The sequence below is a fragment of the Paenibacillus sp. A3 genome (assembly GCF_001399685.1).
Taxonomy (GTDB): domain Bacteria; phylum Bacillota; class Bacilli; order Paenibacillales; family NBRC-103111; genus Paenibacillus_G.
In genome coordinates, this window is the sequence record NZ_JTHN01000105.1 from 1 (window position 1) to 57671 (window position 57671).

Annotated in this window: 55 protein-coding genes and 1 pseudogene (1 of these 56 running past the window's edge); 17 read left to right on the forward strand and 39 right to left on the reverse strand. The window is 52.4% G+C overall.

The genetic code is table 11. The features are described from left to right. The 3 genes and pseudogenes from QJ48_RS16540 to QJ48_RS16550 all read left to right on the forward strand — a co-directional run. Window positions 1–495, forward strand: a pseudogene (locus QJ48_RS16540) (alpha-glucosidase/alpha-galactosidase); the annotation flags it as partial. A 19-nt stretch (window positions 496–514) separates the two neighbouring features. Continuing rightward, entirely contained in the window at window positions 515–1450 is a 936-nt protein-coding gene (locus QJ48_RS16545; protein ID WP_054974659.1) for a carbohydrate kinase family protein, read from the forward strand. A 236-nt stretch (window positions 1451–1686) separates the two neighbouring features. Further along, complete coding sequence (locus QJ48_RS16550) at window positions 1687–3186, forward strand: choice-of-anchor Q domain-containing protein (protein WP_237762945.1); 1500 nt, start codon at window positions 1687–1689, stop codon at window positions 3184–3186. Window positions 3187–3269: 83 nt separating this feature from the next. Here the strand turns inward: QJ48_RS16550 and QJ48_RS16555 are convergent, their stop codons facing one another. Beyond that, a complete protein-coding gene (locus QJ48_RS16555) occupies window positions 3270–3668 on the reverse strand; it encodes a helix-turn-helix domain-containing protein (protein ID WP_054974660.1) in 399 nt (132 codons plus the stop codon). A 113-nt stretch (window positions 3669–3781) separates the two neighbouring features. Between QJ48_RS16555 and QJ48_RS16560 the strand changes: the two genes are divergently transcribed. After that, entirely contained in the window at window positions 3782–4573 is a 792-nt protein-coding gene (locus QJ48_RS16560; RefSeq protein WP_054974661.1) for an alpha/beta fold hydrolase, read from the forward strand. 156 nt (window positions 4574–4729) lie between these two features. Here the strand turns inward: QJ48_RS16560 and QJ48_RS16565 are convergent, their stop codons facing one another. Next, the gene (locus QJ48_RS16565) at window positions 4730–6493 is read right to left on the reverse strand and encodes a sigma-54-dependent Fis family transcriptional regulator (protein WP_237762938.1); all 1764 of its coding nucleotides are present in this window, start codon (window positions 6491–6493) and stop codon (window positions 4730–4732) included. A gap of 247 nt (window positions 6494–6740) precedes the next feature. On the opposite strand from QJ48_RS16565, the gene adhP reads away from it, so the two are divergent. The 6 genes from adhP to QJ48_RS16595 all read left to right on the forward strand — a co-directional run bounded on the left by adhP (window position 6741) and on the right by QJ48_RS16595 (window position 13329). Further along, entirely contained in the window at window positions 6741–7754 is a 1014-nt protein-coding gene (gene adhP / locus QJ48_RS16570; protein ID WP_054974718.1) for an alcohol dehydrogenase AdhP, read from the forward strand. Window positions 7755–7850: 96 nt separating this feature from the next. Then, window positions 7851–9371 carry an aldehyde dehydrogenase gene (gene adh / locus QJ48_RS16575; protein WP_054974663.1) on the forward strand — a complete coding sequence of 507 codons (1521 nt, stop codon included), beginning with the start codon at window positions 7851–7853 and terminating at the stop codon, window positions 9369–9371. A 12-nt stretch (window positions 9372–9383) separates the two neighbouring features. Beyond that, window positions 9384–9749, forward strand: coding sequence for a DUF779 domain-containing protein (locus tag QJ48_RS16580; protein WP_054974664.1), 366 nt, complete (start codon window positions 9384–9386; stop codon window positions 9747–9749). A gap of 85 nt (window positions 9750–9834) precedes the next feature. After that, window positions 9835–10185: a hypothetical protein gene (locus tag QJ48_RS16585; protein ID WP_054974665.1), complete on the forward strand. Its 351-nt coding sequence runs from the start codon at window positions 9835–9837 to the stop codon at window positions 10183–10185. A gap of 587 nt (window positions 10186–10772) precedes the next feature. Continuing rightward, window positions 10773–11492 carry a kasugamycin N-acetyltransferase AAC(2')-IIb gene (gene aac(2')-IIb / locus QJ48_RS16590; RefSeq protein WP_054974666.1) on the forward strand — a complete coding sequence of 240 codons (720 nt, stop codon included), beginning with the start codon at window positions 10773–10775 and terminating at the stop codon, window positions 11490–11492. A 358-nt stretch (window positions 11493–11850) separates the two neighbouring features. Beyond that, the gene (locus QJ48_RS16595) at window positions 11851–13329 is read left to right on the forward strand and encodes an S-layer homology domain-containing protein (protein ID WP_054974667.1); all 1479 of its coding nucleotides are present in this window, start codon (window positions 11851–11853) and stop codon (window positions 13327–13329) included. Window positions 13330–13411: 82 nt separating this feature from the next. On the opposite strand, the gene QJ48_RS16600 is transcribed toward QJ48_RS16595, so the two are convergent. The 5 genes from QJ48_RS16600 to QJ48_RS16620 all read right to left on the reverse strand — a co-directional run bounded on the left by QJ48_RS16600 (window position 13412) and on the right by QJ48_RS16620 (window position 18469). Further along, window positions 13412–14110, reverse strand: coding sequence for a response regulator transcription factor (locus tag QJ48_RS16600; protein WP_054974668.1), 699 nt, complete (start codon window positions 14108–14110; stop codon window positions 13412–13414). Beyond that, the gene (locus QJ48_RS16605; protein WP_162238506.1) at window positions 14097–16343 is read right to left on the reverse strand and encodes an ATP-binding protein; all 2247 of its coding nucleotides are present in this window, start codon (window positions 16341–16343) and stop codon (window positions 14097–14099) included. The genes QJ48_RS16600 and QJ48_RS16605 overlap by 14 nt, the downstream gene beginning before the upstream one ends. A 138-nt stretch (window positions 16344–16481) precedes the next feature. Beyond that, window positions 16482–16952, reverse strand: a complete 471-nt coding sequence (locus QJ48_RS16610; RefSeq protein ID WP_054974670.1) for a GNAT family N-acetyltransferase — start codon at window positions 16950–16952, stop codon at window positions 16482–16484. 41 nt (window positions 16953–16993) lie between these two features. After that, window positions 16994–17371, reverse strand: coding sequence for a glyoxalase superfamily protein (locus QJ48_RS16615; RefSeq protein ID WP_054974671.1), 378 nt, complete (start codon window positions 17369–17371; stop codon window positions 16994–16996). Window positions 17372–17428: 57 nt separating this feature from the next. Further along, window positions 17429–18469, reverse strand: coding sequence for an NAD(P)/FAD-dependent oxidoreductase (locus tag QJ48_RS16620; protein WP_054974672.1), 1041 nt, complete (start codon window positions 18467–18469; stop codon window positions 17429–17431). Window positions 18470–18887: 418 nt separating this feature from the next. On the opposite strand from QJ48_RS16620, the gene QJ48_RS16625 reads away from it, so the two are divergent. Continuing rightward, window positions 18888–20135, forward strand: coding sequence for an MFS transporter (locus QJ48_RS16625; RefSeq protein ID WP_054974673.1), 1248 nt, complete (start codon window positions 18888–18890; stop codon window positions 20133–20135). 60 nt (window positions 20136–20195) lie between these two features. On the opposite strand, the gene QJ48_RS16630 is transcribed toward QJ48_RS16625, so the two are convergent. The 3 genes from QJ48_RS16630 to QJ48_RS16640 are packed head-to-tail and all read right to left on the reverse strand — an operon-like array spanning window position 20196 to window position 22348. Then, window positions 20196–20729, reverse strand: coding sequence for a DedA family protein (locus QJ48_RS16630; RefSeq protein WP_054974674.1), 534 nt, complete (start codon window positions 20727–20729; stop codon window positions 20196–20198). A 30-nt stretch (window positions 20730–20759) separates the two neighbouring features. Continuing rightward, a complete protein-coding gene (gene pssA, locus QJ48_RS16635) occupies window positions 20760–21305 on the reverse strand; it encodes a CDP-diacylglycerol--serine O-phosphatidyltransferase (protein ID WP_054974675.1) in 546 nt (181 codons plus the stop codon). A 5-nt stretch (window positions 21306–21310) separates the two neighbouring features. Further along, window positions 21311–22348, reverse strand: coding sequence for an AI-2E family transporter (locus QJ48_RS16640; RefSeq protein ID WP_054974676.1), 1038 nt, complete (start codon window positions 22346–22348; stop codon window positions 21311–21313). Window positions 22349–22540: 192 nt separating this feature from the next. Here QJ48_RS16640 and QJ48_RS16645 point away from each other — a divergent pair, with 192 nt between their 5' ends. Further along, complete coding sequence (locus QJ48_RS16645; protein WP_054974677.1) at window positions 22541–23248, forward strand: response regulator transcription factor; 708 nt, start codon at window positions 22541–22543, stop codon at window positions 23246–23248. 118 nt (window positions 23249–23366) lie between these two features. Here the strand turns inward: QJ48_RS16645 and serC are convergent, their stop codons facing one another. Beyond that, the gene (serC, locus tag QJ48_RS16650) at window positions 23367–24455 is read right to left on the reverse strand and encodes a 3-phosphoserine/phosphohydroxythreonine transaminase (protein WP_054974678.1); all 1089 of its coding nucleotides are present in this window, start codon (window positions 24453–24455) and stop codon (window positions 23367–23369) included. Between the two features lie 105 nt (window positions 24456–24560). On the opposite strand from serC, the gene thpR reads away from it, so the two are divergent. After that, window positions 24561–25127: an RNA 2',3'-cyclic phosphodiesterase gene (thpR, locus tag QJ48_RS16655; protein ID WP_054974679.1), complete on the forward strand. Its 567-nt coding sequence runs from the start codon at window positions 24561–24563 to the stop codon at window positions 25125–25127. 66 nt (window positions 25128–25193) lie between these two features. Here the strand turns inward: thpR and QJ48_RS36925 are convergent, their stop codons facing one another. Next, the gene (locus tag QJ48_RS36925; RefSeq protein WP_157261653.1) at window positions 25194–25349 is read right to left on the reverse strand and encodes a hypothetical protein; all 156 of its coding nucleotides are present in this window, start codon (window positions 25347–25349) and stop codon (window positions 25194–25196) included. Between the two features lie 171 nt (window positions 25350–25520). Next, entirely contained in the window at window positions 25521–25862 is a 342-nt protein-coding gene (locus QJ48_RS16660; RefSeq protein ID WP_054974680.1) for an XRE family transcriptional regulator, read from the reverse strand. Window positions 25863–26130: 268 nt separating this feature from the next. Here QJ48_RS16660 and QJ48_RS16665 point away from each other — a divergent pair, with 268 nt between their 5' ends. After that, a complete protein-coding gene (locus QJ48_RS16665; RefSeq protein WP_054974681.1) occupies window positions 26131–26502 on the forward strand; it encodes a helix-turn-helix domain-containing protein in 372 nt (123 codons plus the stop codon). Between the two features lie 133 nt (window positions 26503–26635). Here QJ48_RS16665 and QJ48_RS36930 read toward each other — a convergent pair whose 3' ends face one another. Beyond that, complete coding sequence (locus QJ48_RS36930; protein ID WP_157261654.1) at window positions 26636–26809, reverse strand: hypothetical protein; 174 nt, start codon at window positions 26807–26809, stop codon at window positions 26636–26638. Between the two features lie 491 nt (window positions 26810–27300). On the opposite strand from QJ48_RS36930, the gene QJ48_RS16670 reads away from it, so the two are divergent. Beyond that, window positions 27301–27669, forward strand: coding sequence for a helix-turn-helix domain-containing protein (locus QJ48_RS16670; RefSeq protein ID WP_010496287.1), 369 nt, complete (start codon window positions 27301–27303; stop codon window positions 27667–27669). 58 nt (window positions 27670–27727) lie between these two features. On the opposite strand, the gene QJ48_RS16675 is transcribed toward QJ48_RS16670, so the two are convergent. Genes QJ48_RS16675 through galU form a run of 20 tightly spaced genes read right to left on the reverse strand, consistent with a single transcriptional unit; the run spans window position 27728 to window position 47675 of the window. Beyond that, on the reverse strand, window positions 27728–28522 hold the full coding sequence (locus QJ48_RS16675; protein WP_054974682.1) for an SGNH/GDSL hydrolase family protein: 795 nt from the start codon (window positions 28520–28522) through the stop codon (window positions 27728–27730). 34 nt (window positions 28523–28556) lie between these two features. After that, the gene (locus QJ48_RS16680; protein WP_054974683.1) at window positions 28557–29297 is read right to left on the reverse strand and encodes a lectin-like domain-containing protein; all 741 of its coding nucleotides are present in this window, start codon (window positions 29295–29297) and stop codon (window positions 28557–28559) included. A gap of 37 nt (window positions 29298–29334) precedes the next feature. Continuing rightward, entirely contained in the window at window positions 29335–29649 is a 315-nt protein-coding gene (locus QJ48_RS16685) for a hypothetical protein (RefSeq protein WP_054974684.1), read from the reverse strand. Window positions 29650–29691: 42 nt separating this feature from the next. After that, window positions 29692–31059 carry a sugar phosphate nucleotidyltransferase gene (locus QJ48_RS16690; RefSeq protein ID WP_054974685.1) on the reverse strand — a complete coding sequence of 456 codons (1368 nt, stop codon included), beginning with the start codon at window positions 31057–31059 and terminating at the stop codon, window positions 29692–29694. Further along, window positions 31056–32246: a glycosyltransferase family 4 protein gene (locus tag QJ48_RS16695; RefSeq protein ID WP_054974686.1), complete on the reverse strand. Its 1191-nt coding sequence runs from the start codon at window positions 32244–32246 to the stop codon at window positions 31056–31058. Before QJ48_RS16695 ends, QJ48_RS16690 begins: the two co-directional genes overlap by 4 nt. Before the next feature lie 16 nt (window positions 32247–32262). Next, complete coding sequence (locus QJ48_RS16700) at window positions 32263–33042, reverse strand: glycosyltransferase family 2 protein (protein WP_054974687.1); 780 nt, start codon at window positions 33040–33042, stop codon at window positions 32263–32265. A gap of 22 nt (window positions 33043–33064) precedes the next feature. Continuing rightward, window positions 33065–34441, reverse strand: a complete 1377-nt coding sequence (locus tag QJ48_RS16705) for a lipopolysaccharide biosynthesis protein (protein ID WP_063858105.1) — start codon at window positions 34439–34441, stop codon at window positions 33065–33067. Between the two features lie 15 nt (window positions 34442–34456). Continuing rightward, window positions 34457–35890: an O-antigen ligase family protein gene (locus tag QJ48_RS16710; RefSeq protein ID WP_054974689.1), complete on the reverse strand. Its 1434-nt coding sequence runs from the start codon at window positions 35888–35890 to the stop codon at window positions 34457–34459. A gap of 24 nt (window positions 35891–35914) precedes the next feature. After that, window positions 35915–36763: a glycosyltransferase gene (locus QJ48_RS16715; RefSeq protein ID WP_237762939.1), complete on the reverse strand. Its 849-nt coding sequence runs from the start codon at window positions 36761–36763 to the stop codon at window positions 35915–35917. Between the two features lie 33 nt (window positions 36764–36796). Further along, the gene (locus QJ48_RS38740) at window positions 36797–37048 is read right to left on the reverse strand and encodes a hypothetical protein (protein ID WP_237762940.1); all 252 of its coding nucleotides are present in this window, start codon (window positions 37046–37048) and stop codon (window positions 36797–36799) included. 15 nt (window positions 37049–37063) lie between these two features. Continuing rightward, a complete protein-coding gene (locus QJ48_RS16720) occupies window positions 37064–38227 on the reverse strand; it encodes a glycosyltransferase family 4 protein (protein WP_054974690.1) in 1164 nt (387 codons plus the stop codon). 56 nt (window positions 38228–38283) lie between these two features. Beyond that, window positions 38284–39441 (reverse strand): glycosyltransferase family 4 protein, encoded by a 1158-nt coding sequence (locus QJ48_RS16725; protein ID WP_054974691.1) that lies wholly within the window; start codon window positions 39439–39441, stop codon window positions 38284–38286. Window positions 39442–39489: 48 nt separating this feature from the next. Beyond that, a complete protein-coding gene (locus QJ48_RS16730) occupies window positions 39490–40884 on the reverse strand; it encodes an oligosaccharide flippase family protein (RefSeq protein ID WP_054974692.1) in 1395 nt (464 codons plus the stop codon). Beyond that, on the reverse strand, window positions 40881–42314 hold the full coding sequence (locus QJ48_RS16735; protein ID WP_054974693.1) for an O-antigen ligase: 1434 nt from the start codon (window positions 42312–42314) through the stop codon (window positions 40881–40883). The genes QJ48_RS16730 and QJ48_RS16735 overlap by 4 nt, the downstream gene beginning before the upstream one ends. 21 nt (window positions 42315–42335) lie before the next feature. Next, on the reverse strand, window positions 42336–42983 hold the full coding sequence (locus tag QJ48_RS16740) for a CpsD/CapB family tyrosine-protein kinase (protein WP_054974694.1): 648 nt from the start codon (window positions 42981–42983) through the stop codon (window positions 42336–42338). Next, complete coding sequence (locus QJ48_RS16745) at window positions 42967–43695, reverse strand: YveK family protein (RefSeq protein WP_054974695.1); 729 nt, start codon at window positions 43693–43695, stop codon at window positions 42967–42969. The genes QJ48_RS16740 and QJ48_RS16745 overlap by 17 nt, the downstream gene beginning before the upstream one ends. Window positions 43696–43718: 23 nt before the next feature. Continuing rightward, window positions 43719–45134, reverse strand: a complete 1416-nt coding sequence (locus QJ48_RS16750) for a UDP-glucose/GDP-mannose dehydrogenase family protein (protein ID WP_054974696.1) — start codon at window positions 45132–45134, stop codon at window positions 43719–43721. Window positions 45135–45145: 11 nt separating this feature from the next. Beyond that, a complete protein-coding gene (locus QJ48_RS16755; protein ID WP_054974697.1) occupies window positions 45146–46123 on the reverse strand; it encodes a UDP-glucuronic acid decarboxylase family protein in 978 nt (325 codons plus the stop codon). 16 nt (window positions 46124–46139) lie between these two features. Then, window positions 46140–46766 carry a sugar transferase gene (locus QJ48_RS16760; protein ID WP_054974698.1) on the reverse strand — a complete coding sequence of 209 codons (627 nt, stop codon included), beginning with the start codon at window positions 46764–46766 and terminating at the stop codon, window positions 46140–46142. Window positions 46767–46784: 18 nt separating this feature from the next. Then, a complete protein-coding gene (galU, locus tag QJ48_RS16765; protein ID WP_054974719.1) occupies window positions 46785–47675 on the reverse strand; it encodes a UTP--glucose-1-phosphate uridylyltransferase GalU in 891 nt (296 codons plus the stop codon). 283 nt (window positions 47676–47958) lie between these two features. Here galU and QJ48_RS16770 point away from each other — a divergent pair, with 283 nt between their 5' ends. Both QJ48_RS16770 and QJ48_RS16775 read left to right on the forward strand, forming a co-directional pair. After that, entirely contained in the window at window positions 47959–48324 is a 366-nt protein-coding gene (locus QJ48_RS16770; RefSeq protein ID WP_054974699.1) for a helix-turn-helix domain-containing protein, read from the forward strand. A 62-nt stretch (window positions 48325–48386) separates the two neighbouring features. Beyond that, entirely contained in the window at window positions 48387–49745 is a 1359-nt protein-coding gene (locus QJ48_RS16775; protein ID WP_157261655.1) for a hypothetical protein, read from the forward strand. 189 nt (window positions 49746–49934) lie between these two features. On the opposite strand, the gene QJ48_RS16780 is transcribed toward QJ48_RS16775, so the two are convergent. The 5 genes from QJ48_RS16780 to QJ48_RS16800 all read right to left on the reverse strand — a co-directional run. Beyond that, the gene (locus QJ48_RS16780; protein WP_054974701.1) at window positions 49935–51797 is read right to left on the reverse strand and encodes a polysaccharide lyase family protein; all 1863 of its coding nucleotides are present in this window, start codon (window positions 51795–51797) and stop codon (window positions 49935–49937) included. A 29-nt stretch (window positions 51798–51826) separates the two neighbouring features. Continuing rightward, window positions 51827–52261 (reverse strand): hypothetical protein, encoded by a 435-nt coding sequence (locus tag QJ48_RS16785; protein ID WP_054974702.1) that lies wholly within the window; start codon window positions 52259–52261, stop codon window positions 51827–51829. Window positions 52262–52413: 152 nt separating this feature from the next. Next, window positions 52414–53616 carry a glycosyl hydrolase family 28-related protein gene (locus QJ48_RS16790; RefSeq protein ID WP_237762941.1) on the reverse strand — a complete coding sequence of 401 codons (1203 nt, stop codon included), beginning with the start codon at window positions 53614–53616 and terminating at the stop codon, window positions 52414–52416. 164 nt (window positions 53617–53780) lie between these two features. After that, window positions 53781–57071, reverse strand: a complete 3291-nt coding sequence (locus QJ48_RS35345; RefSeq protein ID WP_063858104.1) for a discoidin domain-containing protein — start codon at window positions 57069–57071, stop codon at window positions 53781–53783. Window positions 57072–57297: 226 nt separating this feature from the next. Further along, a protein-coding gene (locus QJ48_RS16800; RefSeq protein WP_272948129.1) for a DapH/DapD/GlmU-related protein crosses the window boundary here: on the reverse strand, window positions 57298–57671 show its 3' portion. Its footprint extends 61 nt past the window's final position; 374 of the gene's 435 nt are visible here — the last part of the coding sequence; its start codon lies beyond the right edge, outside the window — the gene reads right to left on this strand; its stop codon occupies window positions 57298–57300.

A 57671-nucleotide genomic window follows, 5' to 3' on the forward strand; every position in this document is an offset into this window, starting at 1 on the left:
GGGTATAACGGAGCCACCGGCTTTTATGCGAACAACTGGCCGATCTGGCGGAAGACAAACGACGAGGAAATTTTGCAGCAGCGGTCGGACGAGCTTCCGCTCGAAATGAAATCGAGCCACGAATACGCCGCCGTCATCATCGAGGCGATGGTGAAGAACGAGCCGAAGGTCATTTACGGCAACGTCGTCAATCAAGGGCTGATCTCGAACCTGCCGCAGGACGGCGTCGTCGAAGTCGCCTGCATGGTGGACCGCAACGGCGTGAATCCGTGCCGCTTCGGCCGGCTGCCGGAGCATTTGGCCGCCTTGTGCCGCAGCAACATGGCGTTCTTCGAGCTGGCCGTATCGGCCGTGCTGGAGCGGGACAAGGACATGGCGCTGCACGCGCTGATGGTCGATCCGCTTACGTCCGCCGTCTGCTCGCTTGCCGAGATCAAGGCGATGTTCGAGGAGCTGTACGAGGCGGAGCGCGCATTTGTGCCGGAGCTGAAATAGAAAAAGGGAGGAAGAAACCATGTCTGTCGTCGTGCTTGGCGAATTGAACGTAGATATCATTATTTCGGGGAACGATCTGATGCCCGAGTGGAACCGGGAGAAGCTGATCGACTCGTTCGACATTGTGCTTGGCTCCTCCTCGGCCATTACGGCGTGCGCGCTGGCCGGACTTGGGCAGGACGTCCGGTTCGTCAGCGTCGTGGGCGATGACGATTTCGGCCGGTTCTGCATCCGCGAGCTGGAGCGAATGGGCGTCGATACGGCGCATGTGAAGCGTGATCCAGAGCTGAAAACCGGCGTGACCATGTCCTTCTCGACGCCAAGCGACCGAGGGCTGATGACGTATCCGGGCAGCATTCCGATGCTGCAGCCGCAGGATGTGCCGGACACGCTGCTGAAGCAGGCGGCCCACGTGCATTTCGGCTCTTATTTTCTGCAGGACGGCATGCGCGATCATTGGAAGCCGCTGTTCGAAACCGCGCGCAGACAGGGAAGCAGCACGTCGTTCGACACGGGATGGGATGTGCACCAGCAGTGGCACCGGACTTCGATTCACGCGCTGCTCGGCGCTACGGATCTGTTTATCCCGAGCGAAGAGGAGCTGCTGCACATTTATGGTGCTGCGACGCTCGAAGCGGTGTGGGAGCTTCTGCCCCCGGACGCAAGGCTGGTGGCGGTCAAGCGGGGCGCGGCAGGTGCATCGCTGTTTCAGCCGGGCTCGGCGGCGCTCGCCGTAAAAGCCTACGATATCGTCCCGGTCGATACGACGGGGGCGGGGGATGCTTTTAACGCCGGGCTGATCCACGCCTATCTGGGCGGTCTGCGGGGAGAAGCGCTTCTCCGCTACGCCTGCGCCTGCGGAGCGATCGCCACGCAGGGCGTCGGCGGGACGGGACGGCTGCCAACCGCGGAAGCGGTGGAGCGGTTGCAGGCTTCCGTGGCGATTCGAAGCTGAGGCGCAGTTCATGAGACGCGGGCGGCCTGCCTTCGAGGCATGTTTGGAGAGTCGGCCGCCTAACGTTCAGATTAAGGAGGTGGTGCGCGCCAGGCGACAGAAGTGGTTTTAGGGGAAGTCTGCATGCAGCAGGTAGTAACTATACCGATATCCGACCTTAAAGGAGATGAACGTTCGTGATCCGAATTCGAAACCAGGCGCCCCGCGTCATCGCAGCCGCGGCCATGCTTTTCGGCATGCTGGCCATCAGTATGGGAACGCCTCAAGCGCAAGCCAATCCCGTGACGTACTATGTATCGATGACCGGCAGCGACAGCAATCCCGGAACGAGCAGCAGCGCCGCGTGGAAAACGCTCCAATATGCCGCCGATCATGCAGCCCCGGGGAGCACCGTCTATGTGTTGGGCGGCGTGTACAACCAGAAGCTGAAGATTTCAAGATCCGGTTCGGCAGCCGCAGGCCCGATCACCTTCGAGAGCTCTCCGGCCCAAGCGGCGATTATCGACGGAACGGGGCTGTCCGTGTCGGGCAGCGAGGGACTCGTTGACATTGCCGATGCCAGCTACGTCACGCTGAAAGGCTTTGAAATTCGCAACTACGCGACATCGGCCAAAGGCAAAATGCCGGTCGGCATTTTCGTCCGCGGTGCGGGCAACCATATCGAGCTACGCAACAACAACGTTCACCACATTAAGAACACCGCGACGCTCGGTTCGGATTTGGCCGGACGGGATGCGCACGGTATCGCGGTGTACGGTACGAAAGCGCCAGCGGCACTGGAGCATATCGTCATCGACGGCAACACGCTGAGCGATCTGGTGCTCGGCTCCAGCGAATCGTTGGTGGTGAACGGGAATGTCAATTCATTCGAAATTACCAATAATCTCATTCACGACAACGACAATATCGGGATCGATGTCATCGGTTTCGAAGGCAAATCGCCCGATCCGGCCTACGACCAAGCCCGGAACGGCCTGATTCGCGGCAATACCGTCTACAACATCACTTCCAACAATAACCCTTCCTACGGCAAAACGCTTCCGAACGATTCGAATGCGGCGGGCGGTGTTTACGTAGACGGCGGAAAAGACACCGTGATCGAGCAAAACTACAGCTACAACAACGACATCGGGATTGAAATCGCCAGCGAGCATCAGGGAAAAGCGACCAGCGGCGTCACGATCCGCAACAACCTGGTGTACGGCAATCGGTACACAGGCATAGCCATGGGGGGATACGATACGAAGCGGGGATCGACGGTCAATTGCATCGTCGTCAACAATACGCTATATAAGAACGATACGAAAAATCTCGGTGGCGGCCAGCTGCTGCTCCAATATGACACGCGGAACAACATCGTCAAAAACAATATTATGGTGGCCAGCGCATCGAACATTTTGATTTATAACGAATATACGAAAAACAGCGGCAATGTTGTCGATTATAACTTGTACTATGCGTCCGGAGGCGCTTCGAATGCGACATGGACTTGGAAAAACAAGGAGTATACCGGCTTTACCGCCTATAAGTCGGGGACGGGGAACGATGCGCACTCCAAGTTTGCCGATCCCGGGTTCGTGAACGCATCGGCAAACAATTTTCATTTGAAAGCGACCTCTCCTGCGATGAACGCCGGGTCGACGGAGCCGGCCATCATCGGAGCCACCGATCTCGACGGGCAGCCAAGAGTGCAGGGGAGCGGCGTCGATATCGGCGCATACGAAGCCAAGCCTTGATTCATAAAGCTTCGACAAAAAACATCCTATTTCCGGCTGGGGACTTCACTGCCCCCTGTCCGTGATTGGGGTGTTTTTTCGTATTATGATGGCACCATTATTTCTTGATCCGGGCGCGAGGCGGGCTGAGACTTCTTCGGTGCGCCGGTTTGGAAGTTCATGCCCCATTGCTGCAAATAATCGACGACAGGTCTCAGCCCTTCGCCGAGCGGGGTTAGCTCGTATTCGACTTTGGGCGGAATGACGGGATACACCTGCCGGTGGACGATACCCGCTTCCTCCAGATCCCGCAATTGCTCGGCAAGCATTTTGTGGTTAATGCCTGCGATATTTTTTTTCAGTTCGCCGTATCTTTTTTTTCCTTCAAGGAGCTGGCAAATAATTGTCGTTTTCCACCTTCCCGAAAACAAAGACACCGAAAGCTCGATAGGACATGGATACTTTTTGCCGTTTAATTCGTACATCACGTCATGCGTTCTCATAGAAATACTTCCCTTCTGGTAAGTATTAACCGAAAAAGTGCGTACTTACTTTTCATTAGTTTATTATGTATGATCAGTTTTGTAAACCGACACCATTATACCAGGAGGGCCAAATGAATAAAATTGTAAAAGTGAATGACGTTGACGTAGCTTATGTCGTGGAAGGAAACGGACCTGGCTTGCTGCTTATCCATGGAACGGGCGGTACGAACGAGAACTGGGGAGATATGATTAAGGCGCTGTCCGGAGAGTTCACGATCGTTGCCCCTACGTACACCGCGACCGGCGAAATGATGGCGCGTGGAGAAGGGCTGCAATTGGACGATTTGGTCGAACAAACCGTACAAGCGGCACGTCAGGAAGGCATCGAATCGTTTCATGTGGTCGGCTACTCGCTGGGTGCCGAAATAGCGGCAGCGGTCGCAGCCAAGTATCCGGAGCGGGTAAAATCAGCGGCGATGGTTGCCGGTTGGGTCGAGAGCGATCTGGCAGCCGCCTTTCAATTCGATCTGTGGCATAAGCTTTACCGGCTGGACCGGGTTTTGTTTGCGCAATTTTTGATTCATACCGGCTTTGGCCCGGACTTCTACAACCATTTTACTCATAAAGACGAGCTGCTGCGGTTGGCCGGTCAGTTTAGCGAGATGCTGGCCCCGGCAACGGGCCTGCAGTCCGAGCTGGACGGGCGGGTCAATATTCGCCAGCTGCTTAGCGGCATCAAGGCCCCTTCCCTTGTCATCGGCTTGACGCATGATCGGATGGTCCCAGTCGAACACGCCAAAGAGCTGGCTTCGCTTATTCCGGGAGCCAAGTACCAGGAAATCACTTCCGGGCATTTGGTGCCTTGGGAAAAGGGCGATCAGCTGATTGGCGAGGTAGCCGGATTTTTACGCTCGATTTCGTAATGGAATGAAGGAAACACTCCTCAGACGTCTGAATTCGGGCGGGAGCTACACACATCGCAAGAGGCAATACATTGACCGTTTCGTTACGGAGTAAACGGATGGGAGAGCACCGCTTCAGACGCGGGGAGCTCTCCCGTTTTGACGTGTATCAGACTGTCACGGCTCGATGCCGTACTGCTCGATCTTCCGGTACAGCGTCGTCCGGCCGATGTCGAGGAGGGCGGCGGATTTGCTCAGGTTCCAGCCGGTCGACTGCAGCGCCCGCTGGATCGCTCCAATCTCCGCATCCTTTAATGTCGGCACGGTCGGGCCGTCATTCCGGCACTCGACGGCGTCCGTTTGCTCCAGCTCGTCGAAGTGCAGATGATCGGGACGAATCGGCCCTTCTCCTGCGAGGAACGAAGCTTGCATCAGCACGCCGTGCAGCTCGCGGATATTGCCGGGCCAGCCGTAGCGCAGCAGCTTGCGCTTCGTTTCTTCCGGCAGCTGGCGGTAGGGGCAGCCGTTCTTATGCAGCCAATGCTCGACGAGCGTCAGCAGATCGGATCGTTCCCGCAAGGAAGGCAGCGTGATCTGGATGCCCTTCAGCCGATAGTACAAGTCTGCACGGAAGCGCCCTTCCTTGATTTCCAGTGGCAAGTGCTTGTGCGTGGCCGCGACGATCCGCACATCGATGCGTCTCGATTTGGTGCTGCCGACAGGCGTGACGGTACGCTCCTGCAGCACGCGCAGCAGCGCCGCCTGTGCGCGCAGCGACATATCCCCGATCTCGTCCAAAAAAATCGTCCCCGTATGCGCCGCCTCGAATTTACCCGTACTGCCCTCCCGGTTCGCGCCCGTAAACGCTCCGCGCTCGTAGCCGAACCACTCGCTTTCCACCAGACTATCCGGAATCGCGCCGCAGTTGACGGCAATGAATGGTCGGTCCGCCCGCAGACTTGCCGAGTGGATCGATTGGGCGAACAGCTCTTTGCCTGTACCGCTTTCACCGAGCAGAAGGACGGGAATATCGGTGAGTGCCGCTTTGGAGGCAAGTTCCTTCTTTTCCACAAAATTGGGGCATGTCCCGGATATGTCGGAGAAGCTGTAGAGGCCGTGCCGGCCTTCTTGCGGCTTGCGGACAGCTACGGAGCGCCAGACAGTGCGGCTGCTGTCTTGAATGGTTTTGACGGAAAAGCCTTCGATGCCGTTGAACGGCTTGCCGATCGCATCTTTGCCTACGGCCCGCAGCGCCGCCTGGTTCGCCCGTATGATCCGGTTGTCCCTGTCGAGCGATAGCAGCGGGAGCGGGTTATGGTTTGCGGTGAATTCAAGCTCTTGAAGCGTCACGAGATGATCCTGCTTCGCCTCCTCCAGCAGCAGCCGGTTTTGCAGCGATTCCGCGACCATGACGGCAAGGGTCAGACTATAATGGTGGTAGCTCTCCCGCTTGCCGCTGAAATTGATGACGCCGATCAATTCGCCTGTCGGACCGAAGATGGGGGAAGAAGCGCAGGTAAGAAAAGCGTTGGCCTGGCAAAAATGCTCCGCCGCATGGACGCGGACGGGAATTTTTTCGGTGATGGCGACGCCAATCGCATTGGTGCCTTTGCGTTTCTCGTCCCATACGGCCCCGACTTGAAGCTGAACGGCTTCCGCCCGCTTCGAAAAGCCGGGGTCCCCTGCAGCGTACAGAATGCACCCTTGGGCATCGATGAGCAGGGCCGTTTGGCCGGACTGCTGAATAAAAGGTTTGATGGTGTCGAAAATTTGCGAGGCATGACGAACGAGTGTTGCGTTTTCTTTCAATCGCTCCTGAAAGAGCTTTCCGGTCAGCAGACGGTCATCAAACGGGTCGGTCGGCTTCAGTCCGTACCGCTGGCAGCGTTTCCATGAGCTGGTTACAACCTCCGAATAAGTCTGAATGTCCAAGGATGACAAGAAAGACACCTCCGGAAACATCAATATAGGTATAGAATATCACAACCTGCGAAGGTTCACCATTTGTTCACAGCAATTGTTCTATTTTGAACCAGAAAGAACGGAGGGAGTGTTCCGGAATGAAACAACTTTTAATAAAACGCTTACAAAATTTCCTTATGTGACGCAGCTCGCACGTATTGGCACGTTTTTTGCTTTATTTATAGCGAAGTCAAAAAACATATCTCAAGGGGAGGAATTCATCAAGATGAAAGCGGCCGTTGTGAATGAGTTTCACCAGCAATTGGAGATTAAAGACGTACCCGTGCCGGAGATCGGCCACGGCGAAGTGCTCGTCAAGATTAAAGCGTGCGGGGTTTGCCATACCGATCTGCATGCCGCACATGGAGATTGGCCAGTCAAACCGAAGCTGCCGCTTATTCCAGGGCATGAAGGCGTTGGCGAAATCGTGGCGCTGGGCGAAGGCGTGACCTCGCTTAAGATCGGGGACCGCGTCGGGATTCCATGGCTCTATTCCGCGTGCGGCGAATGCGATTATTGCCTGACGGGCTGGGAGACGCTCTGCAAAAACCAGCTCAACGCAGGCTATTCGGTGGACGGCGGGTATGCCGAGTACTGCAAAGCGCCGGCCGCTTATGTGGCGAAAATTCCGGATAGCTTAAGCTACGTGGACGCCGCACCGATCTTCTGCGCAGGTGTGACGACGTATAAGGCGCTTAAGGTGACGGGGGCGAAGCCCGGCGAGTGGGTTGCCATTTACGGCATCGGCGGACTCGGCCATGTTGCGCTCCAGTATGCCAAAGCGATGGGTTACCATGTCGTCGCCGTCGATATTCATGACGATAAGCTGGAGCTTGCCATGGCTCTAGGAGCGGACTTGGCCGTCAACGGGCAGAAAGAAGACCCTACCGAAGCGATAGAGCGGGAGATCGGAGGAGCGCATGCCGCGATCAGCGTCGCCGTGACGCCGAAAGCGTTCGAGCAGGCTTACCGTTCGGTTCGCCGGGGCGGCACGCTGGTCGTCGTCGGACTGCCGAATGCGGATTTGCCGATCCCGATTTTCGACACGGTGTTGAACGGCGTAACGGTCAAGGGCTCGATTGTCGGCTCGCGGAAAGATTTGCAGGAAGCGTTGGATTTTGCGGCGCGGGGCAAGGTGAAGACGAATATCGAGACGCAGTCACTGGACCGGATCAATGAAGTATTCGACCGGCTGCAAAAAGGTCAGGTCAACGGACGTGTCGTTCTGACGCTCGATTAACGGTACAAGGCATACATTCGAATCTGCCGCATACATCTGTATCAACACATATACCTATTCATAATCTATCCAATCCAACCGTGGGAGGACGAAACGATGATCTATGCACAACCAGGACAAACCGGAGCCAAGGTGACGTTCAAGAAGCGCTACGAAAACTTTATCGGCGGTCAATGGGTCGCGCCGGTGAAAGGGCAGTATTTTGACAATATTACGCCTGTGACGGGTCAAGCCTTCTGCGAGGTTCCCCGCTCTACGGCGGAAGATATCGAGCTGGCCCTGGACGCAGCCCATGCCGCCAAAGACGCTTGGGGCCGCACGTCGGTAGCTGCACGCGCGCAAATTTTGAACAAAATCGCGGACCGTATGGAAGCGAATTTGGAGCTGCTCGCCGTCGCGGAGACGTGGGACAACGGCAAGCCGATCCGGGAGGCGCTTGCCGCCGACCTGCCGCTGGCCATCGATCATTTCCGCTATTTCGCCGGTTGTATCCGTACAGAGGAGGGCACGCTAGGGGAAGTGGACAGCGATACGGTCGCCTATCATTTCCATGAACCGCTAGGCGTCGTCGGGCAGATCATTCCGTGGAACTTCCCGCTGCTGATGGCAACGTGGAAAATCGCGCCTGCGCTGGCGGCCGGCAACTGCGTCGTGCTCAAGCCTGCGGAGCAGACGCCGGCGTCGATTCTCGTGCTCGCGGAGCTGATCGCCGACCTGCTGCCGGCCGGCGTGTTGAACATCGTGAACGGCTTCGGCCTTGAAGCCGGCAAGCCGCTCGCTTCGAGCAGCCGCATCGCCAAGATCGCATTCACCGGCGAAACGACAACGGGACGCTTGATCATGCAATATGCTTCGCAGAACATCATCCCGGTCACATTGGAGCTCGGTGGGAAGTCGCCCAATCTGTTCTTCGAGGACGTATATGCCAAAGATGACGCTTTCCTGAACAAAGCGATTGAAGGCTTCGTGCTGTTCGCGCTGAACCAAGGCGAAGTGTGCACCTGCCCATCCCGCGCACTCATTCAGGAGTCGATCTACGACCAGTTCATGGAGCGGGCCTTGCAACGGGTAGCGGCGATCAAGCAGGGCAATCCGCTCGACACGGAAACGATGATCGGCGCGCAGGCGTCCTCCGAGCAGGTCGAGAAAATCATGTCGTACCTGAGCATCGGGAAGCAGGAAGGGGCCGAATGTCTGATCGGCGGAGACCGTGCGGTGCTCGAAGGAGACCTGAGCGGCGGTTATTACGTTCAGCCGACGGTGTTTAAAGGCCACAATAAAATGCGCATTTTCCAAGAGGAAATTTTCGGGCCGGTCGTTTCCGTCACGACCTTCAAGGATCAGGAGGAAGCGTTGGCCATCGCCAACGATACGCTGTACGGACTGGGCGCCGGACTGTGGACGCGGGATATCAACACGGCTTACCGGTTCGGAAGAAACATTCAGGCTGGCCGCGTCTGGACCAACTGCTATCATGCCTATCCGGCGCATGCGGCGTTCGGCGGGTACAAGGGCTCCGGGATTGGCCGCGAGACGCATAAGATGATGCTGTCGCATTACCAGCAAACGAAAAATCTGCTGGTCAGCTACAGCACGGACGCCTTGGGCTTCTTCTGATCCGGAGGCGCGATGGATACGGTCCCGAAGGTGCTCGCAACGGACGAAGCGTTGGCCTTGATCCGGCTGCTCCAGGACAAACACGGCCCCGTCATGTTCCATCAATCGGGAGGCTGCTGCGACGGCAGCTCTCCCATGTGCTATCCGGAGGGGGAATTCTTGATCGGGGAACAGGACGTCCGGCTCGGGGAGATCGGCGGCGCTCCGTTCTATATGAGTCAAGCGCAGTATGATTATTGGAAGTATACACAGCTAATCATTGACGTGGTGCCCGGGAGAGGAGGCATGTTTTCACTTGAAGGCCCGGAGGGCGTCCGGTTTTTGACCCGGTCGCGCGTGTTTACCGACGAGGAACGGAAAGTGCTCGGACTGCCGTAATCCCGTCGGAAGGTTGTCACGGAGAACGCTTTTGACAATGCTAGGGCTGTAAATCCGATGCTCCTTTGATTGCAGGGGGTAGACGATGACAGCCCTTCTTTTCATGCACCGGGATATGCTGCGACCGGAGTTTCATTGGTCAATTCGAGCACGCGGTGCGAATCGAACCACGAAAAAGGAATTCAAAGATGCGTTGTTAGATGCAAGGGATCGTTTCGGCAAGTTAATGGCAACTGCTTGGAGCAATACGTCCAAAGAAGATCTGCTTTATGGGAAGGTGCTGCAGGATATCTTGAACGCCGACCGGCAGTTATACAATGGAAAATACGAACGGACAATCCGCAGTTGCTTCGATTGGCGCGAAATCACGACGAACACAGCGATTGAGGCCCCGCGATTTGAAACCCATCTTGTGGACGAGCTTGTAATGGTATAAGCGGGGTACCGGGATCATTCGTGGGACCGGAGACATCTCGTTCGAAGACGTGACGTATGTTGGGGATGCACGAGGAAAGTAGATGCAACTGATGCGAGTTTGAATCGGGCACTTCAATGAGCAGTTAGGAAGGAAAGAGCAGGGGGTTACGCCTCTGCTTTTTTTATTTGTTGAGAATTATTAATTCTCGTAATGTGGCAAACGGTCGCATCTATTATAGAGGAACGGGGGATGCGCTAGATGACTTTGCGGTGACCGGCGCCAGTACTAGAGGAAGCGATTCGCTATCCGTGTCGAAAAATAGTAAAAAGCTTTCTAAGCAGCATAATAGGGCATCTGAGCTCCTTTAAGCTGTTAAATCGGCCGGAGGGAGGCAGGTTAGCGCATTTGTGGTTCCTCTATAGTTAGCTCATAGGGTGCAACTGTCTTGGGTAAGGGTTCCGATGTTTCGGAGCAGTGGGGTGGAGGAGGTTCAAACGATAGGATAATTCGATTATCATTATGTTTTCCCAGGTTATTTCGGATCATTTCTGATACTCTAAAAAAAAGAGGTACCTGGTCGTAGTAACGGATTGGAGAGTGGAAGCATGAATGATAGGGAAATAATCAAACCAACCGCCCATGAATTGATGGAAATGCATGTTGAAGCAATGTTTACGCATGATCGGAATATGCGGCTTCGCACGATAAACGAGCCATGGCCCGGAGAGCCTCCCGCCCCTCGATTTTTCTTAGGGCGAACGGTAGAAGGTTCGGCACTTTGCCGGTTTCGGTATGATGTCCCGGATACGCTTGCCCGGCAATTGGAGGAATTGTGCGCTGACGAACCGATCGTAAAAGACTTTCAAACAAAGCCGAAGCATTTCGAGGCCTATATGAACCTCCTTCAAAGCGAACGCTTCACGATGGGACCTTGCTATCTTATTCCTGACACCACTGTGCCGACAATGGAAGTAGTCATCGTCACTCGTGAAAATATGACCGAATTATTGCGCGGCGGCTTCGAATGGCTGATCTCGGAAATCGACTACGCCCAGCCCTGCATAGCGCTTGTACGCGAAGGCAGGGCCGTATCGGTCTGCTGCAGCGTTCGCATCACATCCCGGGCGCACGAAGCAGGACTTGAAACTTTGAACGAGTTTCGCGGAAGGGGATATGCCGCCTCTGTAGTAGCAGGATGGGCGATGGCGGTGCGGAACATGGAGTGCATCCCGTTATACAGCACTTTGTGCGATAATTTATCGTCTCAGAATGTGGCAAGAAAATCGGGCTTGTCCTTCTACGGAGTCAATTTCACCATCGCTTGACCTATGCCGTGTTACTGATATTTCGATAGCCCAGGGAGCAATGGGTCACATCTTGTACATAGCCCCGCTCTCGAAGCTCGCGTCCACTCGAAGAATCCCCGATCAATTCGGCTACTTTGCTTTTGGAATATTCGTAGGCTCCCGGTGACGGATACGTAATTTGCGGGGGCGCATTTGTTAAAACTTTAAGGGCAGGGACCTGGGCGAGACGATAAGCTCAGGTTTTTTTACGTTTTTGTAATGCGGCCGACGTTATTTTTATTCGATTGTAACGGCTTGAGCGGTAAGATAGGTCATGTACGAAACAACTTCATAAACCCCTGCTTGAAAATACGTTCCTGAAAGCGAGATGACTTTGATGAAAACGAAAAAGATGATCACGACTGTCGCGCTGACGACTGCCGTAGCGCTCGGTTCGCTTGCTCCGATTCATGTATTGAATGTGCTTGCAGCTGCCTCGTTCACCGATGTCGGCGCATCGGCGCCTTACCAGACTGCGCTTGAAGCGCTCGAAAAAAGCCAGGTTGTTCAAGGCTACGGACAGCATGACTTCCGTCCGAACCAAGCGATTACCAGAGCCGAGCTTGCGAAGATGGCGGTCAAAGCGTTCAAGCTTCAAGCTGCAGGCCAGGCTGCCGCATGGAGCGATGTTAAGAAATCCGACTGGTTCCACGAATACGTGAACGCGGTCGTTGGCCAAGGCGCCATGACCGGGGAGAACGGCAGCTTTAAGCCGAACGATTCGCTGTCGCAGGATCAATTGATCGCGATTGTTGCCAAGGCATCCAAAGCCGATGCGGCCACGCTGAAAAATGCGCTGGGTACGGCTTACTCGGGAAGCAGCCCCATTAACCGCGCCGAAGCCGCTATCGTAGTCCATGCCGCGCTGCAGGTCGCTTCCATTCAAGTGACGGAGTGGAAAGCCGTGAACCCGATCACGCTTCAAATTACGTTCTCCGCGCCGCTGCCGAAGGAAGAAATCGACGTGGAGAAGGCAAAAGCGAACTTCACGTTCGACAACGGCTTGACGCCGCTTAACATTCCGCAGCTGAAATCGGGTTCGAAATCGACCTATATTTTGCCGGTTTCCCCGCAAAAAGCAGGCACGACCTACACGTTCTCCTACAAAGGCAAAAAAATTGGCACTTTCGAAGCGATGACGAACAAAATTTCGATGAGCTCCACACAGCAAGTGGCTTTTGATACGTTCGAAATCGAATCGAAGCTGGAAGACGGCGTTACCGACTACGGCAACGTGGTCGCAGCGTACCAAGGAAAGCGCGGCGGTCTTGAGTTTGTTCTGGACGATAACAACATGTACAACGGCAAAACGTATCAGCTGATTTCGTCCATGAGAGGCAAGCAGGTCACGATCACACCGGAGAATGGAGAGTCCATTGTCGCTTCGTACGTGCCGTTCACGCAAGCAACGGACGGGCGCCAAGCTCCGAAATTCCGCCTGCCGGAAGGTCAGACGCTGAAGCCGGGCGTGAAGTATACGGTCACTTCCGATTGGTCGACCGTTGCCAATCCGACGTTTACGGCGAAAGAAATCGCGCCGCTTCAAATTCAATCCGTTGAACAAATCGATGCCGCTTCGCTGAACGTGACCTTGTCGGCCGACCCGAAAGACGAGCTGTTCGCTTTCCGCAGCGTTGTACTGACAACCGCCGACGGCACCAAGCTGAACGCGACTTACAAGCTGACCTCACGCAAAGGCGCTGTCGGGACGTTCGATCTGCAGAACGGCGGCAAGCTGACGCCGGGAACGACGTATACGGTTGCACCGGTCGGAAACTGGGCAACGGCAGCGAACGTCACGCTCACCGCGAAATAAGAGCGGCAGGAAACGTAGTAACATAATCAGTCCATATAAAAAATCCATCGGTCCTTGGAAAAGGCCGATGGATTTTTGACGTTTAACCGCCGTTTTGGATCATATAGCCTACGCCGGGGTAAGTTACGATCCATTGACCTTCCGGAAGGACGGCTTTCAGCTTCTGCCGGATACGCGCGATGGTGACGCGCAAATATTCGACATCGTCGCGGTATTCGCTGCCCCAAATTTCGGTCAGCAGCTGCTCGTGGGTCAGCACCTTGCCTTCGTGCTGAAGCAATTGGACAAGCAGCTTGTATTCCGTGTCCGTAAATTTGATCTCGCTGTCGCCGTGCCACGCCCGGCGCTGGGCCAGATTGACGACGACGGGGCCGAGGCGAAGCTCCTTGGCGGCAGGCATTTGTCCGCTGCCGCGGTCAAAGCGCCGCAGCACGGCGCTGACGCGGGCGAACAGCTCATCCAGCGAGAACGGCTTGGTCAAATAATCGTCGGCCCCCAGATTCAGTCCCTGCACCTTGTCGCTGGAGTTGCTCCGCGCCGTCAGGATGATGACCGCCACGTCCGTATAGGTCCGGAGTCGGGTCAATACCTCGAAGCCGTCCATTCCCGGCATCATGACGTCGAGTAGAATAAGATCGGGATCGAACAGATCAACCGCCTCCAGCGCTTCCGCACCGCTTGCGCACGTGGCGGTTTCATAACCGGCCGATTTCAAATTGGCGGCGATAAACCGTAAAATTTTCGGTTCGTCGTCTACGATCATAATTTTATGCTTCTTCATTGTCGTCCTCCGTTTGGCCGTAATAGATAGGTACCGAGACGATCATCGTCGTGCCTGCGCCTTCCGTGCTGTGCACTTCGATCGAGCCGCCGTGCGCGTCGATGATGCCTTTGCAGATCGCAAGCCCCAGTCCCGTTCCTCCGGTACGGCGGCTGGACGAAACATCGACCCGGTAGAACCGGTCGAAAATGTGGGGCAGATGCGCTTCGGGAATGCCAATGCCGTTGTCCTTGACGAAAATCCGCACGTTCAGCTCGTCCGGCTCCGCCGTGACCCGGATATGAGGCTTCGATTCGTTGTAACGGATGGAGTTGGTGAACAGATTGATAAAAATTTGCTCCATTCTTCGTTTGTCCGCATAGAGAAGCGGCAGTTCCTCGTCCAAGTCGATATGAAGCTGCGCATCGGCCGAGAGGGTGTTAGGCAGTCTCTGCCAAGCTCCTTCGACGACAGAGCGGACCCGGACGGGAGCGGGATGAATGCTCAGCGCTCCGGCTTCGATCTTGGAAATGTCGAGCCATTCGTCAATCAGCTCCTGAATCCGGCCGATATCCTCGTGAATGCCTTCCAACAGCTCCTGCTTGAACTCCTCGTCCCATCCGGCATGCTTACGCAGCAGCGTCTCGACACTTCCTTTGATACTCGTAATCGGGGTCTTGAACTCATGCGAGGCGAGCGAGATTAGGTCGTTTTTCAGCGAGTCGATCTCATGCTCCTTCGTCATGTCCCGGAAGACGTAGCCGCGTCCGAACTCCTTGCCGCCATCCGTCACTTGGAACGAGGCCAGCTGGACGACCCGTTCGTCGCCGGGGGAGCGGACCAGCGTAAATTTGCCGGTTGGATTCGGCTTGCGGCCGATTCGGGCGAAGTCCTCGTCCGGCTGCGGCATTTTGCGGGCGATCCGGCTCAGTAGTTCCTCCTCCGTCAAGCTTAGGAGCTCTTTGCCGTCAAACCCGAACAGCTCGGCCATCCGGCGGTTGGCAAGCACGACCTGCTGATTCACGTCGATAAGAACGATGCCGTCGGAGTAGCTCTCCAGGATGGCGGCGAGCGTCGCATGCTGCTGCTGCAAGCTGAGCGTCCGCTCCTCGACCCGCTGCTCCAGCTCACTGTTTAGCTCAAGCAAGGCCTGCCGGTTGTCATGAATCTGCTCGGCCATTTGCGCAAATTGGCTTGCCAAATAATGCATCTCGTACGGCGCGCCCGGCGAAGACAGCGGCTCGCTCGGCACGGTATAGCGGTCAGCCGCGAGCGACTGCGTGTAGCGCACCAGCGCATGGATCGTCCGGTTCAGCCGTTTGGCCAAGTAGGAGCCCAGAAGCACGGTCAAGCCGAGCGTAAGCAAGAGCAGCAGAAACGTCGATTTAAGCGAGGCGAAGAAAGCTTCCTGTACGGCGGCGTAAGAGCGGCCTACCCACACTGTCCAGCCAAGACTGTCGATCGTTTTGAAGGAAACGAGCTCTTTCTGTCCGTTGGCGCCGGAGACGAACTTGTCCATCCCTTCCTTGAGGGAGGCCGCCGCTTGGACCGCCGGTTCGCCGGACAAATCCGCGATGGATTGCACCAGCTCGCTCCGGGGGTGATAGATGACCTTGCCGGCCGGACCGAGCACGGCGGGATAAGCGCCCGGCCCGTAATCGTATTGGGTGACGAGCCTTGCGATTTGGCCCATGTCGAGTATTCCGATCACAACGCCTTCAAAAGCCCGGTTTTCGCTGTAAAGCGGAGCGGCGATGGCGACGAACGGCGCAGATCCGCCCTCGGCGCCATGCATCGGTAAGGAAATCGCGGGCTGCAGCGTCAGCTTCACTTTTTTCCAATACTCCCGCGAGCTTAGATCGGTGCCGACCGGCAGCGCATGCGCATTGCCGCTTTCCGCATCCGGCGAGAGAGCTTTGATCGCGCCGTTCTCATCCGTCACATAGAGCTGAGAGAAGCCGGGCAGGTTGTTTTTCACCGACTGGACTTTGCGCGTCAAGCCGGCCCGGTCGCGAAACCCGGGACCGGATGCGCTGATCGTTGTGGCGAGCGTATCTACGGCGTTGCGGTAATAATAAACGTACGTCTCGACGGCGTCGGCGAGACGTTTCGTCGCATGCTCCTGCGTTTTGTTATACTCTTGGGTCAGCTTGTTGATTTGCTGCACCTGAATGGTGCCCAGAATCAGCACCGGCACGATCGCCATAACCGCAAAGGCCAGTGTCAGATGAGTGCGTAACGAACGATGATTCACGGGTTCCTCCCGGTTTTTTAGAGTGGTGGGAAAATAGAAAAGCAGAAGCCTTTCCATGCGGCACCGCCGCTGGAAATTCCCCTGCTTGTACTTTCTAGTGTAGCTTGTATTCGGTCTCAGGTCAATAGAGGAAGCGCCTTACCGGAGCATTCCTTTGTAAATCCCCGGCTTGGAATCCGGAATTTCGATCGCGCCGACCGTCTTTTCGTAAAAAGCGACCGGACCCGCGCCGCCGATCACGGCATAGCCGTACCCTTGGGCTCGCATGTCGTGCAAGCAGGCCAGCAGCAGGCCGGTGCCGACCCCTTTGCCGCGGCATACGTCGTCTACGCCGGTCGGGCCGAAAAAGCCTTTGCAGGTCGCATCATAACACGCGAATCCGACCAGCTTGTCCTCCAAGGTAGCGATAAAGCAGGAGGTCGGGTGTCCGCTAATCGCGACGTCGCATTCGCTCTCCCAATGGGGATTGAATTTTTCCTTTACCCAGCTCCGGATCAGATGCTTCTCCGGCACGAGCGCCCTGCGGATCGTAAAGCCCGCGTCCTCCAGTTTGGCCCGGAGCGGGGCGTCATCCGGAAGCTCGTACAGCTTCACTAACATATCCGGCATCGTTCTGTTATTCCTCCTGATGTGATGTGCTTTGAGGTTCGTTATGCCTCTTCGAAAAAAACGAGGCGGTTCCCGAATGGGTCCTTTACGGTAAGCTCCCGGGTATCCCAAGGGGTGGTTTCAATGCCTGGCCGGGCGTACTTGTAGTCTTTAACTCCAAGCTCCGCATGGAACGCTTCGAGATTCTCGGCTTCGATGCGGACCGCAGCCCCCGGGCAGCAATCCCCATGATGCTCGCTTAAGTGGAGCGTACACGCTCCAAGCGAAATTTGCATGTATAAGGGCAAGTTTTCTTCGAAACGGTGCTCCCAATCGGTCTGGAAGCCGAGATAGTCCAGGTAAAACGCTCTTGCCTTGGTTTCGTCGAATATTCGAAGAATCGGGGTAACCGATTTCAAGGCGAATGACCTATCGCTCATAGACGCACCTCCGTCACATTTATTTACTTTATTGTATAACAAAACCGGACAGTAAATCTACGAAGTACGGATCTTTTCCGCCAATCTCGCCGCATCGCGGCCTACCCAGCCGAGCAGCGCCGAGCCCCGGGAAGACTGCCATGGCAGGCCGAGATAAAAAAGGCCGGATACCGGGCTGACTCCGCCTTGGTGGACAGGGCTCCCCTGTGAATCGATGGCTCCGTCGATCCGTATCCACCGGTAGTCGCTGCGGTAACCGGTCGCCCATACGATATTGCTGACTTCCGCGTCGGTTCCGTCTTCGAAAAGAATGCGGTTTTCCTTCGCCCCGACCGCTCTCGGTTTGAGCAGCACTTTTCGATCGGCCATAAGCGTTTTCAGTTCGAGCCCGTAAATTTGCTCGGGCTGCCTTTTCAGCCACGAACCGAGCAGGGAGCCTTTATCCGAACGGATAAATCCGAACAGGGCGAAGTACCAAAAAATGCTTTTGCCCAGCACATATAACGGTTTAAAATGCAGCTCGCTTCCCGCGGACAAATAGACTAGCCGCTCTCGGGACAGCTCTGCGGCGATCTGCGCGCCCGAATTGCCGGCGCCGACGACAAGCACAGGTCCGTCCCGCAGCTCGCCGGGATTCCGGTATGCGCTGCTGTGCGTTTGATAGAATTCGTCCGGAAGCCCGGAGGCAAAGCCGGGAACGAAAGGCGTGTGGAACGGACCGGTCGCCACGATGACTTTGCTTGCCCGATAGGTTCCCCGATTCGTTTCGACGAGGAAGCCTTGGTTCGTCTTGGTCATCGAAATGACCTGCGTTTGCAATTGTAATGGCAAGGAATAACGCTCTGCGTAAGCTTCGAGGTAGTCGGCTACTTCGTCCTTGGCCGGCAATCCGCTCGGATCGCCAGGCATGGGCATGCCTGGCAGAGCATATTTTCGAGGCGTGAACAACACCAAGGAATCATACCGGTTCCTCCAGCTGTTTCCGATGCGGTCGCTAGCATCCAGTAAGGCAAAAGTCACCGCTTGCTGTTTCAAATAATATCCCATTGCGAGTCCGGCTTGCCCGGCACCGATCACCAGTACGTCAACCTGCTTCATCCCCATCGAGCTCCTTAGACGACATTGTAGTTGAATGAAAACATAACATATGAGCATTTATTCATATATATTGTAAAATAGTTCATGCAACAGTTCAAGAGAAAAATGCAGATGGTCAGCGGCCGACGAAAAGGGCAGCCGAGGGAAATACGCGGATTGGGTGCAAACCTTTGGGAGAGTTTCGTTACTTTTAAATTTACCCTTTCTATATTATGTAAACTGTATATAATGGAAGGTATATCAATCGGAGGTGTTTCATTATGCAAAAAAGCTTGGCCTATTCACTCAACCTAAGGATTACAGGAACGATAAAACAACAAACGGCATGACCCGTCCATCGGTGTGCAAGAGACGGAAGCGCAAGAAACCGTACTGCCCTGTGTGACGTGCCGTCTGCCGGAAAGGCGGATCTGACTACATGAAATTTCGCGCGTCACAAGTATATAAGACTAAAGTCTTTATGACGTCGCTCGCCAATGCGACGGCTTTTACGACCTATGCGGTATATTACATAAGTCAACTCGGGTTAAATCCGTTCGAGCTGCTGCTCGTTGGTACGGTTTTGGAAGTGACGGTATTGATTTTCGAAGGAATTACGGGTGCGGTCGCCGATACGTATGGCCGGAGGCTGTCGGTGATTGCCGGGATGCTGGTGATCGGGGGCGCGCATGTGCTGGAAGGCAGCGCGCCGTGGGTTGGGGGCGTCAGCCCAATGCTTTCGCTGTTCGTGTGGATTCTGATTGCGGAATGTATTCGCGGCGTCGGCGAGACGCTGATCAGCGGAGCCGATACGGCTTGGATCGTTGATGAAGTCGGCGAGCAGCATGTGGGGCGCCTTTTCCTGGAAGGCAAGCGTTTGTCGCTTATCGCTACGCTGATCGGTATTGCACTAAGCGTCGGGTTGTCCACGCTTGCGCCCAATCTTCCGTTCGTCATTAGCGGTGTGATGTTTCTCGGCCTTGGGGTGTTTTTGTTCCTTTTCATGAAGGAAACCCAATTCGTCCGTCCGGAGCGGCTGGACAAGTTCTCCTATTGGCAGGAGATGAAGTCGACGTGGTTGTCCGGAGCACGGGTGGTGCGCCGCCAGCCGGTGCTGCTGATGATTCTCGTCGTCACGCTGTTCAGCGGCGCGGCGTCGGAAGGCTACGACCGGCTCTGGGAAGCGCATCTGATCAAGGAGATCGGCTTCCCGGCCGAGTTGCCGTTCTCGATGGCCATGTGGTTCGGCCTGATCTCCGTCCTCACGACATTCCTCAGTCTGATCGTCGTACGGCTGGCCGAGAAGCGGTTGGACATGGGCAGCGAACGGGTGGTCGTCGTGGCGATGTTCGTTCTGACCGGCTTGCGGGTCGCCGCCATCTTGTCGTTTGCCTTCGCTCCTGGCTTCGCTTGGGCGCTTGGCTCCGTACTTGCGCTTGGTATCATTGGAGCGCTCAGCGGGCCGATCTACGACACGTGGCTTAATCTGAACATCGAAGGCAAGGTCCGGGCGACCGTGCTTTCGATGATCAATCAATCGGACGCGCTAGGCCAGACGGGGGGCGGTCCGTTCGTCGGATGGATCGGCAGCCGTCTGTCGCTTCGGGCGTCCCTTGTGACCGCCGCGGTGCTGCTGCTACCGATTCTGGCCGTGTTCGGCCGGACGCTGCGCAAACGACAAGAATAGCAAAAAGGCACGCCTTCAAAAGCGTGCCTTTTTCGTTTCCGCTAAAGCTTGTCCGAGCTGTTATTTCGAGAAAAACCGGTGCATCAGCGACGCATGGAAATGCGAGAAATCGATCTGCGCTCCGATAAAATAGCCGATGGAGATAAAAAGTACGCACCAGCTGAACGCGCCGACAGCCGAGAACAGCAAATATTTGCGCTTGCCCATGCCGATGACGCCGGACAAGTAGCAGGTCAAGTGACGGATGCCGGGAATAAAATAGCCGAAGCTGACCGTCCAAGGCCCGTAACGCTGGAACCATGCTTCCACTTTTTCCAGCCGTTCCGGGGTCAGCTTGATCCATTTGCCGTGCTTCCACAGCAGCGGCTTGCCGAACTTGCGGCCAAGCGCGTAGCTGCAGAGCATACCGGTCATCGCTCCCGCGAGACTGACGGCGACCGAGAGCGAATAATTCAGCATACCGACCGACGCCAGATAACCGATAAAGGTCATTAGCAGCTCGTCGGGGATGGGCAAACCCACAATACCAAGCGCCAGGCTGAAGAATAAAGCGATATATCCGTACTGTAAGATCATCTCCTGTATAAATTGCATGCGGACACAGCTCCTCTCCAGCCGCAGATGCTAGACGTTCTCGGTATCGTATACGGCTTTGTTTGGACGAAATGCGGGAATCTTGATCGTGCTGATCATCAGGAAAGAAAGCCCGATAATGACCAGCACCGTCACTGGCAAAAGATGCGATGGCGGGTTCCATAAGGCAAATGCGGATAATAGACAGCCTGCTCCGGTAATTGGCAGACCGATATGACAGCGGTTTTGACAGGTTTTCACGTTGAAACGGGCCAGTCGCAGCGCCCCGCATACCATGAACAAGCCGGTCAGCAGCGTGCCGTATACCGGCAGCTCGCGCAGGGCGACGACATAAATAATGATGGCCGGCGCGGCGCCGAAGGAAATCAGCTCCGATAAGGAACGAAGCTCCCTGGCGAATTCGCCCGACAGCTCCAGCTTTTCCGCAATATAGCCGCCGAACAGGTCCAACAAGGCCGCAATTGCGACGAGCAGCACCGCGGAAAGCACCTTGCCGTGAAACGCCAGCAGGAGCGAAACCATGCCTATACCCAGCCCCGCTGCTACGAACACAAACGGGATCGATTTTCTTAACATTGTGATCATTCCTCCTTAGGAGATGGGGGAAGCGCAAGGCGAATCGGCTGTCCCACCGTTTGAACCTCTAACAAATCAAGGATAAATACGAATGTCGGAATTCCGACGATCAGGCCCCAGATTCCGAAGAAATGCTCGGAGAACAGGAGCACGATAAAGGTGTAAAAGATCGGCAGATGCGTCTTGGAAGCCATCAGCCGCGGATTGAGCACATAGGCTTCCAATGCGTGAATCAAGGTAATCGTCACGATCAAATAGATGACATAGACGAAGCCGCCAAGGCTGAACGCAATAGCGCACAGCGGAATCAGCGAGACGAATACGCCGGCGACAGGAATCAAGCCAAGAACGAAGACTAAGAGCGCTAGGCCGAACAGATTGGGAAAGCCCATCACCCATAAGGCGATTGTCGTCAGCACACAGTTGATCAGCGCAATCAGCAGCTGGGTTTCGATTACTTTGCCGAAGGTGAGGACGAATTTTTGGCCGAAGTATTCGATTTCTTCCACCAGCCATCCAATCTTGCTCGCGCGAAGCTTGTGCGTGAACCGGATGACGCTCGATTTGCTGAGCAGTAGAATCAAGCTCATAATGAAGGCCAGAAACCATTCGAAGCCCCAATGGCCGACCCTCTTGATCATATCCAATCCGGGCTTGATGATGCTGTGAAGGTCGAGCTGATGAACGACGGAGACGAGATAGCTCACAATTTCGTTCTGCGGATGCGCGTAGACCTCTTTTACCATCACGATCAATTGGCCTACTTCGTGAACCAGGGAGGGAAACACTTTGAAGCCCCCGGCCACCAGTACGGCGACAAACAAAACGTACAGAATGGAGAGCAGCAGCTTGGAATCGACAGGAATGATCGGTTTAATCCAGCGATGGACCAAGTGATGAAGACGATCCATGAGGAACGTCATCAAGAATGTCAACAAGATGAGGTTCAGCATGCCTCTCAGCCAGAACAACAGGAGGCAGAAGAGCGCGAGAATGCCGAAGCGCCGCACATCTTTTCTTTGAAGAAAGGCCATCATATTCATACGAACATCCTTTCGATGGGAACGCGCCAAGTTTGTCTGCCAACATTATAACGCGTCGTTGTGTACTTCATGTGTCCTATCGGCAAAGAAGGTTCATGTTTTAATTGCTTCCCGGGACACACGAAAAACACAAGACTCATGTATAATGGAACAGGTAATCACGTTACCGGATAAACAGGAGTTGTCATCGTTATGGAACGAAAAGTTCTTCTCATCGAAGATGAGAGCTTGATTCGCGAGATTGTGGCTGATTATTTCGAAAGGGAGCAGTGGACCGTCTACGAGGCGGAGAACGGCAAGCAAGCGCTGGACATGCTGGAAGGTCTGAATGCCGACCTCGTCATTCTGGATATTTTGATGCCGGAGCTGGACGGATGGACCGTATGCAAGCGGATTCGCGCCAAGTCGGCGATTCCGATCATCATCCTGACCGCGAAATCGGAGGAGGACGACAAAATGCTCGGCTTCGAGCTGGGGGCCGACGATTACGTCACCAAGCCGTTCAGCCCGAAGGTGCTCGTCGCCCGCGCCAAGACGCTGATGAAACGCGTCGAAGGGACGGTCGGTAAAGAGGATCATATGCTCAGCTTTGGAAGGGTCACCGTCAACAAACGATCGCACCGCGTCGAAATGGAAGGGCTGGAAGTCGAGCTGACGCCCAAAGAATTCGATCTGCTGCTCTTCCTGTGCAAGCACCGCGGCAAAGTGCTCAGCCGCCAGCAGCTGCTGCACGGCGTCTGGGATTATCATTTCCTTGGCGATACGCGGATCGTCGACGTGCATATCAGCCATTTGCGCGACAAGATCGAGACCAATGCCCGCAACCCTGAATATATCGTAACCATCCGCAACGTCGGTTACAAATTGGCCGAGCCCGCCATGAAAGAATCTTACGCCTAATATCCGATACAACGAGCGCCGCGCAAGCTTGCCACGGCGTTCTTGTTGTATTCGCGCCGTACAAAAAGCAGCCTTCGCTCGGCTTCATGCCGTGGCGAAAGCTGCCGGACGGGTCCGATTACCCGTTGCGTTTTTGGAAATCAACCATAAATTCGGCCAGCGCTGCACAAGCTTCGTAAGGAACCGCATTGTAAGCAGAAGCGCGAATGCCCCCTACGCTGCGGTGACCGGCCAGACCAATGAAGTTGTTCTTCTCCGATTCCTTGACGAAGGCTTTCTCCAGCTCTTCGCTCGGCAGGCGGAACGTAACGTTCATGATCGAACGGCTGTCCGGGGCAATGTTTCCGGTATAGAATCCACCCGATGCATCGATGACATCGTAGAGCAGCTTCGTCTTGGCGACGTTCTGCTTCTCCATCGCCTCTACCCCGCCGTTCTCCTTCACCCATTTCAGCATCAGGTTAACGACATAGATCGAATGTACGGGAGGCGTGTTATACAGCGACTGATTTTTGGCATGCGTCGTATAACGCAGCATGACAGGAACATGCTTCGGCTCTTCCTGGAGCAGATCGTCGCGGATAACCGCAACGGTTACGCCGGCAGGACCAAGGTTTTTTTGAGCCCCTGCATAGATCATCGCAAATTTATGGGCATCGATCGGACGGCTCAAAATGCCGCTGGTCATATCGCCGATCAGCGGAATGTCTCCGGTTTCCGGAATGTCGGACCATTGCGAGCCTTCGATCGTATTATTCGTTGTCATATGCACGTAAGCGGAGTTCGGATCGATCCGAATATCTCCTGCTTTCGGCAGGCTTCTCCAGTTCGTTTCTTTATTGGAGGCGGCGATGACCGCTTCCCCGACAATTTTGGCATCCTGATACGCCTTCTCGGAAAAGCTGCCCGTTACGAGGTAGCTCCCCACCTTGCCAGGCTTCAGGAAGTTGAGCGGAATCATTGAAAATTGCATGCTGGCGCCACCGCCCAGAAACAACACCTGATAGCCGGACGACAAACCGAGCAGTTCGAGCATCAGCTCTTGGGTTTCACGGTTCAGCGCTTCATATTCCTTGCTGCGGTGGGAGATCTCCGTCAGCGACATGCCGATGCCGTTGTAATCGACGAACGTTTCTTGGGCTTTCTGCAGCACTTCGAGCGGGAGCGCAGCCGGGCCGGGATTGAAGTTGTACGCGCGCTTGGACATGTTTAAAACCCCTTCGCTTTTCATATGATATGGCTATGATAGCAAAGGTTGCAGCGCCGCATCAAGTGTAAGTTTCATGAACATCCGAAAGGAGAGAAGATTCCAATGGAACTGTCCGACCGCCTGTTCGTCGCCGTCCCCGCTCCGCCGTCCGTGATCTCCACCGCCGAGTCTTGGGTCCTACGACTAAAGGACCAGCTTACCTTTGCCAAATGGGTCCATCCTCAGGATTTGCATCTTACTTTGCAGTTTTTAGGTGACGTTGAACGGGACCGAATCGAGCGAATTGCGCAAGCGATCGGACAAGCGGCTGCGGGCGCGGCCCCCTTCTCGCTTCATTTTCAAGGCTTGGGAGTGTTCGGCAAACCGAGTGCTCCATCGGTGCTGTGGGCCGGGGTGCAGGGAGAAGTGGAGAAATTAGGGCAGCTTCAAAGCCGGGTAGAGGACGCGATGAAAACGCTGGGGTTCGCTGCGGAAAACCGTCCGTATAAACCGCATTTGACACTGGCAAGAAAATTTACAGGTCCGGCCGGAAGTCATGCCGCAATGCTGGACGTTGCGCTGCCGGACGAATGGCATACGCCTTGGCGGGTCAAGGAAACCGTTCTCTATCGCAGCCGCTTGGGCAGCCGTCCGATGTACGAGCGTCTCGCCTCTTTTCCTCTCGGCTGAAAGAACGCGAACAATCGGTGAGCTTGGCAGAGGCAAGGCAGCAGGACATCGTACCCTGAGGCGGCGCTAGTCGCCAGTTAAGAGAGCGGCCTCGTCCGGCGGAGCCGTCCGTTCGGGCGGAAGGACGATCTCCTCAATGGTCAAAAACTCCATGGCTTTCATCGGATTCATGCCTAGCTGACGCAGCATATCTCGAATATCGAGCAATATGGTTTTGTCCATAGCTACCTCTCTCTCCAATGGTTATCCTCAGGGTCTCCCTTGTTCTATTTCTGTATTGTAACGGAATGGACCGCACTTTTGATAGTCTAAAATGGCTATTTTATCGACTCTAAAGAATTTTTTAGCGGGTCTGTCAAATCACGACAATAGACGCATATATGGAATATTTTGTCACTGTGCCTGGTCGTAAGTCACCGTTTGTCTCATCTTCAGCTGTACGACGATTTTGCGTAGCGATTCCTTGTTCAAGCCGAGCTCGTTCAGCTCCTGAATCAATTGAATCCATTCCTGGTCCAGCGTCTCGGGCTTGTCCCCCTGATCGTGCAAAATAAGTGTTTGTACGTTTACGCCGAGTACGGGCGCGAGCTTCCGAAGAAACTGGATGGACGGATTCGATTGCAAATCCCTTTCGATCGAACTCAAATAAGACTTGGCGACGCCGGCGCGGGCGGCAAGCTCCGTAAGCGACATGCGTTTTTGATGTCGAAGGGACTGAATTCGTGCCCCGATCATGATTAATTCCTCCTTAGTTTTCCCGAAGGCCGAGTTTTATAGTTCTAGTTCTATATTCATACTAATTGTATCATATTTTGATACATTTTGTATCTTTATTTAAAAAATTTTATTATTTTTTGCCTATTGACCGCAACTTTTTTTTGAAATATGGTTCTTCACAAACTTTGCTACGTAATGTATAATCTAGTCAAGCTTGAATTCAACAGATTTCGACAAAAGTGATACTGAGACTAGTACATCGGCAATGTTTTGGAGGGAAATGGAAATGGTCAGAATCGGGGATAAAATCGCTCTGCTCCGCGAAAAGAATGCGCTCACTCAGGAAGAGCTTTCCAGTAAAATCAACATTTCGCGCGCTTCGCTCTCTCATTACGAGAAAAACCGCAGGGAGCCGGACTACGAAACCGTGGTCAAAATTGCAGATTTTTTTAAAGTATCCATCGATTACTTATTGGGAAGAACCGAGGACCCCAGAGTCGTACTTGAGCCGGAAGTACGGGCTTTCGTAGATAGTCTGGAGCTGTCCGACGAAAAGATTATCGACCGATTCTCCTTAACCGTAGACGGCATGAAACTGACTTTTGACGAGGCGAAGCGGTTCATCGCCTTCGTAAGGGCCGAAAGATCGCTCAGATAACGCTGCAAGCCTCCCTCCTGTTAAGCAAGCAGCCTAGCTCGATCCTCATTTCCATACAATCAGGTATACATGCGCCCCGCAATGGCAATAATGGGCAATTGGGCGTCCTGCACGGTTCGCGGCGGATCCTTTATCATGGCTTCGTGCGGCCGGGCGGTACGGACGACTGGGCTGAGGGCAGCTCCCGGACCGGATGATTACGCTCCGGACAACCCTTAACCTCGTCCAAAAAACGGTTGATTTTATCAGGGTGAATCCCAAGCTGCTTCATGGTGATGCGAATATCAAGGGCAACGTTTCTGCTCATGACTCCAAATCTCTCCTGTATAAGGTTTGGGTATGGGAGGCACCCTGCTTCAAATAAGTGGATTTGAAAAATCAGGGATAAGTTGCAACGGCATCTTGTATACTTATTGTATCATAAAACGGATACGAATTGTAACCTCATTTTTCTCTTTTCCTTGTCATTTGGTAACAAAATTCACCCAAAACAAGGAAGAACCATCCTTCACAAATGTCGATACGTAATGTATAATTTAATTACTTCCTAACACAGTCTGGGAGCTTGGCCGATCGTTACGGCCGTTCTTTATAGAAAACAGGCCCCGCTGTGACAAAAGAAGCAAACGCATTCAATTTGTCTGGGAAGTTTGCTCCTGAAACGGTTTACTCCGGATTGTTTTTTCGTTATCGATTAGGCACAACGACTCATTCGCGACAAATGGAAAGACCTAGAACGAAACAATTCGTCCTAGCCGGAGGACTATCGTATACTTAAGATGATCGGGGTGAGAACAGTTGGGGCAAATTGGAAACCGCATCGCTGCATTAAGGGAAAAACAAGGATTGACTCAAGAAGAGCTTTCCTTGAAACTCGATATTTCCCGCGCCTCCCTCTCTCATTATGAGAAGAACCGCCGGGAACCCGACTACGATACCCTGGTGAAAATCGCCAATCATTTCAAAGTATCGATCGACTATTTGCTTGGTCGGACTCAGGACCCGGAGATGGTGCTGGATCAGCAGGTCAGACAATTCGTCGACAGCCTGGAGCTGTCGGACGAACGGATTTTGCAGCATTTTACGCTTACGATTGACGGAAAACAGCTCACGCCGGAGGAAGCCAAGCGGTTCATCGCCTTTGTCCGGGCAGAGCGGTCCTTTTAAGCATTTCGAATAAAGCCCCAGGCTCCTGCCTGGGGCTTCGCTATGTTCCACGCGCCGGCTATTCGTTATCCTGCTTCGGACCCTTTAAAAAATAGTCGGTCACAATCTTGGCCCATATTTCATAGCCCTTATCGTTGGGATGTGTGGCATCGCTCAACACTTGGTCCAGGTTCATTTTATTTTTAGCGAGCGTCTCGTTCATTTCCTTATAAATATCGATATATTCCCAGCCGTTTTTCTCGATAAACGCTTTCGTGCCCTGAATGTATTCCTCGTACGTAAGCCCCGCCTTATTCTTGACTTCCCCGTGTCTTCTGGGGTTAGGAGACAATAAAACAATTCTGCTTTCCGGCAAGCCCTGCTTTAGCCGGTTCACAATCGTTTCAATGTTTTTATTTGTCGTTTCGATCGTTATATTTTGCAGGTAATCGTTCAATAGGCTTGTCTCAAAAAGAACTACGGTCGGCTTTTGACGAATAATACGGTCGGGAATTTGATGATCGATCAAATTTTGGGTGGAAAAACCGTTAATTCCCCCGTTGTTAAATTGTAAGCCGCTTAGCCCCGGCTGCTTTTTCAAAGCCTGCACCAGCTGACTGACCCAATTCTTCTCTTTCTGCGAGGCCCCCATGCCCCCTGTGACGCTGCTCCCCATCGTTGATATAGACAAGGCTTTGTTATGCGCCGCTTCGTATTCCAACGTCTTGACCACGGGAGAAATTTGACGGCAGGCGGTTCGATGGGCCAAAAAATATTCAGGATTGGTGCAGCCCGAGGAGTTACTCAGATCTAACGAGGATATTCCGGCAAACAATAAGATGGTTATACTTTTAATGAAATCCAATAGATTCATTCTGCGACCTCCACTTCTCTTGTTGTCCCTTGGATCATGATGGTTCCAGCTCTATACTAAAGTTATCGATTATATGCGAATTCGTATATTCTCCCGTGCTTGCGCTGAAACCGATAGCCTGCAATGGATCCGCTCCATCGACAGCTTCGGAAAGCACCTTCACCCGGTCCAGCAGGACGACCAGCTTTTCTCCGGTAAATTCGATTTCGACGTCGTGCCAATTATAATCTTCCGTCTTCACCGTTTCAAACGAAGCCACTTTATTGGTAACGCTTCGTTTCACCAAGGCGATATAATTGCCTGCCTGATCATTTAATTCGGGATTGTAAAAATTATCGAAAATCACGGCGTAGCCTTCCGCCGGCTCAAAGCCCAAATATCCTCCGGAAGGCACCGCTTCCGACGGTCCCGCCACCCACAAAAAAGCAAGACCGTCCCCTCCCGTGCCTCCCCCGACCTTATAGCGGAAAGAGACCTTCCACCGGTCGGCCACATTCGTCTTGAGCCACGCGGCTCCCGCCGAATTCAGATTGGGGGTCGTTAAAACCAACGTCCCTTCTCCCCGGAAGGCCGTTCCCCAATAGCTCCATAACCCGCTATCTTGCTCAAACGTATCCGTAATCAACGGAATACGCGTACCCGTATTGCTTGCTCCGGGCGAAGCCGGCGAATCGTCGTATTTCAAGAGCGGCACATGGTGTCCGGACTCTTTCTGTGCAAATAATACCATCATTAAAATCGTAATCGGGAACAAAAGGATAAGCTTTCGTCTCAAGTGTGATTTGCTCCCTTCTGGTTGACGATGGCTCAGTTTATTTTTCAGTGGCCATATGCTTGCTCAAAATGTTCTCCCCAGCTTCCTCCGGAATATTTAACAGCTGCAGCAAGTGCTTGGACTCCAGATACAATTTATGCGTGTCCTTGGAAATTCGTAAGCAGGAGCAAACGAGCTCGTAATCGACATTCAAATATTCCGCAAGCCGCTTGTATATTTTCACATCGTAGGTTTTACTATCCTGGCACTCCGTGCAGACAAAGCTAACTGCGTAACTGGTCCCTTTCCCCGATTCCTCGTCCGTTTCAAAGAAAAACACTTTCTTGATCTGATTGCCGCAGGTACAAATCATGTTCCATATCTCCTATGCACAACAATATGCATTGATGTTTACTTAAATGCATAGCCGGACGATCTCCGTCCAGGTCGTGCACAGCTCGACTGTGTTCTCTTCAAAAGCTCCGGCGCCGTTCTGGATTTCGATCAACTCAAGATCGGTCAGCGCGCGAACGCTGTGTCTTGTTCCGGCCGGAATCCGAATGACGTCGCCTGCCTGAATCGGCTGAAGCCGCTCATCGAGGATCATTTCCCCTGTGCCGGAAAGCACGGTCAGCACTTCGTCATGCATGCGATGAACCTGATAACTGTGATGCTTACCGGCCAAGATGCACAGCCTTCGGGTTAACGCCTTGTGGTCGTTCTCGCCCAGAACGCAATCCAAGATTCGGTATTTTCCCCATACTCTTTCCTCATACATGGGGGGTTGCTCGATCGATTTGATGATATCTTTGATCTTCGGCGTCGATTCCTTGCTTGCCACAAGAATTCCGTCCGGACTTGCGGCAACGACTACATCCGGCACATCCAGCACGGTAACGGGAATGTTCAGCTCGTTGACCAAATGCGTATTGTGACTGGCGTCCGTCATGATTCCCGTGCCGATAATCGGCGTACTCATCTCTTCCGTCAGCGTATTCCAGGTGCCCAGATCTTTCCATACTCCATCGTACGACAGCATAGCGATATTTTTCGTTTTCTCGACAACTTCATAATCGAAGCTGATTTTATCCATTTTCCCGTACTGCCGAGCCAATTCTTCATACTGGATGGGCAGGCCTTTTTTAATCAACAGCGTGATGATGAAGTCGAGCTTAAACGCGAAGATCCCGCAATTCCAAAGCGCGGATTGGGCAATCAGCTCCGCCGCTTTGCTTTGTGTCGGCTTTTCTTGGAAGTTGGCCACTCGCATGAACGGTTCGCCGCTGTCCATACTCGGTTCCGGCACGATATAGCCGTATTTTTCGGACGGAAAAGTCGGCTTTACCCCCATGAGCGCCAAGTCCGCCTTCGATTGCCGCAGTACATCCTCCAGCTTTTTAATATGCTCGAAGAACGGATCTTCCACATAAGGATCGACGGGAAGAATCGCTACGCATTCCTCAAGGCTGACGCTTTCCACAGAATACAAATAGACGGCGGCCAGAGCAATCGCCGGAAACGTATCCCGTCTCTCCGGCTCGATGATCAGGGGAACCTGCTCGCCGATCTGGCTTTGCAAAATTTCCCGCTGCACTTTTCCCGTGGCCACGTAGGCGGACTGATCGATATCGGCGTGTTTCAACTGCCGCCATACCCGTTCAACCATCGATTCGAGCTGCCCTTCGTCGTTGCGCAGCACCTTCAAAAATTGCTTCGACCTCGTATCGTTCGATAACGGCCACAGACGCTTGCCCGAGCCGCCGGACAATAGAATGTATTTCATGATAAGCACATCCTTTTCATGGTATCGTTTTGCTCGCCCGCGGTTCGCAGCAGCACCTCGTTCACGTGGTTTGCCGCATGACTCCACGTATATTTGGACAGCACAAAGTTGCGGCAGACCTCTGAAGTAGGCCATGTCTCCCGCTCCCGGTACAGACGAACCAGCCCTTCGGCAATGGCGTCGGCGCTCGTATCCTTGAATAAAAACCGGGAGTCGAACGGCGTCAAAATTTCCTTGTTCCCCCCGATGGGAGTCGCTACCACCGGTACGCCGCTGGCGAGAGCCTCAATGGTAATCAAGCCGAAGCCTTCCAGCGCCTGGGTAGGAACAACGAACAAATCCGAGGATTGATAATACAAGGGGAGTTGCTCCTCCGGCACATATCCGAGCAGACGAACATGATGCTCAAGGCCGTATTCCCGAATTTTCTCCTTCAATTCGTCGGCCAGCGGCCCTCTTCCGCCGATGAGCAAGAGACTGTCCGGCATCTCGCGCACAAACGTCCTCCACGCTTCCAGCAAAGCGAGCAAGCCCATCCGCTTGACCAAGCGTCTCACGGTCAATACGACAAAGCGGTCGGAAGGAATGTTCAGCTCGGCTCTTGTCTTCTGCCGGTCGGAGGCCGGCTTGAAGTTATCGATATTGGTCGCTCCGGGTACAATTTCGATTTTGTCCAGCGGAATTCCATACGACTCGTGTAAAATGTCTTTAAAAAATTGGCTCAGTACAATGAAGCGGTCGCCGAGCTGATATGTGCTCATCTCGATCTTCCGGGCCACCGAGTTTCTCAGCCGGTTGACCAAATCAAGCTTTTCCACGCCCAATTCGTTCGCCCACGGGCCGTGAAAGCTCATCACCACGGGAATATTCCGTTTCTTCGCTTCCAGAGCCGGACCCAGGGCATACGGCGAGAAATGCGTGTAAAGCACATCGATCGGACGGCTGTTCATAATGGCCCCCGCTTTTTTTCGAAAGGCCCATTGCCGCATCAGCATCATCTTATGGGGCTGCGTGGCCTGGATGATTTTGATTCCCTGATGCACCGGCTGTTCCGGGCTGCTCACCATAGCTTCCAGATCATGGATTTCGGAAAGCTTCTCGCATATCGAACGAAAATAAGTATTTAATCCTCCTGGCTGATACACGGGCCATCCCATTCCCGTTGCCAATATTCGTAATATTGACATGCTGATCCCCCTACCTTTATTCGGCAACTCCGCTATTTTGAACCCTCTTTAATTCATACAGCTTGATTTGCGTCAAATATTCGTAATAAGCCCACAGGGTCGCAACCGTGAGACCGGCCAGCCCTTTCTTGAACAGCCCGTGAACAAAATATTTTTGCCCGAAGCGCAGAACCGGGCGGAACAGCAGCCGCATCAGACTGAAATTCTGGTTGGCGGATAGCGCTTTTTGCGCTTCCAAGGCGGTGTATTTATTAAACCGGATGACATGGTCATCGATGCTGCGGTAGCCGTCATGCCATAGAATTCCCGGCATAAATCCGATCTTGCGTCCTTCCGGTTCCGGTCCTTCGTGAACCTCCGTCTCTCGAATGGAGGTGACTTTCCGGTTATACATCCGCGGAAGACTCTCCCCTTTATCGAGCCATTTCCCCATAAAATTGCCGATCCGGTAGATGTTGTAAATATCCGCGTCGGCCGTTTTCCCGGCTTTCCACTGCTTGATGGAATGTTTCAGTTCCTCGTTCGCAAATTCATCCGTGTCGATGAAAAAGATCCAGTCGTGGGTCGCCTTCTCCGCGGCAAAATTGCGTTGTTTGGCAAAGCCGGGCCATGGATTGAAAAATACTTTGCAGCCTAAGCTTTCGGCGATTTCCACCGTCGCATCCTTGCTTCCCCCATCGACAACAACAATCTCATCCGCAAAATCCTGACATGAAACAACGGCTTTGGCGATTCGTTGCTCCTCGTTTTGAGCGATAATCGTAACCGATATGCGCTTGACCTCGGAGTGGTCCATCTCCTGATTGACTCCTTTCTATTTAGGTAGCATTTGATTTGAGCCGTTGCGTGATTTTCTGCTTAAACCATAATAAATCGCCCTGTGTCGGGACAGGACGCGGCATCGGCACCTTCAAGCTGAGCGGGAATTGAAACATAATGAAGCAGAATCGGACAAAGGTTGCCGCTAATAATGCACAAGCCGCTCCCGTCAAGCCGAAGCGCGGAACCAGGATGATAAGCAGCGGAATGCTGATGGAGAGACCTATAGCTTGGAGAAGGGATACTTTGCCGGGCTTTCCCAAAGCCATGAAGGTTTGCGCCAATACCCAGACCGCACCGCTTAATGCCGTCTCAAGAAGCAAGATCCATATAATACCCGTCGCTTCCCTATATTTCTCGCCATACAACAAGATGAGCGCCGTCGGCGAAATGACCATTAAAACCAAGGCAATGATGCAGGTGCCCGTCGAAGCGATCCGGAATACTTTCATCGTGAGTGAAATGGTCTCTTCCTTGCTCATGCCTGCGGCTTTGGGCAGCAGGACAATCGCAATGGCATTTTGAAAAATGCCGACCATCCGCGCAAGGCTTAAAGCGACCAAATAGAGCCCCAGGTCGGTCGGTGTCATTAGCCGCACCATCACCACCTGGTCCATGAACAAAGTTAACGTGGCCACGATATCGATCAAATAGGAAGAAAGGCCATACGTGATAAGCCTCTTGACCGACGAGACGATGCCTTTCAACGAAGTTTTGTACACGCGAAACAGCTGGTATACGGTATAAATCCCAATCGGTACATTGGGAAGAAAATACGATAAGGCTGAGGTGAACGGCGTTAAATGGCCCGTGAGCGCCAGCCCCAACAGCATGATCAGCGTCGCGACAACAGGCAAATATCGTCTTCGGTTAAACCCCTTGAAATCTTCGCGTCCCTGCATGACGGCGTTTAAATAGTTTGTAAAAAGTACGCTTGGCGCAAAAAACATCAAAATTTGTGCCAAAACCACCGTTTCATGCGAATAAGAGCTCAGCCAGACCGGAACAAACCAGATGCCTGCCGCCGTAATGAATACGCTGGTTCCCAGATGAATCAGGCAAGCGGTATAAATAAAGTTTCCGGATTCCTGCGGATTTTTCTTCATGTTGTAGATCACGGAGGTTTGCAGGCCGAGCGTAAACAATTGCCCGAGCAGCGACGGCCAGAGCATGATCGCCGATTGCTCCCCTCTCCCGACGGGGCCTAAGTAACGGGCGCAAATGATCCCCGTTCCGAGGTTCAGAAGAACGATAAACATGCTGGTCATGATGGTTCTTATCGTATTGGCCGCGCTTGATTTTTTACTCAACTTGTTCTGAAGACCGGTCCATAATGGGATGAACCTTTTCAATGCTTTTTCGGGTAGTATAGACATGAGCCGCGACATCCTTTAGTCTCCTTTAGTTGATGGTTCGGAGCCATTCCAGCCCATAGCAACGCAAAACCATATCAATACGCCTAGAATGGAATTGTAGCTGTTGGAGAAAAACAAATTGGTGAATGAAGCGGTCATGACGGCAATGCCGAATCGCGTGTAGCTTCTCTCCCTTAAGCTCATCCCATGTTGGCTGCACAAGCTTTTGAACAAGCTCCAGAGCCCATAGCAAAAAGCGGCAGTTCCAATCAGACCGTAGGTCATCATAATACTGCCTATCCCGCTATCGAATACGCCGGTTTCTTGGCTAAGCTCGCCGCCGTTCTGCAATCGCGTGGCCGTCCCCACGCCGCCCAGTCCCAAGCCCTGCGGATTGCTGAGCAGCATCGGCAGCAGCTGGTTTGTCAAATCCATCCTTTCGTTAAACGAATGATCGTTCTCCATATCCCCAAACGTAGCGAACCGGTTCAGCAGATCCTGTCCTTGCGGTACAACCAGCAAGCATGCGTAAATGAACAGGATAAAGCCGGCGAGAATGCTAAACGATTTCAAACGGTTCATTTCTTTCGAAATCGCGATAAAGACGATTAAGGCAACCGCCGCCAATACCCATCCCGAACGCACCAAGGTCACAATCGAGCCCATGGCTACCAACATGACGCCGGCCCATCCGAAGGCCCCCCGCCATTTTTTGACCAGCAGCATTGCGGCAAGCGCCAACGAAAGATAGCTGCCTGCGGGACCTGGAGAGTTGAGCGTCGAAAATACCCGGATTTCAAACGGGTTGGGCTTGCCGATCGACGTCATTCCCGAATAATCCATCCAAAACGCATCCCATGGCGGAACCACGACAAATTGGATCATTCCATAGAAGGCAATGAAGACGGCGAGATGGACGAAGCTTAGCATCCAGGTATCGCGCTCTTGAACCGTCGGACGGTAAGCTACGATATAAGGCAGCCACAGCAAAGGCACCAGCGTATTGGCCAGGTCAAACAAACTGGCCGATCCGTTACGCGCAAGCCCGATGAGCAGTGCATACCCCATCGCCCCAAGCAGCCACAGCAGACCCTTGCCCACTTGCCCGGGAAAATCGCCCAGCGCGCGGACGATCGGGATGACCATCAGCAGGCTGACGACGAGCGGAAGGACGCTGATCAACGACATCGAGTGGTAAGACTCCGTCAGCCAATCGTAGATTCTTCGCATTTCGGGAGCCGTAACCCAGACAAACAGATTGTAAGGAAGAAACCACAGCGAATTATGCCATGCCAGCAGCAAAGCCGGAAAGACGACAAGCATGACGACAACCAGTTGCATCATGGAATCGCCGCTTTTCAAGCCGATGGCATAGCCTAAATAACCTGCAAGCAACCAAGACAGAATGATTTTTCCTATCCAATGGCCGTATAATTTGCCGCTTATTTTTAAGTATCCTGTTTTATGCAATTGGCCGTTCCTCCTACAGTGTCTTTAAGACAGCGAAACGCCAACGGACTTTCTTTGCTTCGTGCTTTCCAGAAATGCGCGGTATTTCGTTTGCAAATGCTGGTCGAACTCGTTTTTAAACCGGTCGACGTTGAATTTCTCCGCGTGCGCCCGAATCAGCTCCGGGTTCCAGGTCACGCTCTCGCACTGCCTGACGGCATCGGCCAACGAAGCCGCATTCGGCTGGTCGAAATAGACGCCGTTGAGCGGCGGACGGATCGTATCGAGCGCTCCGCCTCCCTTGTAGGCGATAACCGGCCGGCCCGCGGCATTGACTTCAAGCGGCGTAATGCCGAAATCTTCTTCCCCGGGAAAAATAAACGCCCGGCACTGCGACATCAGCTTGGCGACTTCCTCGTCCTCCAACCGGCCCAAAAATTGCACGTTGCTTTTGGCCATGCCGCGAAGCCGCTCCAAATCGGGCCCGCCGCCGACCACGTACAGTTTGGCGCCGATTTGATTGAACGCCTCCACCGCCAGATCGATTCTTTTGTAAGGGATCAGACGCGAGACGATCAAATAAAAATCGTCCACCTGCTCCGAGATCCGGTAACGATCCGTTTCGACCGGGGGGAAGATGACGCTGGACTCCCTGCGGTAGCAATTGTGAATTCGTTCTTTCACGATCGTGGAATTCGCGATGTACTCACTCACCCGGCCAGCCGTTTTCCTGTCCCAGTATTTCAAATATTTCACATAAAACCGCAGCCCGTTTTTGATGAGAGGCGAATAGGATTCCCGCGAGATGTACGTTTCAAAATCCCACGCAAACCTCATCGGGGTATGGCAGTAGCATAGATGGAACGTTTCTTTCGGAACCTTGATTCCTTTCACAAAAGCGAAGCTGGACGAGATGACGACATCGTATTAGCGAAAATCCATCTGCTGAAGAGCAAAGGGATAAAGCGGCAGCAGCTTCTTGAAATTGGCTTCGATCCCGGGAATTTTCTGGGCCCATGTTGTCCGGATGTCGGCGCCCTTCAAGTCGTGCATCATTTTGTCAAAATTGGCGGCTAACGTGTAGATCGGAGCTTCGGGATACATCTGATGCAGAACGGCAAGAACCCGCTCGGCTCCGCCCATCTGCGTCAGCAGATCGTGAACAAGCGCTACTTTCAATTCCGAAGGCCTCCTTTATATTTTTATTCTTCCGCTGATGACTTGAGGATAGAACGACGTAATTTTCTGAACCGTATGTTCGATCAAGAACAGCTCCTTCACCCGGTTCATGGCCTTCTCGCCCATTTCCTTGCGCTCTTCCGGATGCTCGATCATCCATTGAATGGCTTCAATTAACCGCTCTGCTTTTCCCGGCGGAATGAGCAAGCCGGTTTCTTCGTTCAGCACGATCTCCCGGGGCCCTCCCGCATTGGAAGCGATGACCGGGAGCCCGACCGCCATGCCTTCGACGATCACCTGACCGAAAGGCTCCGGAATGACGGACGTGTGAACCAGCAAATCCGCTTGGCTCATCAATTGGGAAATATCGTTCACGTGTCCCAGCATCTTGACGTTAAACAAGCCGTTCTCACGGATGTATTGGATGAGCTGCTGCTTGTAGACCGCATCCGCTTCGAAAAGCGCGTCGCCCGCGATCCAAAACTCGACATTCCGCTTGGCAAAGGACTTCGCGGCTTCCAGCAAGATGTGCTGTCCTTTCCAATCGGCCAGCCTGCCGACCAACAGCACGATAAAGCGGTCGTCCTTATCCTCAAGCTCCGGTTCGTTCTTCCGTCCGATTTGCCCGAAGTAAGAAGGGTAGGCAATGGTTTTTTTCTTGGACGTCGCTTGCGACAAATTCAAAGTAGCCATCGTTGCATTGGAGTTGGCGATGACGCCGTCCGGCAAATATTTCACCAGCAGCTTCATAAAAAAAGCGACGATTTTTCGCAAATACGGCGCCTCGATGATGTCATGAATATGCCAAATGAGCGGTATGCCGGCCGACTTGGCGGCAACGGCACCGTAGATGGCGGATTTCAGAGAATTCGTATGAACGCAGACCACTTTTTCTTCCCTAAGCACTCTGCCGACGGCTTTTCCGTATAAATAAGTTTTAATCGCAGAGCTGAATACTTGGAAATTAATTGTATTGCGATTTCTGTTTCTAACCTTCTCGTCCAAATGGATAATTCGAACATCCATTCCTTTTTCTCTTAAACGTTCAGCGAGCGGTCCGTCCTCTGCCAACACGACTAACGGTTCTACGGTTTGATCAAGATTGGTCAGCAGATTAAACAGCGCCACTTCACCGCCGCTCCATCTGGCAGTATGATCCAAGTAAGCTACGCGGTACATGCGACACATTAACCTCCCTTCTTACCTATAAACTTATAATGAAAGACGACCCCACATCACTGAACCTTCTGCTCCCGGATGACCATCGGATAAAATTCGGTAATCCGTTTCACGGTCGATTCAATCAAAAAGTGTTCCCGCACACGCATCATGCCCATTTCTCCCATGTGTCTTCGTTCCTCGGGATGATCGATCATCCATTGAATGGCTTCGCTCAGCAGATCCGGCTGTCCCGGCTGAATGAGCAGTCCGGTGACGTGCGGCACGACGATCTCGCGCGGCCCCCCTAAATCCGAGGCGATGACTGGCAAGCCATTCGCCATTCCTTCCACAATGACCTGCCCGAACGGCTCCGGCATGATGGACGTATGGACCAACAGATCGGCTTGCTGCAGCAAAGACTGGATATGCTCGACGTGCCCAAGCATCATCACATTCGTTAACCCGTGGTCCTCAATAAACTGCTGCAGCCGCTTTTTGTATCCGTCGTTGCCGAACAAGGCGTCGCCGGCCAGCCAAAACTGGACCTCCGGCTGCTCCTTGAACCGCTTCGCGGCATCGAGCAGGACATGCTGTCCTTTCCATTCGTCCAGCCGGCCTACGAGCAAAATGACAAACTGCTTCCGGTTCGAGGATTGACCGAGCATCGATCCGATCGGGCCGTTGTACGACGAATAGGCAACCAGCGTTTTGACGCTCTGCGCTTCGGACAGATGCAGGGAAGACATGGTCGATTTGGAATTGGCAATAATGCCGTTCGGCAGCAGCTTTGCCATGATGCGGATAAATTTGGCGATGACAGGGCGCAGGTACGGCTCCGCAATGTTATCCCGAATGTGCCAGACGAGAGGAATCATGGCGCTTTTGGCCGCGATTGCCCCATAGATGGCCGATTTCAACGAGTTGGTGTGTACGCACGATACTTTTTCCTTTTTCAGCAATTTGCCGATTTTCAACCCGTACTGGAAAAACTCAAGAATGGAGACGAATAAATGCATGTCCAGCTTGTTCCGATTCCGGTTCCTCGTTTTGTCATTGAGCAGTATGACTCTAACGTCAATACCTTTTTCCCGCAGCTTTTCGGCTAGCGGTCCCTCCTCGGCAAGAATAACCAAAGGATGGACCGTTGAGTCCATATTCGTAAGAAGGTTGTACAGCGCGACTTCTCCTCCACTCCACCTGGCCGTATGATCCAAATAGGCAACCCGAAGCATGGCAATTTTTCCATCCTTTCTCCAGTAATACCACTCCTCTTGAGACCTTCACGCATCATTTGTTTGTTTCGTTACGTGGCTTCCCAGATTCACTTGGCGCAACAACCATCGGATATCGTCACGAGTGATGAGCAGGCGTGGAATTGTAGTTTTTAAAGTAAACTTGTATTGACTCAGTATGAATACAAAGCGAATGCAGGTTGCGGTGAGCAGCGATATTCCCGTAAATAGCAATCCATATCTTGGAACAAGCAGCACCATAAGCACAATACTCACGGAAAGACCGATCACTTGTTGAATCGAGCAAATGCCGGGTTTTCCGACAGACATAAACGCTTGCGACAAGATTAACGTGCCGCCGCCGATGACAACCTCCAGCAGCAGAATCCGAAAGATGCTGACCGCTTCGTGATACTGCGAGCCGTACAACAAATTTAATACCAGAGGTCCGATAAACATAAAAAATAGCGCTACGATCAGGGTGACAAATACGCTGATGCGGAACACTTTTTTGACGAGTTCAATCGCTTCCTCCTTTGGGAGGCCCGACGCTTTGGGAAAGACGACCAAAGCCAGCGAGGTTTGAATCACATTGACCACTTTGGCCAGACTGACCGCGACCAGATACAGCCCCAGATTGGAGGGGGACAGAAGCATGATGACGACGACCTGATCCATGTACATGATCAACGTGCCCATGACATCGACGCCGGAAGACCGGAGGCTGTAGGAAACAAGATGGCGGACGGACTGCTTCATCTGTTTCAAGCGAGGAAGATACCGCCATAGCAACCGCACCGTCAGCCCCAAGGTAACGGGAATGGTCGGCAGCGCATAAGCAACAGCTCCGCTAAAGGGCGTCAGCTTATTCGTGAAGATGAGTACGAGCAGGATCAGTACGGTCCCGATATGGGGTAAAATACGCAATTTATTAAAAAGTGTAAATTCCCCCCTTGCCTGCAAAACCGAGTTATTTATATATTCTAAAAGCAATACGGGCGAAGCTAACATAAACCATTGTGCGTATCGAACCACTTCCGGAGAGTAGCCGTGCAGCCAATAAGGGATACCGGTGAAGCCGATCAACAAAGCGGCGCAGCCGGTCGCCAGACATAACAGCACTCCCGCTACATACAGCCCGGGGGAATCCTCTTGGCGCTTCTTTAGATTAAACAACAGCGCGGAAGGAAGCCCCAGCATAAGCATACCGGCCAAAAAAATAAACCAGAGCGTCATCGCGGAAAGCTCGCCCTTGCCGACCGGGCCGAGATATCTGGCCGTCAGGATGCCGGTGATCAGATTCAACAGAAAGATCAGCATGGTCACAGTAACCGTGCTGATCGAGCTGGCCGTACTGTCTTTTCTGGTAAACAGGCTTTTGACTAAGCCATAGACGTTGGAAATATCCAATCCCTTGCGAAACAAGGACATGAAACTGTTCATTTTCTCTCCTCAATTCGTTCGATAGCCGGAAGAGGCTTGATCCCTAAAGCGGCGACAAACCATACAATGGCTGCTCCAATCCCTGACATTCTATTTTCGAATGTTAAGTAGCATACGGCGCTGACCAAGACGCAAAGCGCCAGACGAACGTATTTTTGATCGGCTGGCCCGGCTGTTTTGTGCAATCGGAACAACTGTTTCGCATACAGCCATATGGCTCTAAAAAACACAATGGCGCCAAAAATTCCGAAGGTTAAAAACAAAGCGAAAAAGCCGTTGTCAAAGTTCCCATACTGCCCCAATTGTCCGCCATTTTCCAATTTCGTCCCTGTTCCTACGCTGCCAAGCCCTTCGCCGAACGGATTCCCAAGCAGCTTGGGAATCATACTTGCCGTGAATTCCATCCGGTCGTTATACGAATAGTCATCGTTGATGTTGCCGAGCGATTGGAACCGCTCAACCAGTTTGTCCCCGCCTGGAACGACCGGGATAAGACCGACGCCCAATAGGGCAATCGCACAGATCAGCAATAAGCCTTGCGCGCGTCTTTTGGCATTGCTCAGTATCAGGTAGAGCAAGATCGCCACCACCATCGTCACCCAGGACGCTCTTACCAACGTAATGATTAATCCCAGAGCCATAACCGGCACACCAAGCCACCCCATGAAGCCCCGCCACTCTTTCTCGACCAGCATGGCCAGCAAGGCGACGGACATGAACATGCCCGCCGGACCGGGCGAGTTCAGGGAAGAAAAGACGCGGATTTCGTAAGGCACAGGCAGCCCGTTTGTCGACATCTCGACTTCGTTCATCCAAAAAGCATCCCAAGGCGGAACGACAAAAAATTGAATGATGCCGTAAACGGCCACAAGCAAAGCGATGTTCACATACGATTTCATCCACAAACGGCGCTCCGCATGTCCGTGAGAGCGGAGTTCGGCATACACTAAAAACAGCAGAGGGACTAAATAATTCGCAAAATCGAACAGGCTGGCAAACCCGTTCCGTATCAATCCGATCGCAAGCCCGTAAATCAAGGCGATTAAAAACAAGATCAGTACGTTTCGGATAACGGGCGTCATCTCCCAGCGTCTCCGCACAATCGGGATGATGACCGTCAAAGTGACCAGCAGCGGCAATACGCTAAACAAAGATACCGGATGATATTCGTTGTGGTACCATTCAAACAACCTGCGTATTTCCGGGTTAACCGCCCATACGAACAAGATATAAGGAATTAACCACTTCGAATCGGTCTCCGCCATAATCAGGGCCGGAAAAAACATGGATAGGATGATCGTTAATTGAACGGCCATCTGTTTCTCAAGGATCGAGCAAAAAAAGCCGACCCCTACCGAAACAACGAAGGCGAGCCACATCCACGCCGGAACTTGCAACCATCCTGCGGTCTTTTGCAAAGGTATCTTCATACTGCTCCTTTTAACACGTGTCTACGTTTCTGATTCCATAAACACAAATCCGATTAAACGAGCGTTCACTTGCTCGTGGTTTTTCTTCCATTTCCGCACTTCGTCCAATTTTACGGTTTTATGCTTGACGACGAGCACCACGCCGTCGCACTGGGCCGCCAGCATCAGGCTGTCCGTCGTCCACTCCGCAGCAGGCGAATCGATAAATACGAGATCGTATTCGCCGGCAAGCTGACGCAAGATCAGCCCAAGCGTTTCCGAGGCCAGCAGCTCCGTCGGATGCAATCCCGTAACTTCTCCCGCCGGAATGACGCTTAGCTCCTCGACATGGGTACGCACGACGGCATTTTTTAGCGGCAGTTGTCCCGTCAAAATGTTGGAAAGCCCTTCTTCGTTGGAGATGTGAAAATAGTTGTGCTGAACCGGTTCGCGAAGGTTGGCATCGATCAACAGGACCCGCTTGCCGGCTTGGGCGAAGGAGACGGCCAGGTTAGCCGTCAACTGCGATTTCCCTTCCTTGGGCTTGATCGAAGAAATCAAAATGATGTTCTTGGTTTCATTCATGCGAAACGAATATTCCAGCTTCGTACGAATGGACTTGTAATCTTCGGATGCTTGTGCCTTAGGATTCGTTAGCGTAATTAAAGCGGTATTAACTGAGCTTGGCATACGTCGGATCACCAACTTTTCGATTCATTGTTTTCGCTTCCCGCCGCTTCCAATCTTTCTTGGTCGTGACGGATACGTTGCCTAAGGGGATCAAGCCGAGCTCGGCTTCCAAGACAGCCGGGTTTTTGATCGTATCGTCAAGTGTTTCTCTTGCGATAATAAAACCTACCGACAGCAGCAGCGATACGACAAACGCCAACAAGACGTTAATCAACAGCTTCGAGGTCGCTTTCGGCGCTTCGCCGTCCGCCGGCCCGTCCGGGAGAATGTAAATGTTGTGCACCTGCATAATGTTCGCAACCTGCGATTGGAACACTTTGGCGACGGCATTTACAATCTGATTGCCGTACTCGTAAGAGCTTTTCGTAATGGAAATAGTCAGCAGCTGAGAGTCCTTGGACGAGCTGACCTTCAGCTTCTTGGACAAATCCTCGACGGACAGCTTCAGATCGGGGTATTCGGATACCGTTTTGTTAAGCACGGTCGGAGATTTAATCAATTCCTTGAACGTGTTAATTAACAAAATATTGGTATTGACCGCACCCAAGTCCAGCTTGTCTCCACTGTTTACGATAAGCCTGACGGACGACTCGTAAGAGGGGGGAAGCACTTTATACGTGACATAGAACGAAGTCAAGCAAGCAATAAGCACAAATGAGACGATCCATAGCAGTTTCCTTCTCACTACCCGGATATAATATACAAAATCCATACCCTACCTCCGAATGTTAGCTCTTATATGACCTCGGACAAGGCTCGGTACTGATGGTGCTCTTGGGAATTTCCGATACCGATGCCCTCGTAATGATAACCAAGCTGGGTCATCATTCCGGCCGACAGGAAGTTTCTGGTATCGAGTACATATTTATGATTCATCCGGCTGCCCATATCGCTCCAGTTCAGCAGGGCGTAATCTTCCCAATGCGTCAGCAGCACAATGGCATCCGATTGGTCCGCCACCTCTTCCGCCGCATGGCAATACGTTACCGCCAAGTTCGGGTTGAAGATATGGAACATCTCCATTCCTTGCGGATCATGCACCTTGACGCTCGCCCCTTGGTTGATCATGCCTCTGATGATGAAGCTAGCTTGCGTATGGCGCGTATCGTCCGTGTTGGGCTTGAACGTAAGACCCAGGACGCCGATCGTCTTGCCGTAGAGCGTTCCTAATTTTTTCTTCACTTTTTCCACAATATACGCGTGCATTTCCAAGTTCGATTCCATGGCGGCTTTCACGACATTAAGCTCGCGCCCGTGCTTCCGGCTCGCAGCCAAAAACTCCGCCGTATCTTTCGGGAAGCAGCTTCCGCTCCAACCGCTGGATACCTGCAAAAATTTGTTGCCGATCCGCGAATCCAAGCCCATGCCTTTGGATACCTCCAGCACGTTGGCTTGCATGGCCTCGCATAAACGGGCGACTTCGTTGATATAGCTGATTTTGACGGCCAAAAAGGCATTGGACGCGTATTTGATCATCTCGGCGCTGCGGGTATCCGTCTCAAAATAAACGGGCAGACCGCCCTCCCGCTGCGGGTTGAAGCCAAGCTGGTGAATAATTTCGTAAGGCTGCTCCATGTCGACAAGCTTGCTGTACAACTCTCTCATGATCGTTCTTGCCCGTTCGTTCAAGGTCCCGATCACGATCCGGTCCGGCAAAAATACGTCTTCTACCGCATAGCCTTCTCTTAAAAATTCAGGATTGCTGATGACGCTGAAGTGGACGTTGCTTTTCAGCCCCGAATGCTCTTCGACGATGGCGCTGACATGCTCGGCCGTTCCGACGGGAACAGTCGATTTATTGACAATGACCGTATAACCGTCAGGCTTTATGGTTTTGGCGATGTTGATAGCCGCTCCTTCGATATATTTCAGATCGGCGCTCCCGTCCGGTCTTGACGGCGTACCTACCCCAATAAACACGACATCCGCTTCCGCTACCGCATCGTACTCGACCGAAGCGTTCAGCGTCACCCCGGCATACGTTTTAATCAGGGTGTCCAAGCCGGGCTCGAAGATCGGGCTCTTGCCTTCGTTAATCGCCTGCACCTTGGATTGATCGATATCAATGACGGTTGTCTGATAACCGAGCGCAGCAAAAGCCGCTCCGGTAACGCTGCCGACATAACCTGCTCCTATGCAAACAACTCTCATGGTTTGCCTCCTTATACGACGTTTTGTTTCATGTCAGCTTCATGTTTCGCCCGATAAGCGTCAATCGTTCGTAATAACCCCTCTTCCAATTCAATGATCGGTTCCCAGTTCAGCAATCGCTTGGCTTTCTCGATATTGGGACGGCGAACTTTCGGATCGTCTACGGGTAGCTGGTGGAACGTAATGTTGCTGTCAGTATTGGCCAATTGCTTTACCAGTTGGGCAACTTCGATAATTTGATACTCTTTCGGATTGCCGATGTTAATAATTTCGCCTGTGGCCAGATCGCTCTCCATCATCATTTGCAGGCCGCGAATATTGTCGTCTACATAACAAAAAGACCGGGTCTGCGTTCCGTCGCCATATACGGTCAGGTCTTCCCCGCGAATGGCCTGGGATACGAAATTCGAAATAACTCTTCCGTCATCGTTCCGCAAACCGGCGGAATACGTATTGAAAATTCTCGCAACCTTCACTTCCACGCCATAGCGTTTATGGTATTCGTAGCAGTAAACCTCGCCGAGTCTCTTCGCCTCGTCGTAGCAAGCGCGGGGACCCCAAGTGTTCACATTGCCCCGGTATTCCTCAGGCTGAGGGTGCACCTCCGGATCGCCGTAGGCTTCGCTGGTGCTCGTGTACAGCATTTTCGCTTTCTTAGCCTTGGCCAGCTCCAGCATATTTTGCGTTCCCAGCGTATTCACTCGCATCGTGCCAATAGGATCGTTTTGGTAGAATTTAGGAGAAGCAGGAGAGGCTAAATGATAAATTTCGTCGACATGTCCGATTTTCTCAAGCTCTTCCGAGACGTCGTTCGAAATGTCCATTAACAAAAACTCGAAATTCGGATGAGTCAACTCCTGATGCAAATTCGAGATTAATCCGGTAGACAATACATCGATGCCGATGACGTGGTGGTTTTGCTCAAGCAAGCTCCGCGTAAGATGAGAGCCGAGAAAGCCGGCCGCCCCGGTGATGACAATTCTTTTCATGACAATTCTCCTATTCTTAATGAGTATTGCTCTTGATCATGACACGCAGCGTGCCGAAAATGATTTTGATATCCAACCAAAACGAAGCGCGTTTAATATAATACAGGTCATGGTGCAAATTTTCGTGAATCGGCTTTTTGCGATCCTCGCTAATTTGCCAGAGCCCCGTAATCCCCGGTTTGACGGAGAAACGCCCGTTTTCTGTGTCGGTATAGTATTGTTCGACGATAGACTTCTGCTCGGGACGCGGACCGATAAAGCTCATGTCCCCTTTTAAAATATTAAACAGCTGCGGCAGCTCGTCGAGACTGGTTTTGCGGATGAATCTTCCGACCTTGGTTATCCGGGGATCCTGATCGTTCTCAGGGGACCTTCCTTCGCGGGCAACATGCGTATACATGGAGCGAAACTTGTAAATGACAAACGGCTTGCCGCCTTTTCCGATGCGGTGCTGCTTGAAAACGACCGGGCCCTCCGACTCTAATTTGATGAGAATGGCAACCATGATCAAGACCGGGAGCAGGAATAGAATTAATGCAATGCTTAAAATCAGATCGATCGCTGTCTTTACATACTTCACATACACATCGGACGATTTGGTTATATCGTCTTCCATCGAGTCTTGATAGGTCGCGGAGTCCAAGTAAGATGCCCTCCTCACTTAAACGACAATCTTTTCAATTTTTAAATCTTTGGCGATGTCCTGCAAATACGTCCCGAACTCTTCCGCCAGCTCTCGGTTTCTTAGCGCGTATTCGACGGTGGCCTTCAAAAAACCAAGCTTGCTTCCCACGTCATAAAGCGTTCCTTCATATATATAGCTGTAAATGGATTCCCGCGCAGTCAACTCTTTTAAAGCGTCTGTCAGTTGGATTTCCCCGCCAACGCCAGGCGCTGTATGTTCCAAAATATCAAAAATGGTCGGACTCAAAATATATCTTCCCGAAATCGCCAGATTCGATGGCGGATCCTGCTTCGGCTTCTCTACGAGATTATGAACTAAATGTACGCGGTCCTCGATGCGTTCCGAGACGACGACCCCGTAATTTTGCACTTCGCTCCAAGGCACCGGTTCGACGGCAATGACCGAACCGCCCGTTTCATCATACACATCGATCATTTGTTTCAAGCAAGGCACCTTATGATCGATGATCATATCGCCGAGCAGCACCGCAAAAGGCTCATCCGCAATAAACTTTCTTGCGCTCCAGATCGCATGGCCAAGGCCTAAAGCTTCTTTTTGCCTTACATAGTGAATATCTACCATATTCGTGATTTCTTTCACGATATGAAGCAGATCGTTCTTTTGTTTGCCTTCGAGAGTGATTTCAAGTTCAAAGTTTTTGTCAAAATGATCCTCGATCGACTTTTTGCTGCGTCCGGTCACGATGATGATATCTTCAATTCCCGACTGGATCGCTTCTTCTACGATATATTGAATGGTAGGCTTGTCGACGATAGGCAGCATTTCCTTGGGCATGGCTTTCGTTGCCGGTAAAAAACGGGTACCCAGGCCGGCAGCCGGAATAACAGCCTTTCTAACTTTTTTCATGAAATCCACTCCATTATTTTTATATTGAAAAAATGTTGCCCGAGGCATCTAACCTCTCCTCACGTCACACTCTCGACGATACACGTCTAAGGTTTAGCCAACCCACAGCATGACCGAGTACCTCCGTTGATAACGGTAAGGAGATATCACCGAAAATGAAAGCGTTGAAAATATTGATACGTATTGTAACATTTATGGTTCTAATTTATAATACATTTTGTATCAAGTCAATTGTTATTTTTTCACCATTTTCATGTTTTTATTTTGTTGAGGAGTGATTTCGATGCAATACGACACCAGGATTGCGGCTTTGCGGGATAAGAGCGGGTTCACGCAAGAGGAGCTGGCGGACCTGCTTGGAATATCGCGGGCGTCCTTGTCACACTATGAAAAAAACCGCAGAAAACCGGACTTTCAAACCTTGACAAGACTAGCGGATTTTTTTAAAGTAACAATAGATTACTTAATTGGGCGACCTCCCCAGTGGTTTTTTCAAACTGAAATTCGGGAATTTGTCGATTTGGATCAGCTTGATAACGAAGAGATGTTTCGCTTGTTCGATCTGCGTTGGGATGGCCATCTTTTAACCGAAGCCGAGACCAAAAAAATGATAGACCTCGCGCTGCAACCGCGAGTCTTGAAGCAATGATACCGGCCATTCTGTTACACTTGTCGTCCATGTCCAACTCCATAAAAAAAAGGACGGGGAATATGTATCTACTAGCCGCTAAGACGATGATTCCGTTCTTGTTACTCACTGGTCTGGTTACGAATTCTGAATTAAACTCTCCTCCGATTATCGAAAAGCCCGCGCCGGAGCGAAAAGTCGCTTCCCTGTTGGGGGGCGGTAATTTCACCAACGAGGCGGCGCATTCGACGAACGACCTGACTTACATGCGCAAATTAAACATAAGCTGGGCACGGCTTAATCTATACCCTCAGTACTATTACAGCAAGCAGACCCCCAAGACCGACTCGATCGAGAAAGTCATGTCGGATATGTACAGCCATAAGATCACGCCCATGATTTTGTTCGAATATTACGGAAGCTATGAGAAAAAAGGCATTCCCATCGGGGATTATTCGAAATGGTATTCCATTGGACAAGCCTATGCGGAAACGTACCGGCCGGGAGGAACATGGGCTGCTGAGCGTGGCATCAAAGATTGGGGAGTTACGGTATTTTCTGCTTTTAACGAACCCGATGTCGAAAGAACCATTCCCTTTGAGAAATACTATCAGGCTTTAAAGGGATTAGCCGACGGCGTGCATTCCGTCGATCCCAAGCTCAAGGTCATTCCGGGCGGGTTCAGCTCTCAGAACGCCTTCTCCGACTGGTCCTTGAAAGGCTATGGTCCTGCCATCGCCGAGCTATTGAATAACGGGACCTTGGACGGACTCGACCTGCATACGTACTATGACGATAAATACGCTCCGATTCCGGGAACTTACAAGAACTCGGCGCAAAACAATTTTGACCAAATCAAAAAAAGGCTGGGCCTGACCCGGGATATTCACTTTTATTCGACGGAGTTCAATGTCAAGCAAAGCAAGCCGCCGCACACCGCGCAAACGGAAGAATATTTGGCCAAGCAGTTTTTAACCGCCATTTGGGACAACCTTGGGGTTGTGAAGAACGACGGTCATACGCCCGCCACTCAATTCGCCATGCCGTGGAGTCTGCTGCAGACCGGCAAAGAAGACAAGCTCTACGGGATGCGGACGGAGCACGAAGGGAGCGCTTCTCAGACCGTTTCCCGGACGAAGGTGCTGCAGTTGGTGACGGAAGTGACGGCAGATGCCTCGTTTGAATATCTCGATCCGAAGAAAAAGGGAGAATATATTCTCACGAGCCCCGGCAAAAAAATATGGGTCTGGCAAAACGTGAAAGGCTGGAGCAACCGTACGGGACATACATATCAAATCGATAATATCCCCAGCGGAGCCAAAGAACTGGCCGTCTACCGGTGGAACGGGTTGAACGAAGTCATCCCTCTTGATGCAAGCAAGCGCACGGTCACGTTGAACAATTTGAACCAAGACGAAACGTATATGTTTGTTGCGCGATAACCGCTTCATGAATAAGAAAAGCTTCTTATCGAAGCCTATTCGAGGAAGATAAATTCGTGTTTTAGAGGAAGCTTTTCTTGCGATATAGAATTCAATCAGCTCCGCTGATAACTTATCAATTCTATATCTAAAAAACAGACGTCCTGAAAATCGCTATCCTCATTTCAGAACGTCTGTTTTTACTTTTCCTCAATCGACCGGCTTCCGGCTCAAAATATATTGCACCGAGTCTCCGGCGGGCAAATTCACCTGAAATTCGGCCCAAGGCGAAGCTTTAAGCTTCACCTGCTGAACGGCGTCGCGGTACGTCTCTCCCGGACCGATCCGTTCCCCGTGATAGTCGCCTTTCAAGGGCATCTTCACCCGGACGCGCACCGTTTGCGGCGAATCCTCAAAGTTGACGAAATTGACAAGAAGCTTGTCGGAGGTTGCTCCCGAACCGGGAAGCGGCGCCAAATAGCTGGTATCTACCGCACGGACATACACTTTTTTATCATTGGTTTCGGAACGGTTCATGATTTCAAAGCTGAGCGGTTTACCGTGCGTCGCATAAGCCAAAGCCAACCGTCTGAAAATCTTGACCCTGCTGTCCTGATTGCCGGGAAACGAATAGCTGCGCGTAGTTGCCGGGTCGTGTGACTTGAAGTCAAAATCATGGCGGAACAGTTCATAGTTCTTATAGAATGCGGCGTGCTGGATAAAAATATCGCTGAAGCCGATATGGGCTCTTAAAATGCGGTCGAAGACAGCCGATTGCTTCTGGCTGGCGCCGTAGGCGGGAGGGTCCAAATGGGTGTTGGTCGTTCCGACTTCCGTATTTAGCATTTTTTTCGGAAGGCCGTCCTCATCCGATCCTAGCGTCCGCAGGTTTTCAACAAAGCTTCCTCCTTCGTTATCGGCATAAGACGTTCCGTAAGCATGACCGTTTGTAAGATCGGTAAGGTCTTCCAACTCTTTTCTTTGCAGCGAGTCCCGCTCCCAGCCGTACGGTTCGCCTCCCGTAGATTTATAAGACCATCCCGGGGAAACAATCTGCAGATGCGGGCTATAGATCGGCCGGTGTTCGGACAGCCATTGGGCCACGGCGACATTGACTGCTTTGGAACGCTCAAACAGACCGGGCTCATTATCTACTTCATAATATTGGATGTACCGGCCATATTGCTTGAGAAAGTCCGTCAGCTTCGCTCTGGCGTCAGCAGGTAAACCTCCATCCGGATCGAGCGTTATATTTTTGGTATAGAGATACAACGCAACGGCACCTGTGTTGTACTCCTTTAACGCAGCATAGTAATTTTTCATGTCCGAACAAGAATTTCCGACATTCGAAAAACATCCTGCGCGAACGATGTTTCCACTATATGCAATACCCAACCATTTCAGAACATATGGCAAATGCCGCGTGGCCGCCGTATCGAAGTAATAATCGTTCGAAGCGCCCCCGGTCCCCATTTGGATATAGCGGCCGTGCACTGGTTCCTCGGAAGGGTATGGCAGCGCTTCCAGTTCCAAATAGTCCCACGACCACGATAAATGAGGATCTTCTTTATCGGAGCAATAGAGACAACGCTCGGCCCCCAGCTTGAGCTCATTGTGCCCCTGCTTCAGCTGTTCCTTGGGAATATACAGCACATAGAGCTTTTTATACTTATAGGGACTATTCTCGCCGATTCCGGCAATCTGAATCATACCGGACAACGTCCCGTTCGAGAAAACCGACATTTGAGGGACGGCTTTGGAGGCGGACAGAACCCGGACTTTGAAATTTACGCCATGCTCAGGAACTTTGTTTAACGAATAACGAATGGATAAATTGCGTGTGATCGAGGCGTCCAACCCTGCAGGGAAATCGCCCCATACCGCTTGAGACGTTCCTTGTTTCACTTGGTACTGGAGCTTATCTGCGGTTAGATTGACCGCGAACTCCTGCTTCGAGTCGTCTTCCACCCCGATTCTCCAAATGCGGGGGTCTTGCTCGGGCAATTGCAGCGTAAATCCGGACAGTAGCAGCAATCCTGCAAGGATAAACATGATGCCTGCTTTTTTTAACATGTATCCCTCCGTACCGGTCCAAATTCGGTTTATAACTGAATATCAATATGCGCCGAGCCCATCGGGGCTTCGAAGAGATGATAGCTCTCGCGAACCTTCCGGCAGTCTGCCACATGCTTGATCAGCCATTTCCATGCGGATTCGGTCTCGGGCTCCAGATGAAGCTCCACATTATAGACAAGCTCCGAATCGTTCAACCGGTTCACGCCATACACGCGGCCTTCCAAAGCAATCACGTGATCCGATGTCGAAAGCTCTATTCCGATCACCAGCTCCGTTTGCAGAGGCAGCAGCAAGGTCGAAGCGAACGAAATTCGGTATTCCTCCATAACAATAATACGAATAGGAGCAAACTTTGTGATAACCGGCGTGCGGTTCAATTGTTTAATGGTCATTAAAGCGTGGCCTGCAAATGACAGATCCATTTCACTAGCCGGATCGGCAAGTTCATAAGTGGTGATCAATTCGGGCCCTCCTTTGCTTCTTGTGTTGAGTGATACAATTCGGACGAAATTTCAAGGTAATGTTTATATAATTAAATTTATGTTACAATATGTATCGTTGTCAAGTTGATATTAAAAAAACTGCCGAAGATTTTTCCCGGCAGCTCATCACCTCACAACGTTTGCACAACTTTCCATGTTTTTCCCCAATCCGTTGAAATTTGCAGTTGATTGTTCTGCGAACGAAGCAATACATTTCCCAGTACAATTTTAGAGGAGTAATTGGATCGGCCGATTGCCGTCCCCAGTCGTAATTGCGATATCTCCAGCATAGTCAAGCCGGTGTCGATAGACGGATAATTTAAGAACGAAGCACGGTTCATTTCGGTACCCAGTTCATAGATGGAAAATGCGCTGTACTCTCCTTCAATAACAATCGGCGGCCCGGAATGCTTCCCGCGGATCGTGTTATTTTCGAATGTAAATTGACTGGATTGCGCTCTTTGCTGCTTCAAAATCCCAAGCGCATCCGTGCCTGAGTTGGCCAGAAAAGAACTGCCTCTGACTGCCATGTTCGTTTTATCGAAAGCACGGAGTGCCCACACATGTTTATAGCCCTCAAAATCGATTCCATCGAAGATGATGTTCGCCGTCCCGCCGATGGCGCCGGTTACCAGATCTTTACCTATAACCACGATTCCCAAGTTGTCGTCGGGTGCGCTCAACCCGAAGCCGGCCGATAATTGTCCGCCCCAAAAGTGGAACCCGCCCGAAGCCGGAGAAATATGGACAGCCGCTTTCGTTCCGCCTAACCAGCAGTTATAGAATTGAAGATCGTTGCCGCTTTGAAAACCCGATCTCAAATTCAAAGCAACGGTGTTCCAGTTATACTGTGCCCGCAGATTGAAAAAGACCGAGCCAAAGCAGTTGTTGATCAAATCAAAGGCAATGGGAAATCCGTCTGATTGCACGTTGCGCACCTCAAATTGACGGATCCCGTTTAATTTCACGCCGGCGGTTATCCCTTGCGGCTGTTTCACAGGCCCCAGAAAATAGATGTCCCGGAGAAAGCCCCCCAAACTTTGGTTATTCGTATTGGCTCCGGGTCCTATTAAAATGCAGTCATAATCCGTACTTAACGTTTTAATGACGGTATTGGTCCCTCCGGCTCCGTAGATCATGACGTTGCTTCCCTTTGCGATCAGCGGCCCCGAGGTCTGATAAGTTCCCGGAGGAACATAGCAGGGAAGCTTTTTCTGGATGGCTGCCGCAAACGCCGCATTGAGCGCGTTGGTCGAATCGTAGTTCGCACTTTCTTCTATCGGAATTGCACAATAATCTCTCGCATTCACGATCATTGTCGTTAGATCACCCACAGTCTGCTCCGCTCCTTGTTTTTTTATTTTCATTCCCGTCTATAGTATTCTTCCCGCGGTCTTTTGGCTTGGACGATGCACTAGACCAGGCCGTCAAATCCGATGACAAAAAGGAGCTGATCCCAAGTCATTGCAGACCTTGAGGAACAGCCCCTGAAGGGTGGTTACTTATAAACATTGAACTCATGGATCGACCAGAAAACGCCGGCTTGCCCGGTTTGAACGATTCTCACATATCTCGCGGTTTGCGGCGGGAAGCGAACGGTCGTTACGATGCTGCCTGCACCGGAGGCTATAGGCGCCCCCCACCGTTCTCCGTCATTGGAAACGTACACCTCGTAGCCTCTGGGGAAGTCGAGCGCGGAGTTTCCGGCATCCAACACGATTCTGGAAAATGTTTTCCGGGCTCCCATATCCACTTGAAAACTTTCGCCGCCCGCCTGACGCGTTCCCGTATCCCAACGGGTGAACATCTTATTGTCAATAGCAAAAGGGTGATTCGCGCCGGTTCCCGAGCTCTTCCAGCCTTCCTTATCCAGCGAATCGCAAAATACGTAAAGATCGTCGACGCTCCACGGACTTCCGCCCGTATTGACGATTTTGATGTACCTCGCCTTTTGTTGAGGCATCGTTATGGTCGTGATTGGGCCGCCTGTGCCCGATTGAACAGGATTCCCCCAAGCCGCGCCATCCGTTGAGACGTACAAGCTGTAATGTTGCGGGTAAGCATTCGGCCCGCGGGAAGCGTCCAGCACGATTCGGTCAAACTTTTGCAGTTCCCCCATGTCTGCCACAATCGTTTGGGTTCCGGCGAATTCCAGGCTGTCGCTTTGCTCATGCAAGCCGGTCAACGCTTTTCGTCCGGCATTGACCCCCGAGATGGTCCAGCCCGTTCGGTCCAGCGAACTGCTGTACACATTCAACTCGTGCACGGACCAGAACGTGGGACCTCTGCCGGTTTGGACGACTTTTAGGTACCTGGCCGTCTGCGGATAAGCAAGCTCCATCGTTGTCGTAACGCTTCCCGCCCCTTGGGATACGGGTTCCGCCCAATTCCTTCCATCGCTCGAAACATACATTTCGTATTGGCGCGGATAGTCATGAGGGGAGGCTTCGGTGTCCAGCACCACTTTATCGAACGTCCGATTCGACTGCATATCGATAATGAAGTATTGTCCCTCTTCCTGAGGCGCTCCCGTATCAAACCGCGTCGCGGGCGAGCCGTCCAGCATCTCCTGTCCGCCTGGCTTCCCTGTCGAAGCCGTAACCGTCCAACCGCTTCGGTCCAAAAGCACCGAAGACGAAGGAATGATTTCCATAGGTCCGGAGCGTCCGCCGGCGCCATTCGTTCCGACAGCTTGAACGGCGTAATAATACACGGTATCGTTTTTCACCGTGATATCCTCGAAGGAATTGGCAGTCAGCCGGGCTGCGACAGCTTCGTAAGGTCCCTCCGGGGTTGTCGAACGAAGCACGTTGTAAGAAACGGCCCCTTCCGATTCCAGCCAAGTCAGCTCAACGCTTTTGTAGCCGACCGCTTGGTTTAACATGACGGGAGCTTCAGGAAGCGAGCTTCCTTTTTCCTCCAAAATATACTGCACCGATTCGCCGGGACCCAAATGGATCGACAAGCTTAAGGCGGGGTTCGCAGCTAGGCCGGTAACATAAGTTCTGGCGGCTTCGTATGTATCTCCGGCGCCGATGCGATCGCCTTCGTATACGGCTTGCTTGGGCATCACAATTCGCGCGCTGACGGTCTGCGGCGACGATTCGAAGTTGACGAAATTCAATAATATTTTGTTTGAGGTTGCGCCGCTTCCGGGGAGCGGCTTTAACGTCGACGTATCCACTGCCCTGACATACACTTTTTTTCCTTTGAGCGACTCGCGGTTGTTGAGCGTATAGGACAGCGGCTTTCCGTGCGTAGCGTAGGCGAGCGCGATTCTCCGCATCGTTTTCACACGGGAATCCTGCCCCTCGTCAACATAAAAAATTCCCGTCTTCGCGGGGTTATGCATCTTCATGCTGGAAAAGTCCGCCTTAAACAAGGAGTAATCCTGGAAAAACGCCGCATGCTGCGTGAAATAGTCGGCGAATCCGACGTGGGCTCTGGCATTGCGGTCAAACACGGCCGCTTTGCTGGCCGCTCCTTCTCCGACCACGGGGTCGGTCAAATCGTCCTTCGTGCCAAATTCGGTAGCGAACATCGGCTTCGCAAGGCCGCTGGCCCCGACGCCGACCGATTTGATATTTTCCACGAGACTGCCGCCCATGTTATTGGCATAAGAGGTCCCATAGGCATGGCCGTTCGTGAAGTCAGTCAAGTCTTCGACGGCTTTTCTTTGCTTCGGGTCCCGCTCCCATCCGGCGGGAATGCCGCGCTTATCATCGTAGGCCCATCCGGGAGACACGATTTTCAGATGCGGGGCGAGCGCAGCGCGATGATCCTTTAACCACCGGGCAACCGCGATATCGACATCTCGGGAACGGTTAAATAATCCCGGTTCGTTGTCGACCTCGTAGAACTGGATTTTCGAGCCGTAGCTTTTGAGATAGTCGGACAGGATGTTTTGCGCCTCCAATGGAAGACTTCCGTCCGGATTGAGCGTAATATTGCCGGTATAGAGATGAAGCGCAATCGCCCCGGTATTCAACTGGCGGAGCTTGTCCAAGTAGTCGGACATCGCCGAACAGGAATTGCCGACGTTCGAGGCGCAAACCGTTCGAACGTAGTTGCCGCTATAAGCGATTCCCAGCCATTTGAGAATATAAGGCAGGTGATTGACCGCACCTTGGTCGTAATAAGCCTGATTATTTTTCACATTCGTGCCGAGGTGAACGTACGAGCCGTGAATCGGCTCTGCAGCCGGCGCTTCCAGCGCTTCCAGCTTCATGTAATCCCATACCCACCACAAATAAGGATCTTCGTTGGCCGAACAGTACAGACACCGGCTGGCCTCCAGGGTAATCGTATTGTTCCCGGGCTGAAGCATCTCCTTCGGGATATACAATTCATAGACTTTACTGTAGGAGACGGCGCTCGTCGTCCCTCCTACCCCTGCAATTTGAATCATTCCGGCAAACATTTGATTGGAGTAAACAGCCAACTGCGGAACATATTTATGGGCATCCAAAATTTTAACGGAAAATTTAACACCGTTGGGAGGAATTTGGGCCAGTGGATAGGCCAGCGTCATGACGGGGTTTTGGCTGCGGTTCAAGCCTTTCGGTACGGCGCTCCAATCCGTTCTGCTCCGCCAGTCTTCCGGAACCGGAACTTCCTTGGCGCTGCCCGCTTGATAGCCGGCAAATTCGGCGCTGGATTGATCCGCCTTTCCTATCATCCATAAGACCGAGTCAGCCGCACGGGCGACACCGCTTTCATGGGGCCCGAGGTACCACAAAAACAGTGCAAAAAACAACAGGATCGGGAGTTTAATACGGTAAAAGTCCACCCCAAATTACCTCATTCCGATGTCATATTTTGTCGGTTTTCGCCTCCAATGGTTTCCATTTTACCATGTGGCTGGCAGCTGACAACATCCGACAATATGCATAGGAACAAGCTGTAAATGCATGACTTTACTCCTATCCGATCGTTTACAAACTGCGGCTTACAGCATAGAAACGTCGATAAAAAAATCCTCGGATTCTCCAAGTCCGGAAAATCCGAGGAAGGGATTACAAATGCCAATCGACATCGGTTTTAATGACTTTCGCCGGTACGCCGGCTACAAGTGAGCGCGGAGGCACATCGTGAGCGACAACGGAACCGGCGGCTACAATCGCGCCGTCGCCAATCGTAACGCCCTTCAAGATCGTGGCTTTGCAGCCGATCCAGACATGATCGCCGATGATGACCGGCTTCGTATTCGGTCGCCCGTCCATTATCGTATGGTAATCCGTGTCCATGATCGACACGTCCCAGGAGATGGCGCAATGACTGCCGACACGGATATGTTGCTTGCACATGAATTCGGTTCTCCGGTTGACAAACGTTTTGTCGCCAATTTCAACCGTCGCTCCGGCAGCATCCAGGTAAAAGCCGACCCCCG

Excerpts from the sequence above, each read along its gene's own strand:
- QJ48_RS16630 (WP_054974674.1), bottom strand. The coding sequence starts at position 20,729 with ATGCAATTTATACAGGAGATGATCTTACAGTACGGATATATCGCTTTA.
- QJ48_RS16755 (WP_054974697.1), bottom strand. The coding sequence starts at position 46,123 with ATGAAAAGAATTGTCATCACCGGGGCGGCCGGCTTTCTCGGCTCTCAT.
- QJ48_RS16690 (WP_054974685.1), bottom strand. The coding sequence starts at position 31,059 with ATGAAATACATTCTATTGTCCGGCGGCTCGGGCAAGCGTCTGTGGCCG.
- QJ48_RS16640 (WP_054974676.1), bottom strand. The coding sequence starts at position 22,348 with ATGAATATGATGGCCTTTCTTCAAAGAAAAGATGTGCGGCGCTTCGGC.
- QJ48_RS36925 (WP_157261653.1), bottom strand. The coding sequence starts at position 25,349 with ATGGACAAAACCATATTGCTCGATATTCGAGATATGCTGCGTCAGCTA.
- QJ48_RS16550 (WP_237762945.1), top strand. The coding sequence starts at position 1,687 with ATGCTGGCCATCAGTATGGGAACGCCTCAAGCGCAAGCCAATCCCGTG.
- QJ48_RS16620 (WP_054974672.1), bottom strand. The coding sequence starts at position 18,469 with ATGAAGCAGGTTGACGTACTGGTGATCGGTGCCGGGCAAGCCGGACTC.
- QJ48_RS16745 (WP_054974695.1), bottom strand. The coding sequence starts at position 43,695 with ATGGATTTTGTATATTATATCCGGGTAGTGAGAAGGAAACTGCTATGG.
- galU (WP_054974719.1), bottom strand. The coding sequence starts at position 47,675 with ATGAAAAAAGTTAGAAAGGCTGTTATTCCGGCTGCCGGCCTGGGTACC.
- QJ48_RS16600 (WP_054974668.1), bottom strand. The coding sequence starts at position 14,110 with ATGAAGAAGCATAAAATTATGATCGTAGACGACGAACCGAAAATTTTA.
- thpR (WP_054974679.1), top strand. The coding sequence starts at position 24,561 with ATGGAACTGTCCGACCGCCTGTTCGTCGCCGTCCCCGCTCCGCCGTCC.
- QJ48_RS16555 (WP_054974660.1), bottom strand. The coding sequence starts at position 3,668 with ATGAGAACGCATGACGTGATGTACGAATTAAACGGCAAAAAGTATCCA.
- QJ48_RS16705 (WP_063858105.1), bottom strand. The coding sequence starts at position 34,441 with ATGTCTATACTACCCGAAAAAGCATTGAAAAGGTTCATCCCATTATGG.
- QJ48_RS16750 (WP_054974696.1), bottom strand. The coding sequence starts at position 45,134 with ATGAGAGTTGTTTGCATAGGAGCAGGTTATGTCGGCAGCGTTACCGGA.
- QJ48_RS16560 (WP_054974661.1), top strand. The coding sequence starts at position 3,782 with ATGAATAAAATTGTAAAAGTGAATGACGTTGACGTAGCTTATGTCGTG.
- QJ48_RS16660 (WP_054974680.1), bottom strand. The coding sequence starts at position 25,862 with ATGATCGGGGCACGAATTCAGTCCCTTCGACATCAAAAACGCATGTCG.
- QJ48_RS16740 (WP_054974694.1), bottom strand. The coding sequence starts at position 42,983 with ATGCCAAGCTCAGTTAATACCGCTTTAATTACGCTAACGAATCCTAAG.
- QJ48_RS16770 (WP_054974699.1), top strand. The coding sequence starts at position 47,959 with ATGCAATACGACACCAGGATTGCGGCTTTGCGGGATAAGAGCGGGTTC.
- adh (WP_054974663.1), top strand. The coding sequence starts at position 7,851 with ATGATCTATGCACAACCAGGACAAACCGGAGCCAAGGTGACGTTCAAG.
- QJ48_RS16725 (WP_054974691.1), bottom strand. The coding sequence starts at position 39,441 with ATGCTTCGGGTTGCCTATTTGGATCATACGGCCAGGTGGAGTGGAGGA.
- QJ48_RS16675 (WP_054974682.1), bottom strand. The coding sequence starts at position 28,522 with ATGAATCTATTGGATTTCATTAAAAGTATAACCATCTTATTGTTTGCC.
- QJ48_RS16645 (WP_054974677.1), top strand. The coding sequence starts at position 22,541 with ATGGAACGAAAAGTTCTTCTCATCGAAGATGAGAGCTTGATTCGCGAG.
- QJ48_RS16780 (WP_054974701.1), bottom strand. The coding sequence starts at position 51,797 with ATGTTAAAAAAAGCAGGCATCATGTTTATCCTTGCAGGATTGCTGCTA.
- QJ48_RS16735 (WP_054974693.1), bottom strand. The coding sequence starts at position 42,314 with ATGAAGATACCTTTGCAAAAGACCGCAGGATGGTTGCAAGTTCCGGCG.
- serC (WP_054974678.1), bottom strand. The coding sequence starts at position 24,455 with ATGTCCAAGCGCGCGTACAACTTCAATCCCGGCCCGGCTGCGCTCCCG.
- QJ48_RS16585 (WP_054974665.1), top strand. The coding sequence starts at position 9,835 with ATGACAGCCCTTCTTTTCATGCACCGGGATATGCTGCGACCGGAGTTT.
- QJ48_RS16665 (WP_054974681.1), top strand. The coding sequence starts at position 26,131 with ATGGTCAGAATCGGGGATAAAATCGCTCTGCTCCGCGAAAAGAATGCG.
- QJ48_RS16580 (WP_054974664.1), top strand. The coding sequence starts at position 9,384 with ATGGATACGGTCCCGAAGGTGCTCGCAACGGACGAAGCGTTGGCCTTG.
- QJ48_RS16695 (WP_054974686.1), bottom strand. The coding sequence starts at position 32,246 with ATGTCAATATTACGAATATTGGCAACGGGAATGGGATGGCCCGTGTAT.
- adhP (WP_054974718.1), top strand. The coding sequence starts at position 6,741 with ATGAAAGCGGCCGTTGTGAATGAGTTTCACCAGCAATTGGAGATTAAA.
- pssA (WP_054974675.1), bottom strand. The coding sequence starts at position 21,305 with ATGTTAAGAAAATCGATCCCGTTTGTGTTCGTAGCAGCGGGGCTGGGT.
- QJ48_RS16720 (WP_054974690.1), bottom strand. The coding sequence starts at position 38,227 with ATGTACCGCGTAGCTTACTTGGATCATACTGCCAGATGGAGCGGCGGT.
- QJ48_RS16610 (WP_054974670.1), bottom strand. The coding sequence starts at position 16,952 with ATGCCGGATATGTTAGTGAAGCTGTACGAGCTTCCGGATGACGCCCCG.
- QJ48_RS16775 (WP_157261655.1), top strand. The coding sequence starts at position 48,387 with ATGTATCTACTAGCCGCTAAGACGATGATTCCGTTCTTGTTACTCACT.
- QJ48_RS16625 (WP_054974673.1), top strand. The coding sequence starts at position 18,888 with ATGAAATTTCGCGCGTCACAAGTATATAAGACTAAAGTCTTTATGACG.
- QJ48_RS16730 (WP_054974692.1), bottom strand. The coding sequence starts at position 40,884 with ATGAACAGTTTCATGTCCTTGTTTCGCAAGGGATTGGATATTTCCAAC.
- QJ48_RS16595 (WP_054974667.1), top strand. The coding sequence starts at position 11,851 with ATGAAAACGAAAAAGATGATCACGACTGTCGCGCTGACGACTGCCGTA.
- QJ48_RS16700 (WP_054974687.1), bottom strand. The coding sequence starts at position 33,042 with ATGGACCACTCCGAGGTCAAGCGCATATCGGTTACGATTATCGCTCAA.
- QJ48_RS16685 (WP_054974684.1), bottom strand. The coding sequence starts at position 29,649 with ATGATTTGTACCTGCGGCAATCAGATCAAGAAAGTGTTTTTCTTTGAA.
- QJ48_RS16545 (WP_054974659.1), top strand. The coding sequence starts at position 515 with ATGTCTGTCGTCGTGCTTGGCGAATTGAACGTAGATATCATTATTTCG.
- QJ48_RS36930 (WP_157261654.1), bottom strand. The coding sequence starts at position 26,809 with ATGAGCAGAAACGTTGCCCTTGATATTCGCATCACCATGAAGCAGCTT.
- QJ48_RS16615 (WP_054974671.1), bottom strand. The coding sequence starts at position 17,371 with ATGAGCGATAGGTCATTCGCCTTGAAATCGGTTACCCCGATTCTTCGA.